Origin of the sequence: Hyphomicrobium sp. MC8b, from assembly GCF_905067615.1 — a bacterium.
Lineage (GTDB): Bacteria > Pseudomonadota > Alphaproteobacteria > Rhizobiales > Hyphomicrobiaceae > Hyphomicrobium_B.
Genome location: NZ_LR898465.1, coordinates 1,358,197 through 1,415,867, shown reverse-complemented (window position 1 = coordinate 1,415,867; position 57,671 = coordinate 1,358,197). Strand labels below are relative to the sequence as shown.

Here is a 57,671-nt window from a genome sequence, read left to right as displayed (position 1 = left end):
CGTGAATGACTTCTTCTGAAGCCCGTCCCGGGCTTCAGCCATGGTGAGTTTGGTAAGATCGGTCACCGCTCGACTTTCCCTTTTAAACCTTTGCAGCGCTCATAAACCAGCGCCTCCGTTCCGCTTCTGACCTCGATGCGGTCGGCATCCAGACGCGTGAACGTCACCGTCTGTGCGTATTCCTCTGCGCCTTCTGAGCACTGCATCTTGCCCTCGAAGACGTTCGACTTCACTTCGCGTAGCGCTGCAAAATTGCAGCCGCCTTCCCAACTTCCCGTTCCTTCACGCGTCAACGTCAGCGGATAGGTCGCGATGTTCGGCGCATCCTTGCCGTTCTGGATATCCTCAAGTTTCTTGCATCCGGTTGTCGGCGAGTACGTCCCGTCGCCGACGAACGCGGCGTCAAGCTTCGTTTCCTCAGCCTGCGCCATCCCGGAAGCCAGCATCACTGCTGCAACAGCAAGCAACGCGTGAAACATTCGGTCACTCCACGACCTTGGGCACCACGAAGAAATTGTCTTCCGCCATCGGCGCATTCGCCGTGATCTGGTCGGCGATCTCGCCGTCCGTCACGACGTCGTCCCGCATCTTGAGCTTTTGATCGACGACCCGCGTCATCGGCTCGACCGCCGACGTATCGACCTCATCGAGTTGCTTGACCCAGTCGAGAATGCCGGAAAGCTCTTTCTCGAGACCCTTGGCCTCCTCGTCGCTCACCTTGATACGGGCGAGGCGCGCGATACGGCGAACGGTCGCTTCATCGACCTGCATGAAAAGTCCCTTCAAGAAATCGGGGGATTGCGCCGCTCTCATAACCGGGCGAACGCCACCAATGCAACCAGCGGCGGCATTCCGCAAGGGGTTCAAGTCACGGAAACGGACCGGGAAAGCCGGATAAGGCCCATTGGCGATGCCAATTTGTCGCCGGACCTGCTAGAGCGTCGCGTCATGCCCCCTTTGCAGCCGAGATTAGGCGCCCTGTGACACAACCCACCGTTTCCCCGCCGTCGGGACTAACCACCGAAGATCACCATCACTTTCGCGTCGCCACGACCGGCGCGGGCCGGCTGATCGGGATCGACGCCGGAACGAAGACGCTCGGCCTTGCCCTGTCTGACGTACGGCGCACGATAGCGTCCCCCCTCGAAACGATCCGCAGGACAAAGTTCACGGCTGATGCGGCACGACTGTTCGCCATCGTCGCCGAGCACGGCGTCTCGGGGTTTGTGCTTGGCCTGCCGCGAAATCTCGACGGCACTGAAGGCCCACGCGCCCAGGCCACCCGTGCGCTTGCCCGCAACCTCAACAAGTTGTCGCCGCTGCCGATTCTGCTCTGGGACGAACGCCTGACGACCGCCGAAGCCGAACGCATGCTAATTGACGCCGATCAGACCCGCAAACGCCGCGCCGAGGTCATCGACAAGCTCGCTGCCACCATAATCCTGCAAAGCGCCCTCGACCGCCTGAAGCAGGACAACTGAGCGGCAATCGCCCAAATGTCGTCCTCGGGCTTGTCCTGAGGATGACAAAAGGCACAGCTGGTGACCCCGTCGAACGGTGCGCCACACTCGCCTTGTCCCCGACTTTCGGTCACACGAACCGTGGCATTTCAGGCTCCGTTAAGAGGTTTGCGATTGATGTCGCGCCCCGACCTTGCGGCCCCGCAAGACTCCCCCTATAGAAGCGCCTTTAATGACAACGAAATCGAATTCCAACGCGCTGAAGGTTTTTCCGCGCCGCCATTTGCTGACCTGCGAAGGTTTGTCAGCCAATGAGATCAATTTTCTTCTCGATCTCGCGGACCGGAACGCTGATCACATCCGCAACAATGGCCGCAAGCGGCAGGTCCTCGCGGGCCGAACGCTGATCAATCTCTTCTTTGAATCGTCGACACGCACGCAGTCGTCATTCGAGATGGCGGGTAAGCGCTTGAGCGCCGACGTCATGAACATGAATGTCGCGACGTCGTCCGTCACGAAGGGTGAAACGCTCGTCGACACGGCCGTGACGCTCAACGCCATGCGGCCGGATATCATCGTCGTGCGCCATCACGCGGCTGGCGCAGTCGAACTTTTGTCTCAGAAAGTCGATTGCTCGGTCATCAACGCTGGCGACGGCGCACATCAGCATCCGACGCAAGCCCTTCTCGACGCGCTGACGATCCGTCGCGCAAAAGGCCGCGTCGCCGGACTGACGGTCGCGATCTGCGGCGACATTCTCCATTCGCGCGTCGCGCGCTCCAACATCAACGTCTTGAACGCGCTCGGCGCTCACGTCCGCCTCATTGCCCCGACGACGCTTCTACCCTCCTCGCCCGAACGGCTCGGCTGCGAAGTTTTCACCGACATGTGGAAAGGCATCGAAGGCGTCGATATCGTCATGATGCTGCGTCTGCAGCGCGAACGGATGGAAGCATCCTACGTTCCCTCCAGCCGCGAATTCTTTCACTTCTTTGGCCTCGATCACGAAAAGCTCGCTCGCGCGAAGCCCGATGCGCTTGTCATGCATCCAGGGCCGATGAACCGCGGCGTCGAGATTGCCTCGACCGTTGCCGATCATTCCAGAAGCGTCATCCGCGAACAGGTAGAAATGGGCGTTGCAGTTCGCATGGCCGTTCTTGAAGCCTTGTCTGCGCACCTTCCCGGCTTCGCGGAGGATGCGCCATGAGAAAACCGATCGAAAAGCCGAAGAGCGTCGGCCCCGCAACCGTCTTCATCAATGCTCGCCTGATCGACCCGGCATCGAACCGCGATGAGCCCGGCGGCCTTCTGGTCAAGGACGGCTTGATCGCCGATCTCGGCAGCCATCTGCGCCGCAACGCACCGGAAGGCGCGTCGGTCATCGACTGCAAAGGTCACGTCCTGGCCCCTGGTTTGATCGACGCACAGGTCTTCACCGGCGAACCGGGTTACGAACATCGCGAAACGCTGAAAACCGCGAGCCATGCAGCCGCCGCAGGCGGCGTTACGACCATCGTCGTCATGCCGGACACGAATCCGGTGATTGATCAGGTCGCACTCGTCGATTTCATTCAGCGTCGCGCCCGCGACAACGCCCTCGTACACGTCCACACCATGGCCGCGATGACGAAAGGCCTGCAGGGCGAGGAAATGACCGAAATCGGTCTGTTGAAACGCGCCGGCGCCATTGCCTTCTCGAACGGCAAAGCGAGCGTGGTCAACACCCGCGTGATGCGCAACGTCCTGAGCTACTCCAAAGACTTCAACGCCCTCGTCGTGCATCACACTGAAGACCCGTATCTCTCGACAGGCGCCATGAACTCGGGCGAAGTCGCGGCACGTCTCGGCCTCTCCGGCGTTTCTAAGATCTCCGAGACCATCGCCCTCGAACGCGACGTTCGCCTCGTCGAAATGACGGGCGGGCGCTATCACGCCGCAACGATCAGCTGCCAGGAAAGTCTCGACGTCATCAAGGCCGCCAAGGCAAAAAAACTGCCTGTCAGCTGCGGTGTCTCGATCAATCATCTGACGCTAAACGAGAACGACATCGGCCCGTACCGCACGTTCTTCAAGGTGCGTCCGCCTCTGCGGCGCGAGGAAGACCGCGTCGCCATGGTCCAAGGTGTCGCCAACGGCGATATCGACATCATGGTATCGAGCCACGACCCACAGGACGCCGACACCAAGCGGCGACCATTTTCGGAAGCCGCCGACGGCGCCGTAGGCCTCGAAACGCTGCTCTCTGCCGCGCTCCGGCTCGTTCACTCCGGCGACATGACGCTGTCGGCCATGCTGAAAGCGCTGACCATCAACCCCGCGCGACTGCTCGGTCTGCACTCCGGCCGACTTGCGAAGGGCTCCATTGCCGACCTCGTCCTGTTCGACCCCGGCGAACCCTGGGTCGTAAACAAGGATCTCCTGCGTTCGCGCTCCAAGAATACGCCCTTCGATGAGGCCAAGATGCAAGGCCGCGTCTTGAGGACGATGGTCGCGGGCCAGACCGTTTATGAATACGCTGGCGTCGAACGCACCTAAGCATTACCTCTCTCGGCGACGCTCCATTTCGCACACGAGAGATTCCACTCATGAGCTTGTTGTCACCCTTGGCTTTGCTGACGGACAACGGCTCATGGCAGCCGCACGCTGTGGCGGCACTTCTAGGTTATCTGCTCGGCTCCATTCCGTTCGGCCTACTGCTGACACGCGCCGCCGGATTGGGCGACATCCGCAGCATCGGCTCGGGCAACATCGGTGCGACCAACGTCCTCCGGACGGGCAATAAAAAGCTCGCCGCCGCGACGCTTCTGCTTGATGCCGCCAAAGGCGCCGCCGCCGTCCTGATCGCACGCGCCTGGCTCGGCGAAACCGCCGCGATGGTGGCCGGTCTCGCAGCCTTCCTCGGACACATCTATCCGGTTTGGCTTGGCTTCAAAGGCGGCAAGGGCGTCGCGACGTACCTCGGCGTTCTCATTGCCCTCGCTTGGCAACTCGCACTGCTTTTTGCCGTGCTTTGGCTTGCAGTTGCGAAAGTCGGCAAGATATCCTCGCTTGCGGCCATCGTTGCGACGATTGCCGTTCCCGTTGCCGCCTGGATTTGGGGAGAACGCGCGCTCGCCATCACCGTCACGTTGATGAGCATCGTGGTGCTCATCAAACATCGCGCCAATATCGAACGTCTGATGGCTGGGAAGGAGCCGCGGATTGGCTCCAAAACCTGATCAGCCCGAGCTTTTCATTCCCGCGCCGCCGCCTGCCGGGCTCTCCGACGAAGAACGGATTGCCTGCCTGCGCCTGATCCGCTCGGAGAACGTCGGGCCTGTTACCTTTCGCGATCTGATCAATTACTATGGTGGCGCAGCAAAAGCGCTGGAGATCCTGCCGACGCTGTCACGGCGTGGCGGCTCAGGGCGGCCGATCCGAATTTGCCCAAAAGCCGACGCCGAACGCGAACTCGCGACTGCTGCACGCATCGGCGCAATGCCGTTCTTCACCGTGGAGCGCGACTATCCGCAGGTTCTGGCGGGCATCGAAGCTCCCCCGCCTATGCTTTATGTGAAAGGTGATCTGGACCTGTTGAAACGGCCGTCCATAGCGATCGTTGGCTCGCGCCAATCCTCAGCGGCAGGCATGCAACTAACCAGATTGTTTGCGAGCCAATTGGCGGAAGCAGGCTTCGTCATCGTGTCCGGCCTTGCCCGCGGCATCGACAAAGCCGCGCACGAAGCGTCTTTGGGCAGCGGAACGATCGCTGTGGTCGCCGGAGGCATCGACTGGGTCTATCCGCCGGAACACGCCGAGCTTCAAGCCCGCATCGGTACGGAAGGCTGCCTCGTCACGGAACGCCCTCCCGGATTGAAACCCCGCGATAAGGACTTCCCCCGGCGCAATCGCATCATTGCGGGCCTCGTCTACGGCGTCGTCATCGTCGAAGCCGCCGCCCGCTCGGGCACGCTGGTCACTGCGCGCTACGCGAACGAGCTCGGCCGCGAGGTCTTCGCGGTCCCCGGCCACCCACTCGACCCGCGCGCTGAAGGCACTAACCGCCTGATTAAGCAGGGCGCCACTCTGGTGACGGACGTCTCGGACATTATTGAGGTCTTGAGGCCGATCCTTGGTGTCGAAGAACGCCGGTTCGATTTCACTGACCGAGAGCCACAACCGACCGCCCTCCCATCACCTCCCGCGCCCGAGATGGCATCGGAAGATGTTCTGAATGCCGTTCTGACGGCTCTAGGACCTGCGCCCGTCGCCACTGACGCCATCGCCCGCCAAACGGGCCTTAACGTCCAAGCCGTCCAGGTTGCCCTCCTGGAACTCGATCTGGCGGGGCGCATCGAGCGGCAGGGGCAAAGCCTGGTCGCCCTGAAGGCGACTGCGATTTGAGCCCTACGACCGCTCCTTGCGCTCGTTAGGAGCCTCGCCTGAGCGTCTCGCGCTGTGCCTCGGCGTGCGATATCGCGAGCATGCGAGACAGCTTCCGGCACCCATGCTGGTCCGCCATTTGCTGCAATTGTCCCAGCAAATCAGCGAGATACTCAAGCCGTTCCCGCCGGTCATCCCTCGAACCGCCGGAAAGCCGATTATGATGCAAATCGTCCATTGTGCTTGCGATCATTCCCACCACCATCCATATCCGGAGTACATCTTACTCTCCGAATGATTGCAATATAAATAAATACACAATTTAAAATTGAAAATCGGCCGATTTGACAGCGCCGCGGCGATCAACCATGTTCCCGGCCCGCCGGGCGGCCGAGATGAAGCCCGCAGATCCGCAGCATTTGCGGGTTGAACGGCGTGAGGAGCGAAATCGCCAGATGAACGTCGTCATCGTCGAATCCGCCGCTAAGGCCAAGACGATCAATAAATATTTGGGTTCGGGGTACAAGGTCATCGCGTCCTACGGGCACGTGCGCGACCTGCCGGCCAAAGATGGCTCTGTGGAGCCCGATCATGATTTCAACATGCACTGGGAAGTCGATACGAAATCCCAGAAGATCATGCGCGAAATCGCCGAAGCGGTAAAAAAAGCCGACAAGCTGATCCTCGCGACCGACCCTGATCGCGAAGGCGAAGCCATCTCCTGGCACATCCTGCAAATTCTCAATCAGAAGAAGGCGCTCGGCAAAGACACCGAAGTCGAGCGCGTGGCGTTCAATGCCATTACCAAGCAGTCGATCCTCGCCGCGCTGAAAGAGCCGCGCAAGATCGACGAACCGCTGGTTGACGCCTACCTCGCCCGCCGGGCGCTGGATTATCTCGTTGGTTTTACGCTGTCTCCCGTCCTATGGCGCAAGCTTCCGGGCTCGCGTTCGGCGGGCCGCGTCCAATCGGTGGCGCTTCGCTTGGTTTGCGACCGCGAGGCCGAGATCGAGGCGTTCAAGACCGAAGAATACTGGACGATCGAGGCGCTCCTTTCGACCGCCAAGAACGAAGACGTCCGCTCACGCCTCGTCGCCATCGACGGCACGGTGCTGAAGAAGCTCGATATTAAAGACGAGGCGACCGCGACGGCGATCCGCAAGGCGCTGCTCGGCCAGGATTTCCGCATCGCGTCCGTTGAGAAGAAGGCCACGAAGCGCAATCCGTTTCCGCCGTTCACGACGTCCACGCTCCAGATGGACGCCTCCCGCAAGCTCGGGTTCTCGGCCAAGCAGACGATGCAGATCGCCCAGCGCCTCTACGAAGGTGTCGACATCGGGGGCGAGACGGTCGGCCTCATTACTTACATGCGAACCGACGGCGTCCAGATCGTGCCGGAAGCCGTCAGCCAGATCCGCGACGTGATCTCGGCCGAATACGGCAAGAACTACACGCCGTTCGCACGCGAATACAAAACCAAGGCCAAGAACGCCCAAGAAGCGCACGAAGCCATCCGCCCGACCGATCCGCGCCGCAAGCCGGACCAGGTCCGCAAGCACCTCGAAAAGGATCAGGCGGCACTTTACGACCTGATCTGGAAGCGCACCATCGCCAGCCAAATGGCCGCCGCCGACATCGAGCAGACGACGGCAGAAATCGACGTCAAAGGTTCTGACGGCAAAGCTTATGGCCTCCGCGCCAACGGCTCGGTTCTGATGTTCGACGGCTTCCTCAAGGTCTACGAGGAAGGCCGCGACGACCGCGTTCGCACCATCGAAAAAGGCAAGGACGACACCGCCGACGAGGACGACGACAGCCGTCGCTTGCCGCCGCTCGCGGTCGGCGATCGCCTGAAAGACAAAGAGATCAGCGCCGACCAGCATTTCACGCAGCCGCCGCCGCGCTTCTCCGAAGCGACGCTGGTGAAGCGCATGGAAGAGCTCGGCATCGGCCGACCGTCAACGTATGCCTCGACGATGGCCGTGCTCGTCGACCGCGATTACGTTCGCATCGAAAAGAAGCGCCTGATCCCGGAAGACAAGGGCCGTCTTGTCATCGCGTTCCTCGAAAGCTTCTTCAAGCGCTACGTTGAATACGATTTCACGGCGGACCTTGAGGAAAAGCTCGACCTCATTTCGAACGACGAGCTGGAATACAAACAGGTGTTGCGCGATTTTTGGCGCGACTTCATGGCGGCCGTCGGCGAGATCAAGGATCTTCGCGTCGGCGATGTCCTGGAAGCGCTGAACGAAATGCTTGGACCGCACGTCTTCCCCGATAAGGGCGACGGTAGCGATCCGCGCCTCTGTCCGAAGTGCGGCACAGGACGCCTGAGCCTGAAAATCTCAGGTAAATACGGCGCCTTCATCGGCTGCGGAAATTACCCTGAGTGCAACTATACCCGTCAGTTGACGCAAAGCTCCGACGGCGACGCCGCCGCGCTCGACGGCAAAATCCTCGGCTACAACGATGACGGTCTTGCCGTCACGATGAAGACGGGCCGCTTCGGACCTTACATCCAGCTCGGCGAAGCCGAAGGCGACGAGAAGCCGAAGCGCTCGAGCATTCCGCGCGGCATCGACGCTGCGACCCTCGATTTCGAACGCGCGATGCAGCTTCTGTCGCTGCCGCGCGATGTTGGCGAGCATCCCGACGAAGGCGGCATGATTACAGCCGGTCTCGGCCGTTTTGGGCCGTTCATCGTACATGAGAAGGACGGCGCGAAAACGTACGTCAACCTCGAAAGCCTGGAAGACGTCTTCACGATTGGCCTCAATCGCGCTGTCACGCTCATCGCTGAAAAGCGCGCAGGCGGCGGCAAGAGCCGCTTCCAGCGTAACGCACCGAAGGTCGTTAAGGACCTCGGCGTGCACCCGAGCGAAGGCGGAGCAGTGCAGGTGCTCGAAGGCCGTTATGGTCCCTACGTCACGCACAACAAAGTCAACGCCACCGTTCCCAAGGCGAAGAACCCCGCCGAGCTGACGATGGACGAAGCCGTCGCTCTCATCAACGAGCGCATCGCCAACGGCGGTGGCAAGAAGGGCAAGCCCGCGCGCGGTGCCAAGGCAAAAGCCGCGAAGGACGACAAACCCGCGAAAGCGCCAAAAGCTGACAAGGCCGCACCGAAAGCCGCGAAGAAGCCAGCTGCGACGAAAACCGCAGCGGCCAAAGCCGAAAAAGCGCCAGCCAAGAAAGCGCCGGCAACGGCCGCTGGAGCCAAGAAACTCGCGAGGGCAAAGGCCTGACCGCAAAACGACGAGGCGCAAAGGTGGCCCGCAAATCGAGCCCGGCGCGAGCCCCGGCCGATGGCGGTCTGCCGAGCAAGGAGCAGATTCTCGAATTCCTGAATTCCGCTCCGGGCAAAGCCGGCAAGCGCGAGATCGCTCGCGCCTTCGGCGTATCAGGCGGCGCGAAGATTGCGTTGAAGCGCCTGCTCGCCGAAATGACGGACGAAGGCGCCCTCTCAGGCGACAAGAAGCACCTGCGCGAAAAAGGCAAGCTGCCGCCCGTCACGACGCTTGAAGTCACCGGCCGCGATGACGACGGCGACCTTCTTGCTAAACCTCTTCAGTGGGAAGAGTCCGACGGCAAGCGCCCAGTCGTTCGCGTTGTCGCGACCCGCGATGGACGCGACGCGGAGATCGGCATCGGCGATCACATTCTGGCGCGCCTACAAAAGTTGCCCCGCGGCAGCGGGCAGGCGTCTTACGAAGCGACGCCGATCAAGAAGCTGCCACGCGAGAAGCGCCGGCTGCTCGGCATCTTTCGTGCTGCCAAGCGCGGCGGCGGAACCATTGAACCGATCGACCGCAAGGAATTGAAGAGCTGGCCGATCCTGCCCGACGACATGGGTAGCGCGGAAGACGGCGACCTCGTGCGCTTCCAGCTCAATCGCCGCGGCCGCTTCGCAACGCCGCGCGCAGAGATCGTCGAAAGCCTGGGCAATCCGGACGATCAACGCAAGATTTCGCTCATCGCCATTCACGCCCACGGCATCCCAGAGGACTTTCCTGAATCCGTCCTGCAAGAGTGCGAGACGCTCCCGCCTCCGACGATGGACAGGCGCACGGACCTCAGAAACGTCCCGCTGTTGACGATCGACCCCATCGACGCCCGCGACCATGACGACGCCGTCCATGCCGAGCCCGACACCGATCCGAAAAATTCCGGTGGCTTCATCGTCACCGTCGCCATCGCTGATGTCGCCCACTACATTCGTCCTGGCTCGAAGCTCGACCGCGAGGCGCAACTGCGCGGCAACTCGGTCTACTTCCCAGATCGCGTCGTGCCGATGCTGCCGGAGAAAATCTCGAACGATCTGTGTTCGCTACGTGAGCTTGAGGAACGCCCCTGCCTCGCCGTTCGCATGATCTTCGACAAGCATGGCGAGAAGCGAAAGCACACGTTCCTTCGCGCCATGATGAAGTCGGCTGCGAAGCTCTCCTACCAGGAAGCGCAGGCCGCCATCGATGGTAAACCCTCCGACAAATGCCAACCGCTAATGGAGCGCGCGCTGCTCCCGCTGTGGGCTGCCTATCGCGCCGTCGCGAAAGCCCGCGAAAACCGCGGCCCGCTCGACCTCGATCTGCCCGAGCGCCGTATCGTGCTCGACGAGGAAGGCAAGGTTGCGCGCGTCGTCACACCGGAACGACTCGAAGCCCATCGCCTGATCGAAGAGTTCATGATCCAGGCGAACGTCGCTGCCGCCGAGACGCTCGAAGAAAAGCGCCTGCCGCTCGTCTATCGCGTTCACGATCAGCCCAGCCCCGAGAAGCTCAAAGGCCTGCGCGACTTCCTCGAAACGCTCGATATGAAAATTCCGCACGCGGGCGCACTGAAGCCGGAAGCCTTCAATCGCGTGCTTGAGCAGGCGAAAGACCTTCCCGTACCGGATCTCATCAGCGAAGTGATCCTGCGTTCGCAATCGCAAGCCGAATACAATCCGAAGAACATCGGCCACTTCGGCCTGAACCTCGTCCGCTATGCACACTTCACGTCGCCGATCCGCCGCTACGCCGACTTGATCGTCCATCGCGCGCTGATCCGCGCATTGAGCCTCGGCCCCGACGGATTGACCGATGATGAAATTCCGCGTCTCGCGAGCGTCGCCAAGGCCATCTCAGATACCGAGCGCCGCGCCATGTCCGCCGAGCGCGAGACGACCGACCGTCTGATCGCCGCTCACTTGGCCGATCGCATCGGAGTGACGTTCACGGCGCGCATCGCGGGCGTGACGCGCTCGGGTCTTTTCGTGCGCTTGAAGGACACCGGCGCCGACGGCTACATCCCGATTAGCAGCCTCGGCAACGACTACTATCACCACGTTGAAGCTGCCCACGCGCTGATCGGCGCCCGATCCGGCGAAGGCTATCGCCTCGGCGACACCGTCGAGGTCCGCCTGCTTGAAGCCATCCCATCGGCGGGGGCATTGCGCTTCGAAATGCTGACGGAGCCCTCACCCGGCAATTTCGGCTCGGGAAAGACATTGCGGCGCAACACGGGTGGCAAACGAAAATTCGGAAAGTTCCGCAGGCAACGACGCTGACGCCGCAGGCCGGCGCCTGATCTTGACCTGAAAGATGAGAGGCCCCATCACGGAGTCATGGCAAATTTGGCCGACAAGATCATCGATGCTGATGCCCAGACGGACCGTAATGTCTGGCAGGCCATGAGGCGCGGCTGGCGACAGCGCTGCCCGAGCTGCGAGACCGGCCGGATCTACGGCAAATATCTCAAAGTCAACGATGTCTGCTCCGATTGCGGCACGGAACTGTTTCATCAGCGCGCCGACGACGCCCCACCCTACTTCGTCATGACGATCACCGCACACGTCATCGTCGCCGGCATTCTCATCACCGAACAGCTCTATTCTCCGCCAACCTGGGTTCAGCTTTCGATCTGGATGCCGGCGCTGGTGATCTTAAGCCTCTGGCTGCTGCCGCGCGTCAAAGGCGCATTAATAGGGTATCAGTGGGCGCTGCGGATGCACGGCTTCGGTGATCCGAGCCTCGACGAGCCTGAGAAATGGCCGCCGCCTCCGGCCGAGACGGACACGCGGTAACGAGCCGTGTCCGCGGAACCTCTCGAAAATTCTACGTCCGATGTTCCCGTTCGCGACGCCGCGTGCCTACTCGTCGCCGACCTCAGCAACGCTGAACCCAAACTGCTGATGGGACGCCGTCATTCCAATCAAGTCTTCCTGCCCAACAAATGGGTCTTCCCCGGTGGCCGCGTCGAAGACGAAGATCGCCACTTCGCAAAGCAGTTCTCAGGACAATTCTCGCCTGCCGATCTGGCCGATGAGATCAAACCTTTTGCGCTTGCAGGCATCCGCGAGCTTTTCGAGGAGACAGGGCTGCTGATCGGCAAAGAAGGCGCGCTGCCCGAAACATTGCCTGCCTGGCAGACGTTTGCCGCATCAGGGCACGCCCCTGCTCCCGCGAACCTTATTCCGTTTGCGCGCGCGATAACGCCGCCTGGCCGCGTTCGCCGTTACGACACCTGGTTCTTCCTTGCAGTTTCCGAAGCGGTCTCTGCCGATCGCTCTGCGACGGACGACGAGCTGCTCGATCTTGGGTGGTTTACGTTATCGGAAGCCGCGGCGCTCGATTTGCCAAACATCACGCGGCTTGTGCTTAATGACGTGGCCGAACTTCTCGAAGCCGCGCCGGTATTTCGCAACAGCGCCGAACGCCTGCCTTTCTATTATTCCGCAGGCTCATCCTTCCACCGCGACCTGATATCGTGTAAAGTCGCACCTCCGATGCCTTGACACGGCAAAGTTGACGCGTATGTTGCGCGCTCCCTGGCCAAGGTTTCTTGGCATTTTTCACTTAAGGCCACGATCCATGGCAAAGCCAGTCACGCAGAAAATCAAATTGTTGTCGTCCGCCGGAACCGGTTTCTTCTACGTCACGAAGAAAAATCCGCGCACGGCAACCGAAAAGCTTGTTTTCAAGAAGTACGACCCCGTTGCGCGTAAGCACGTGGAATTCAAAGAAACAAAAATTAAATAAACCGTGCTGCTGCTCAGCCGATTACGGCTGAACTTGACGGATATCAATCGTGTTGAGGAAGCTCTGGCTGATGATGTGGCCAGGGCTTAAAGCAAACTCGGCAGCGGGGTAAATCGTTCCGAGACAGCTTCGCAACCCTGGCCACGACCGGGCGAGGTTCAAAGAGGGCGTTGTTCCCCACCCAGCTTCGCGATCGATCCTCCGCAACCGTTCGAGGAGGCCACTCGTGTGGTCGCTTGGTTCGATCATACCCACTCTACCAGGCTTTGCGGCGGGCCCGATAGCGCGGGATTTTATAGGCGTCACCTAGCGGCGAGTGCACGCAAGGCCGACGTCAAAATCGTAAGAATTCCTATTTATCCCCACTTAGACGCGTAGATTGGTGCCAGATTACGACGCGGAAAGCAACAACTGCTTTACTGTGTCGCCGGCGCTACGATTCACGCAAGCTTGCTTGTATGGCGTTCACGACTAACCGCCAGAAAAGCATAGCTATTTTCTGACATCTGCGTGACGGTTGCGTTGTTCTCAAATTGCGGCTTGCCCGCAAGCAACGTGACTTTCGGCTAAAGTCTCATTTACGCGGCGTCGACCACAACGCGGTTCCGGCCGCGTCTCTTGGCGATGTAAAGGGCGCTATCCGCCCGCTTGAACATCGTCTCCGGCGTGTCGTCTGCCGTCTCCAACGTGCCGATCCCGACGCTCGCCGTCACCCGGATATTCTGACCATCACCGATCCGGAATTCATCGGAGGCAACGCATGCGCGCAGGCGCTCGCCGACCTGATAAGCGTGCGTTAGATCAGTGTCCGGCATAATGATCACGAACTCCTCGCCGCCGAACCGGCAGGCAAGATCGATCCCGCGCGTATTGCGCCGCAAGCGCACGGAAAACTCCCTCAGCACTTCATCACCGACATCGTGCCCGTAGGTATCGTTGACGTTCTTGAAGTGATCGATGTCGGCGACCAGCATCGACAGGCTGCGCCCGGTCCGGACCGCTTCCGAAACAAGCGTCCGCAAATGGCCTTCCATGTAGCGACGGTTATGTAGCCCAGTCAGCGAATCCGTAATCGACAGCTCGACGCTTTCCGCGAGCCGATGGCGAAGAAAATCCGAATGCCGCTTCCGCTTGATCTGGGTTTTGACACGCGCCAGCAGTTCATGGCGATCGATCGGCCGCATCAGGTAGTCGTTGACGCCCATATCGAGGCCGCGCAGCAGGCGCGCTTCATCGCCAGGCTCGACCAGCATGATGACCGGTAGATGCCGCGTCCGTTCGAGCGATCTGACCTGCGAGCAAAGCCGCAAGCCGTCCGAGCCGCTCAATGAAAGACTGACGATGAGCAGATCAAATCCGCCCTCCGCGAGCCGAACGAGCGCGGTCTGCGCATCCCGTTCGAGATGCGCGTCGTTCGCGCGCGACAGCACTTCGAGCAGACGCGTCGCCGACCGCTCATGATCGTCGACCAGCAGAACACGCCCCGTCCTCGCCGACAGAGCCCGCGCGAGCGAACCGTCGTCGGGAATGCCCATAGTACGGCCCGTCGACGCGCGCATCATCATTTCGTCGTTGAGCATTTTGAGGCGTGCAAGGTTCCGCACGCGCGTCACGAGCGCGATGTCGTCGACCGGCTTGGTGAGGAAATCGTCCGCACCGCTCTCCAGCCCGAGCACCTTGTCGGACGGCTGATCGAGGGCGGTGACCATGACGACGGGAATGTGGTGCGTGAGATGACTGCCTTTGATGCGTCGGCACGTTTCGAAGCCATCCATGCCCGGCATCATGACGTCGAGAAGCACGACGTCAACGCTCTCATGCTCAAGGATATCCAGCGCCTGCTGCCCGCTGTTCGCCGTGAGAACTTCGAAATATTCCGCCTGAAGCCTCGCTTCGAGAAGCTTCACGTTTGCCAGAATATCGTCGACGACGAGAACGCGCGCGGTCATGAGCTGAAAAATCTTTGAAGAATACTAGGCCTTCGATGCACCGATGAACTTCCGGACGGTTTCGAGGAAAGACGTGACGGAGATCGGTTTCGAGATGTACGCTTCGCAACCGCCTGAACGGATGCGTTCTTCATCGCCTTTCATCGCGAAGGCCGTGACCGCGACGATGGGAATTTGGCAAAGCGTATCGTCGTCCTTTAGCCAGCGCGTGACCTCTAGCCCGGATACCTCCGGCAGCTGAATGTCCATCAAGATGAGATCGGGACGATGCTTGCGCGCAAGTTCGAGAGCCTCGAAACCATTGCGCGTCTGAATTGTCTGATAACCGTGCGCAACAAGGAGATCGTTGAAGAGCTTCATATTGAGCTCGTTGTCTTCAACGATCAGGACAGATTGCGCACCGAGCCGCGGCTCGGGCGAACGACGCTCGACGCTCATTCCCGTTTCCTGATACGTCATAGCAACCGCCTAGGCTCCTTGCGGCCGTTGTGCACCGATTCTCGGTTGAATTGGCGCTCGACTTTGCCCCTGAAAGCGGTAACCAACAGTTAACGACACCTCGACGATTAGGTAACCATATGTTCCGATCGAAGCCCGCGCGATTGACCGAGGAACGAGCAGAAGCACTCGCGTTGCAGATACTGACGTACGTGCTCGCCGACCCCAAGCAGATTTCGCGCTTTCTGGCGCTGACCGGAAGCGACCCGCACGACCTTCGCAACATCGCCTCTTCGCGCGAGATGCAGCTGGCGACGCTCGAGTTTCTATTGTCCGATGAAGGGCTTCTTCTGGCATTTTGCCAGGAGAACGGGATTGACCCGGCGCTGATTGCACCGGCCCATCAGCTACTCGCCAGCCCGATCGACGACTGAAGTAAATTTATTTCGTCGGCGCCGCCGTGGCGGGGCACTTACCGGGTTCAAGGAAAGTCAGCTCCTTGAGATCGCCCCTGATCGAAAACTCACCGTAATCGATCTTGAGATCGCTCGTCACGCCATTCTCGAAATAGCGGAACGACAGCTCGTAAGCGGGCGTCTGATCTTCGTGCTCTTTGCCGGCGTCGAAATAGCTGATCGTCATCGGCCAGGATTCGACCTTCGCCAGCTGATCGGCACCCTTGAACGTGCCGACAGACGCATCCGGACCAGTCCCGAACTTTTTGCCGATGATCGTGTTGGTTAGGTAGTATTTCTCGCCCTTCTCCGAACCGTCGTAGAGATTGGCGGTGAACATCTTGACGCCGCTCTTGGCGGCTTGAACCAAGGTCGAAGCGTGCTGCATAGGGAAATAAATGTCGGTCGGCAGCGATAACCGCTTCTTGGCGGGCTTCACGAGATCGACACCGACGACCGGCGTCGCGCCCTTCGTCCTTAGCGCATCACCTTGGCTCGAATCCGCTAGCTCATCATTCTGATATTGCGTCGATGAAAAACGGAGCTTCTTGGCGTCCGCCTCTTCCCAGCTGGAATTTCTAAGATCGCTGACCGTCTCGACGCCGTCCTGGTTCGTCATCACAGTGACGAAGCGCATGTTCTGCGTATAACCCTCGCACGGCGAGCCCTTCAGCTCATAAACCATCCGGCCGACGATTCCGGTCACGCCCGAGCCAGCCGAAGCATCGCCCAACGATAGATCGTATACGGCGCGATGCGGCGAAAACGGCACAAGCTCTGCAGCTGCCGCAGAATGGCTCGCCATTCCCGATGCAAGGCCCGCTACCAGGGTCGAAAGCGCTACCAAAGCGTAGCCAAAACGCGTCGTCATCGAACTTAGCTCGCTCTCCGGGCAGAAAAGGCTATAGGTACCGCAAACAAGATGGCAGATAAAGCATTTACAAAAGGGCGTTGCGACGGCCACAAGCTACTGAACAACCTAAACATCGAGTAATCTTTCAATGACCTCCATCGAACAGCGGCTGGCCGAATTGGGCTTAAAACTCCCCGAGGCTCCGCAACCCGTCGCCAACTACGTGCCGTTTCTTCTTTCGGGCGATCAACTCTTCATTTCAGGCCAGGTCGCCAAGGACGGCGCCGGCCGCATTCTCACGGGAACGCTCGGCGCCGGTGTCTTGATCGAGGAAGGCCAGGATGCCGCTCGCCACTGCGCACTCAACCTGCTGGCGCAAGCCAAGGCCGCCCTCGGCGATCTCGGCCGCATCGTGCAGGTCCTGCGGCTCACAGGCTTCGTCGCCTCCGCGCCCAACTTCTATGACCAGCCGAAAGTCATCAACGGCGCATCCGACTTGATGGTCGCCGCCCTTGGCGATGCAGGCCGCCACACCCGTTCCGCCGTTGGAGTCGCGAGCCTGCCGTTGAACGCCTGCGTCGAGATCGACGCCATCTTCAAGGTGCGCTGACGTCATGGCCGATCATGCCGCGTTTTTCCGGCCCGTCGCGCACCGTGGGCTGCACGACAGCAAACGCGGCATCATCGAAAACACCTGCCCCGCATTCGAAGCGGCCATTGCTGCCGGTTACGGCATCGAATGCGATATCCGTCCGATCAAACGCGGCGTTCCGGTCGTTTTTCATGACGAGACATTGCAAAGGCTCGTCGGGGGCCGCGGCCTCGTCGCCGACCTGAAGGAAAGCGACCTCAAAACGCTGCGCCACCGCGACAGCAACGCACCCATTCTCACGCTCGCCGCACTGCTCGATCTGGTCGCCGGACGCGTGCCACTTCTGATCGAGATCAAAAGCGAGTGGGAGCCGCCGAACAAAACGTTCATCGCCAATATCGCAGCGGCAGTCGCGGCGTACCCAGGCCCCATCGCGTTGATGTCATTCGACCCCGCCGTGATGGTCGCGATAAGGACGGCCGCCCCTGAGATCCTGCGCGGTATGGTCTCCGGCAGCTATGAGGGACCGAGCTGGTGGCCGCGCAAAATCAGCAAGTCCCGGGCCAAAGATCTTCGCGATCTGCTCGAATCGGGCGCCGTCGCACCTGATTTCTACGCCTACGAAGTCGATGCGCTGCCAACGCCCGTCACCCAATTCGCGCGCCGGACGTTAGGTCTTCCCGTTTTCACCTGGACGGTCCGTACCGCCAAACAGCGCCGCATCGCCGAAACATGGGCAGATGCCATGATCTTCGAGGGTTTCCGACCCGAGTAGCCGCAGCCCGCGACATTGCGTGCCTCCCGCGCCGCGCCCGACAGCCCTGCCGTGTAATCGCTTTGATCCTATATCAAGGCGTTGCAGAGACTTTGCGCAGGCGCGACAAACGACCGAATGCCGATATTTTCCGACACCGCCGTCCATCTCGTTCCTTCGATCGCGACGCTCGACGCCGCGCAGTGGGACGCATGCGCCAACCCCGATCCCGCAACCTTCAACCCGTTCGTCAGTCACGCCTTCCTGAGAGCATTAGAAGACTCCCATACTGTTGGCCGGCAGACCGGCTGGCTGCCGCGCCACCTCGTCATCAATGACGATGATGGAAACATCGCTGCCGTTGCCCCTGCCTACGTCAAATCCCACAGTCAGGGCGAATACGTTTTCGATCACGGCTGGGCCGATGCTTATGAGCGCGCAGGCGGGCGCTACTATCCAAAGCTTCAGATTGCCGTCCCGTTTACGCCGGTTCCCGGCCCGCGCCTTCTCGTCAAACCAGGCGAAAAAGCGCGGGCCGACGAACAAGTGCTGGCAGCCGCCGCAATTGAAGTCGCGCGCCAGGGCGGACTGTCATCCGTACACCTGACCTTCCTGAATGCCGAAACGGCCGAACGTTTGAAAGACCTCGGCTTCCTAACGCGTGTCGGCCAACAGTTCCATTGGCAGAACGACGGCTACGTATCATTCGATGATTTTCTGGCGTCGCTCGCCTCGCGCAAACGCAAGGCCGTAAAAAAGGAACGGCAGGCCGCCCTGGCACCCGGTATCGAGATCGAGCAGATCTCGGGCAAAGACATCACCGAAGACCATTGGGACGCGATGTTCACGTTCTACATGGACACCGGCAATCGCAAATGGGGCCGCCCCTACCTCAACCGCACGTTCTTTTCGCTGCTGGGCGAGACGATGGCCGAACACTGCCTCCTCGTATTCGCCAAGCGCGACGGGCGCTACATCGCAGGCGCTCTCAACATGATCGGCGGCGATTGTTTGTACGGCCGCTACTGGGGCGCCACGGAGCACCATCCTGCCCTGCATTTCGAGGTCTGCTATTACCAGGCAATCGATTATGCCATCGCCAACAAGCTGCCGCGCGTCGAAGCGGGCGCCCAGGGCGAGCATAAGCTCGCGCGCGGCTACCTGCCGGTCGAAACCTATTCGGCCCACTGGATCGCCGACCCGTCGTTTCGCCGCGCCGTCGAGCGTTTCCTGACGCAAGAACGTGAGGCCGTCGCCCAGATGAATGCCGACTTGACCGAAATGGGTCCCTATCGCAAAGACGAGGCCTGAAGCGGCCCCGGCCGGGTGCCGCGATACCGGGCCGAGCGAACACCATGTCCTACGACAATTCCAATATCTTCGCGAAAATCCTGCGCGGCGAAATCCCGTGCCACAAAGTCTATGAGGATGCTGACGCCATCGTCTTTATGGACGTGATGCCCCAGACGTCGGGCCACACGCTCGTTGTGCCGAAAAGGCCGTCGCGCAACCTGCTCGATGCCGATCCGGCTGTGCTCGCAAAGATCATCCCGCTGGTGCAGAAGGTCGCCATCGCCGCCAAAGCCGCCTTCAACGCCGACGGCATCAGCATCGCCCAATTCAATGAACCGGCTGGCGGACAGACAGTGTTTCACCTGCATTTCCACGTCATGCCGCGCTTCGAGGGCAAACCCCTTCAGCTGCATGCGCGCCAAATGGAAGATGCCGCCATTCTTGCAGCCAACGCCGAGAAGCTGAAAGCAGCGCTGGCGTAACCTAACTAGGTGACGAGCCGGGCGTGCTCCCCTTCACGGCACGCCCTCGGAAGCCCACTTCTACACTCCATAAGGAGGTGCGCCTTGTCCGTTGTCCTTATTATCGGCGCTAGCAGCGGGATCGGCTACGAAACTGTGAAAGCCGCTCTCTCTGCTGGTCACGAAGTTCGCGCATTCTCGCGCTCAGCAAAGAACATATCGATTAGCCACCCTAAACTCGTGAAGCTCAACGGTGATGCGCGCTCGAGCGCAGATGTCAGTGCCGCGATGCAAGGCGTGGACGCTGTCATTCAATCACTTGGCGTCAAAACGCTAACCGAGCTTGCCTTTGGCACAACGATCTTTTCCGAAGCAACGTGCATCATGGTCGAGCGGATGCAGCAGACTGGCGTTCACCGCCTTATCATGGTGACTGGTATCGGCGCCGGGAACAGCCGCGGCAGAACCAACTTCCTCTACGACTACATGCTGTTCCCATTGTTTCTGCAGCGCGTCTATTCCGACAAAGACATCGCCGAAGATATCGTTCAGAAAAGCAACCTCGACTGGACTATCGTCCGGCCGGGATTGCTGACAAATGCGCCGGCCAAGAAGCGCTATAAGGTTCTAAATGACATGAAAGATTGGCGCGGAGGCGCAATATCCCGCGCCGATGTCGCGGACTTCATGGTCAAGAGCCTCGCTGATCCAACCACGTACGGCAAGACGCCGATCCTCGTCGACTGACTTTGCTCCAAACAAAAAAGCACGGGAGTTTACTCCCGTGCTTTTGTATTTCTTCGCGGCAGGAGCTGCGATTACTCGTCCTTCTTCTTCCGCGGCACGCTCGGCACCGCACCCGATCCGTTGGGCTTGTCACCCTTCTCCTTCGGACCGGGAAGTGCCTTCTTTGGCGTCGCGTCGGCCAGGACCGGCTGCGGGCCATCGTCTTCGTCGGTTTCTTCGTCGTCCGGCGTCTTCACCTTCTTCGAAGGATCGAGCGGCAGGAAGTCGAACGTCAGCGTCCGATCCGGCCCTTTGCCGGCGACCAGCACCTTCACCGTGCCGCCGTTTTCGAGCTTGCCGAACAGCAACTCTTCTGCCAGCGGCTTCTTGATGTACTCCTGGATGACGCGCGCCAGCGGACGAGCACCGAACTTCTCGTCGTAACCCTTCTCCGCAAGCCAGCGCGTCGCCTCATCCGACAGCTCGATCGAAACGCCGCGATCCGCGAGCTGCGCTTCGAGCTGGAAGATGAACTTCTCGACGACCTGCGCGATGATCTCGGGCGGCAACCCGGCGAACGGCACGACGGCATCAAGACGGTTGCGGAACTCAGGCGTGAACAGCTTGGCCACGGCTTCCGTGTCCTCGCCTTCGCGCTTCGTTCGATTGAAGCCCATCGGCGGCTTGGCCATGTCGGACGCACCCGCGTTCGTCGTCATGATCAGCACGACGTTGCGGAAATCGACCGACTTACCATTATGGTCCGTCAGCTTACCGTGATCCATGACCTGCAACAGAATGTTGAACAGGTCCGGATGCGCCTTCTCGATCTCATCGAGCAGCAGCACGCAGTGCGGATGCTGATCGATGCCATCAGTCAGAAGGCCACCCTGATCGAAACCGACATAGCCCGGAGGGGCGCCGATCAAACGGGAAACCGTATGCTTCTCCATGTATTCCGACATGTCGAAGCGCAGCAGTTCGACGCCCATCAGGTTCGCAAGCTGCTTGGCAACTTCCGTCTTGCCGACGCCAGTCGGACCGGAGAACAGGTAGCAGCCGATCGGCTTCTCGGGCTCGCGCAAACCGGCACGCGCCAGCTTGATCGCGCTCGAAAGCGCTTCGATCGCCTTGTCCTGACCGAACACCAGCCGCTTCAGGTCGCGCCCGATGTGCGCAATGACTTCAGCGTCGCTCTTCGTGACGGTCTTCGGCGGAATGCGCGCCATCGTTGCGACTGTCGCTTCGATCTCCTTAGTGGTGATCTTTTTCTTCCGCTTGCTTTCGGGAAGCAGCATCTGCGACGCGCCGGTTTCGTCGATCACGTCGATCGCCTTGTCCGGCAGCTTACGGTCGTGGATGTACTTCGCCGACAGTTCGACCGCGGCCTTAATGGCCTCGTTCGTGTACTTGATCTTGTGATAGTCCTCGAAGACCGACTTCAGACCCTTCAAGATCTCGATGGCATCCTCGACGGACGGCTCCTTGACGTCGATTTTCTGGAATCGACGGACGAGAGCGCGATCCTTCTCGAAGTGCTGGCGATACTCCTTGTAGGTCGTCGAGCCGATGCAACGCAGCGCGCCCGACTGAAGCGCCGGCTTCAGCAAGTTCGAAGCATCCATCGCGCCGCCCGACGTCGCACCCGCACCGATAACGGTGTGGATCTCGTCGATGAACAGCACGGCTCCCGGGAAAGCTTCGACCTCCTTCATCACGGCTTTGAGCCGCTCTTCGAAGTCGCCGCGATAGCGCGTGCCGGCAAGCAACGCGCCCATATCGAGCGAGAAGATCGTCGCGCCCTTGAGAACGTCGGGAACTTGCCCCTGCACGATCTTGCGCGCCAAGCCTTCAGCGATGGCCGTCTTGCCGACGCCCGGATCGCCAACCAGCAGCGGGTTGTTCTTCTGCCGGCGGCAGAGAACCTGAATCGTGCGCAGCACCTCTTGCTCGCGCCCGATCAGCGGATCGATCTTGCCGTCACGGGCCTTTTTATTGAGGTTGACGCAGTAAGTATTGAGCGCGTCGCCGGGCTTCTTCTCTTCGCTCTCTGTCGAATTGACTTCCTCGTCGACGCCGCGAACCGTCCGCGGCTCGAACATGCCCGGCCGCTTCGCGATGCCATGTGCGATATACTGCACCGCATCGAAGCGCGTCATTTCCTGCTCCTGAAGGAAGTAGGCGGCATGGCTTTCGCGCTCCGAGAAAATCCCGACCAGAACGTTCGCGCCCGTCACCTCTTCGCGTCCGGATGTCTGCACATGCACGATCGCCCGCTGAACGACGCGCTGGAACGAATTCGTCGGATGCGCATCCCTGGCCGACTTGGATACGATCGGCTTCAGTTCCGTATCCAGATATTCGATCAGGCGCGCCCTGAGCTGCTCGAGATCAACCGAGCAGGCACGCATCACGGCGGCCGCATCTCGGTCGTCAACGAGCGCTAGAAGCAGGTGCTCCAGCGTCGCAAATTCGTGGTGACGGACGTTTGCATACTGCACCGCCCGGTGCAGCGAGGCTTCAAGATTTTTGGAGAGCGATGTCAATCGAGTCCTACTCTTTCTCCATGGTGCATTGAAGAGGATGGCCATGCTGCCGCGAGAAGTCCATGACCTGCGTCACCTTGGTTTCAGCAACCTCGTACGTATACACGCCGCAAATACCGACACCTTTATGGTGGACATGAAGCATGATGCGGGTGGCATCTTCCTGTCCCTTGTTGAAGAAACGCTGCAGCACGAGAACGACGAACTCCATCGGAGTGAAGTCGTCGTTCAGCAGAAGAACTTTATATAGGTTCGGCTTCTTCGTTTTGGGACGGGTCTTCGTGACAATACCCGTCTTGGAGTCACCATCGCCGTCATCACGGCGCGGACCATCGGGCGGCTCATTCGCTGCCATGCGGGCAGCGTGCACCAGGGAGTGGATGTCCACCTTCTTCATCGCGTGCCTCGGGCAAACCCCGAATCCATCGGATCTCCTAAAGCTATCCCGCAACCTTCAACCGTTGGAGGCAGAAAAGTTACGCTTTCACTGCAAACGCATGCCCGCAGGGACAACTGTCTCTCTCGCCAAATGTTCAAGCTAAACACCCGTGTTCATCAAGCCTGTAATATAGGCACGCTGACGAGCAAAAAATAGAACGAGCCATGCGGCGCTTCAGACAGGCTAGAAGCATGGGACAATGTCGTTTCAACAGATGCTCGCCACCCTCATGCCCCCCTCTTGGCCCTTCCGCAGATGCCGCGGCGGCCAACAGTCCGGTCTCGCCCCGCGCGTCGTCATGCGGGCCATAATCAAGACCTTAGCGCCCAATAATGGGACATCCAAAGGGGTAAATTTTACCTTGCCCCTTAACGCTAACGAAGTCCTTCAGCTCCTACAGTGACGCTGGCACCTGGAAAGCGCCGAAAGCCTCTTTGACGCCAAAAAGGTGCCCAAAAACAATGCTCTTCTTGCCGATATCGGCGGGTGGGGCGCCAGTGGGAGCCGGTCGGCAATCCCACGAACAGGGTGTCAGTCATTGCCGCTTTTCGAGGGCGGCCAGAGGGATAGAGCGTCGTGTTGCGACGAGTATTTGCGTACGCATCAGCTTTTCTCATCGTTTTCGCCGTTGGCCTGACGAGCGCGGAAGCTCGGGGCAACCGCCACGCTGCGTTCATCCTGGACGCCAACACCGGCGCTGTTCTCCACAATGAAGACGGCGACGCGCCGCGTCATCCCGCGTCTCTCACCAAGATGATGACGCTGTATCTGACATTTGCGACGCTCCAGACCGGGCGTCTGCGTATGTCCGACAGGATTACGATCTCCGAGCATGCTGCCGATCAGGCGCCCTCGAAGCTCGACCTCAAACCGGGCGATCAGATCACAGTCGAAAACGCCATCAAGGCGATCGTCACCAAGTCCGCCAACGACATCGCCGTGGCGCTTGCAGAAAAAATCGGCGGCTCCGAAACCAATTTTGCCCGTCTGATGAATGCCCGCGCCCGCGCATTCGGCATGTCAGGTACCCACTACGAGAACGCCTCGGGCCTCCCGAACGACGAGCAGATTACCACGGCACGCGACATGGCGACCCTCGCGCTGCGCCTGCAGGACGATTTTCCGCAGTACTACCCGTTCTTTTCCACCCGGGTATTTTCGTATGGCGGCAAGTCCTACCGCAACCACAACACCATGCTGAACACCTTCGCAGGTATCGACGGCATCAAAACCGGATACACGCGCGCTTCCGGCTTCAACCTCGTGACGTCGCTTCATCGCGGCGAGAAACATTTGGTCGGCGTTGTCTTCGGCGGCCGCACCGCGGCGACGCGCAATGCCGAGATGCGCGCGCTGCTGACGCGGATGCTGTCGCGCGCCTCCCGCAACAAAACCCGCAAGCCGCTGCTGCTCGCCCGTCTAAGAAGCGAGCCGAAGATCGCACAACGTCCCATAAAGCGCGCGCCGGCCCGCACGGAAGCTCCACAACCGGCTGTCCAGGCCGACGCCGATGAAACGCCGGTCCGTATCTTCAAAGTCCGTGCGGTGCCGATCTCGACGAAGGCCCGCGCGCCCTCGTCCGACGACACGACCGATATGGAAGACACAAGCCCCGAGGAAGCCCCGGCCCGAGCCGTTCCGCCAATCCAGACAACGCCCGGCTACACGCGCGTCGGCAACGCTTCCCCGGTGACGGGAGCCCAGGTTGCGCCAATTCGCCCATTCGCTCCGGCGAACCTTGCCAGCTCCAGCACCTCGTCGATAACCGCGCCACCTCGCCCTCAGCAGCGCGTCGCGGCCTATGAACCGCCGCCGCCAGCGCTTGCCCCACGGCCGCAGCGGCGTCAGCAGCCGCAAGAGACCGAATTGCACGACCCGCCGGTTATCCGTGGCATGCCGCCGTCTACGCTCGGCGCCCAAGCCCGCGCGTTAGGTGACGCGTCAGGCGATCGGTTTGAACCGCGCCGGGACACGGCTCGGACGGCAAATGGCGGTCGCTATGCCGTTCAGATCGGCGCCTATAGCTCCATCGACGACGCCCAGCGCGCCTTGAGCAACGTCCAGGATCGTGCCGGACGCCTTCTCGCCGGCGTTTCCTCCGTCACCAACCCGGCGATGAAGAACGGCCACCAGATCTTCCGGGCCCGCTTCACCGGCTTCAACGCCAATCGTGCCGCCTCGACGTGCAACGCACTGCGTCGCCAGGCGGTCGATTGCTTCGTCATGGCGGGCGAGTAACGCCTTGCACTGGAAAGCAGCGCAGACGTAGCATCGCAGCCCAGCTTGCAATGTAAGGCCCGCCCGTGACCGCCAACAGCGAAATTCCCAAGCTCGTCGTCTTCCAAGGCGTCCTTCCGCCCGGCGACGTTTATCACCCAGCAGCCGATCGCATCGTCTCCGGGAACCCGGTGCAGTGCGCACAAAACCTGTTTCAAAGCCCCGATGGCCATTTCAGCTCGGGCATCTGGAGCGGCGATCCAGGAGCATGGCGCGTCGTCTTCACCGAAACCGAGTTCTGCTACATCTTGGAGGGCCTCATCGTCGTCCGCGGCGATGATGGTTCCGAGGCGACCTTCCGCGCTGGAGACGCCTTCCTGACGCCCGCAGGCTTCACCGGAACCTGGGAAGTCATCGAACCCGCCAAGAAGTTCTACGCGGTTTATGAGTGACGAAGCCTCCTAACTCTTCCCACTCAGCAGTGTGTAATTGCCGCCGGTCGCGGTGATATCGGTCGAACGCGTCCGCTCGGTCGCAAAGCGCGCAAGATAGTTCGGTCCGCCAGCTTTCGGTCCGGTGCCGGAAAGCCCCTCGCCGCCGAACGGCTGGACGCCGACGACCGCCCCGATCTGATTGCGGTTGACGTAGAGATTACCGACGTGGGCGTTCTCCGCCACGTAATCGGCGACGCTCTCGATGCGGCTGTGCAGCCCAAGCGTCAGGCCGTACCCAGTCGCATTGAGCGCAGCAACGACCTTGTCGATATGCCCGCGCTCATAGCGAACCATGTGAAGGATCGGCCCGAACACTTCATGATCGAGCCTGTCGAGCCGGTCGATCTCGTAAAGCGCCGGTGTGACATAGGTCCCGGCCCGGCAGGCTTCCGGCATCGCAAGATCGATGATCTCGCGTCCCTCACGCTGCATCAAGACCTTGTGGCTTTCGAGATTGTCCTGCGCCGCTTCGTCGATCACCGGGCCGATATCGGTCGCGTAATCCAGCGGGTCCCCGACATCAAGCGCTTCGATGGCGCCAGCGAGCAGCGCACGGATACGCGGCGCATTATCGTCTTGAACGAAGAGAATGCGAGCCGCCGAGCAGCGCTGACCGGCGCTATCGTAGGCCGACCGCACAGCATCGCGCACTACCTGCTCAGGCAACGCCGATGAATCCGCGATCATCGCGTTGATTCCGCCCGTCTCGGCGATGAAGGGCACGATGGCCGAACGCCGATCCGCCAGCGCCCGCTGAATGGCCCAGGCTGTTTCGTTCGATCCCGTGAATGCAATTCCTTGCAGGCGCGCATCTTTCACCATCGCTTCGCCGAGCTTGCCGCCGCCCGTCACGAGTTGCAGCGCCTCGCGCGGGACGCCCGCTTCATGCAGCAGCCTGACGGCCAAAAAGCCTGAGATCGGCGATTGCTCGGCAGGCTTTGCAATGACGGCATTCCCCGCCGCCAGTGCTGCCGCCACCTGGCCGGTGAAAATTGCAATCGGAAAGTTCCACGGCGAAATGCAGCCGAACACACCGCGCCCGCGCAGCGTCAGCGTGTTTTCCTCGCCCGTCGGGCCCCGGAGTACGACCGGATCGGAAAAAAGCCGCCGCGCTTCGACGGCGTAATAGCGCAGGTAATCGACAGCTTCCCGCACCTCGGCCTGCGCCGCTTCGATGGTCTTCCCGGCCTCGCGGATCAGCGCCGCCATCAGCGCTGCACGATCTCGCTCGAACAGGTCCGCAGCAACTTCGAGAATGCGCGCACGCTCGGCAGCGTCGGTTTTTTCCCATAACGGCGCTGCGTTTTTCGCCGACGCAATCGCGTCTTCGAGGTGCTGCGGCGTTGCAAGCCGCACCGTTCCGATCCGATCGCGATGGTCGTGCGGTGACGCGACAACGCCTGCTGCCTCGCCCCCCGCCGTCACAACGCCGTTGATGATCGGCCCCGCCGCGAATGGCGTTTTCAGGACTTTCGCGATCTCGGTTTGCAGCGCCTCGCGCACGCCGGTCTCGGTCAGTGCCAACCCAGCGCTGTTCTTGCGTTCGGGCAGAAAAATATCGCGCGGGCGCGCAATCAGCTTCGGCCGCTCGCCCGAGCTGAATTCCCGATCCGCGATCTCGACCGGATCGGCGATGATCTCGGAAATCGGCGTTTCTTCATCGCCCAACCGATTAACAAACGACGTGTTGGCTCCGTTTTCGAGCAGTCTCCGCACGAGATAGCCGAGCAGATCCTCATGCCCGCCGACCGGCGCATAGACGCGGCAGGCGCGATTGAACTTACCTTCGCCGACAACCTGCTCGTAAAGCGCTTCGCCCATGCCGTGCAGGCGCTGATATTCGAATTCGACGGCTCCTCCCGCCACGGCCGCCGCCGCAATCGTATGCGCGTTATGCGTCGCAATCTGCGGATAGAATGCGACGGGGTCGGAAATCAGCAGCCGCATCGCTGCGAGATAGGAAACATCCGTGTGCAGCTTGCGCGAGAATACCGGGTAATCTTCCAGACCACGCTCTTGCGCCCATTTGATCTCGCTGTCCCAGTACGCGCCTTTGACGAGCCGCACCGGAATGCGCTTCCCCGTCTGCTCACTCAGCCGCCGGAGCCAGCGAAGCATCGGAATCGCGCGCTTCCCATAGGCTTGCACGGCTATCCCAAGCCCATTCCAGCCTTCGAGCTGTGAACTGACGAATGTGTCGCCGAAAAGCTGCGCCGTGAGATCGAGTCTGTCCTGTTCTTCGGCATCGACCGTCAGCCCGAGACCCTTCGCCCGCGCCGCGCGCGCCAGCGTCAACAGTCGGGGGCCGAGTTCCGCACGCAGTCGTTTCTCTTTCCCCGGCTCGAACCGCGGATGCAGCGCTGAGAGCTTCACCGAGATCGAAGGGCGCCCAAAGATCGCGTCGGCATGCTGCGTCGTGAATGGCCGGGCATCCGCCCCGACGGCATCGATCGCCGCCATGTAGCGCTGGAAATAGCGCTCAGCATCCTGTTCCGACCGCGCCGTCTCGCCCAGCATGTCGTAGGAAAACCGGTAGCCCTTCTCCTCATAAAAGCGCGCTCGCGCCAATGAGCTCTCGATCGTCGAGCCCAGCACGAATTGCTCGCCGAGCAGCTTCACGGCATGGCGGATGGCCAGCCGGATCGTCCCCTCGCCCGAACGCGCGACAAGCCGCTTCATCGCCTGAAACGGATTGGCGCCTTTCGCTTCCTTGAGCCGCATGATGCGGCCGGTCAGCATCAGGCCCCAGGTCGAGGCGTTGACGAACAGATTATCGGAATGGCCGCGATGCTTCTCCCAAGCGCCCCCGGAAATCTTGTCGGCAATGAAGGCGTTGGCCGTTTCGGCATCCGGGATGCGCAGCAGCGCCTCAGCGAGGCACATCAGGATGACGCCCTCATCGGTCGCCAGCCCATACTCGTGCATGAAAGCATCAATGCCCGCATGGCTTGCTTTGTCGGCGCGTGCGGTATGAACGAGGCGGCGCGCGATGTCGGCCGTGCGCCGGCGTTCGTCTTCAGTGAAAAACGCCCGCTCGATCAAAGCCCCGACGAGACGCGGCTCGTCCATAAGATACTGGGCGGCGAATTCGTCCCGTGGTGGGAGAGCCCGCTGTGTCACGCTGTCCTCACGCCGCAATGTCGCGACCATGTCCTACCCGCTGATATAGGGCGGCCGATGCGATTCGCCCGTTAAGGAATACTAGCAGATCGTTAAACCGCCGCCTCCCCCGGCTGTCGGCCGCCCACCGTGTCCCCTTGACGGTTCGCCTCTATTCCCGGCACCTCTGGCCGAAATTTAAGCTCGGGGGGCTTCGCCTGTGTCCGATAAAATCAAGATCGTCCGCACCGTCCACGACCTCAGAAAGGCGGTCGCCAAATGGCGCGGCCGCGACCAGACGGTTGGCCTTGTACCGACGATGGGCGCTCTCCACGCCGGGCATATTTCCCTGGTGAAACTGGCGAAAAAGAAAGCCGACAAGGCCGTCGTCTCGATTTTCGTCAACCCCACGCAGTTCGCCGCCAACGAAGACCTGTCGCGTTACCCGCGCGATGAAGCGGGCGACCTCGCCAAGCTCGCTGCTGCCGACGCCGACCTCGTCTGGTCACCTGGTGTTGAAGAGATGTACCCAGACGGTTTTTCCACAGGCGTCCGCGCCGGGAGCGCTGCCAAGGACCTGGAGGGCGCATTTCGTCCCGGTCATTTCGATGGCGTCGCAACCGTGTGCGCCAAGCTTTTCAATCAGGTGACGCCCGACATCGCAGTTTTCGGCGAAAAGGATTTTCAGCAGCTTGCCGTGCTGCGCCAGATGGTCCGCGACCTGAACATGCCGCTGAAATTGATCGGCTCACCGACGAAACGCGACGCCGACGGACTGGCGCTTTCTTCGCGCAATGCCTATCTCTCGGAAGCCGAACGCAAGATCGCGCCGGCTCTTTACGCAGCAATTTCCGCACTTGCCAAAGATGTCGCCAACGGGGCCGACATTCCGGCGGGCGTGGCTGATGCCAAACGCAAAGTCACCGCGGCAGGCTTCACGAAAATCGACTATATCGAGGTCCGGGATGCCGAAACACTCGAACCGGCATCAACCGCAAGTGGGCGGCCGATGCGCGTTCTCGCCGCCTGCTGGCTGGGCAAAACCCGGCTGATCGATAACGTCGCAGCCTGATCCAGCCCGCGAGTTGCTGGACCGACACAGAACCGAAACGCCATGGTAGCCCCGGCCCGGCTCGGGCTATAAGAAGCTCTCTGAGATTCGCTTCAGCGGCCCAGCTGTCAGGCGTCCCCGCCGCTTCTTTCCGAATGCGTGGTTATGCCATGGCACGATTGGGGGCCGCTAATGAGCCGATCGCAAACTGACCTTTTTCCGGAATTCGAAAGCGAAATGACTGAGAAATCGTCGCGTGCCCGCAAGCCTGTCGAAAGCGCCTATAGCGAACAGGACATCGAGGTCCTTGAGGGTCTGGAGCCCGTGCGCCGCCGCCCCGGCATGTATATCGGCGGCACCGACGAAAAGGCCATGCATCACCTTTTCGCCGAGGTCATCGACAACTCCATGGACGAGGCCGTTGCAGGCCACGCCACCTGGATCGAGGTCGAGCTCTCGGCAGACGGCTTTCTGACGGTCACCGACAATGGCCGCGGCATTCCGATCGGCCCGCATCCCAAGTACAAGAATAAGAGCGCGCTCGAAGTCGTGATGACCGTTCTGCACGCGGGCGGCAAATTCGACTCCAAGGCCTACAACACCTCGGGCGGCTTGCACGGCGTCGGCGTGTCCGTCGTCAACGCGCTGTCCGAAACGCTCGAAGTCCAGGTCGCACGCGACCAGCAGCTTTATCGCATGGTGTTCTCGCGCGGCGAGCCGCAGACCAAGCTCGAAAAGCTCGGGTCCATCATGAACCGGCGCGGCACGAAAACGCGCTTCAAGCCAGACGAGAAAATCTTCGGCAAAGGCGCTGCGTTCAAGCCTGCGCGCCTGATGAAAATGGCCCGCTCGAAGGCCTACCTGTTTGGCGGCGTCGAAATCCGCTGGAAGTGTGCACCGGAGCTCATCAAAGACGACACGCCCGCCGAAGCGACTTTCCACTTCCCCGGCGGCTTGAGCGACTATCTCACGTCATCGATCGACGGCCGCACCCGCGTCACCAAGGAAATCTTTTCAGGTCGCGTCGAGAAGGACGAAGGCCACGGTTCAGTTGAATGGGCCGTCGCCTGGATCTCCGACGAAGACGGTTTCTCATCGTCCTACTGCAACACGATCCCGACGCCAGAAGGCGGCACGCACGAAAACGGCCTGCGCCAAGCGCTCTATAAGGCGCTCCGCGCCTATGGCGAACTCGTCGGCGTAAAGAAAGCCCAGCAGATCACGTCCGAAGACGTGATGGGAACGGCCGCTTCGATGCTGTCCGTCTTCATTCGAGAGCCGGAATTCCAGGGCCAGACCAAAGACAAGCTCGCGACCGTCGAGGCGACGAAGATCGTCGAAACCGCTGTGCGCGACGCCTTCGATCATTGGCTGGCAGACTCTCCGCAGCAGGCAACGAAACTGCTCGAATGGACGATCGACCAGTCCGAAGAACGCCTGAAGCGTCGCCGCGAAAAAGAGGTCGGCCGCCAATCGGCAACGCGCAAGCTGCGTCTTCCCGGCAAACTTGCCGACTGTTCGATCCAGCAGGCCGCCGGCACCGAAATCTTCATCGTCGAGGGCGACTCGGCCGGCGGCAGCGCCAAGAGCGCCCGCGACCGCGAAACCCAGGCAGTGCTGCCTTTGCGCGGCAAGATCCTGAACGTCGCCAACGCCTCGTCGGCGAAGCTGTCGCAGAACCAGCTTCTAGCCGATTTGATCCAGGCGCTCGGCGTGGGCACCGGCACCAAGTATCGCGACGACGACCTGCGCTACGAGCGCGTAATCGTCATGACCGACGCCGACGTCGACGGCGCGCACATTGCCTCGCTGCTGATCACGTTCTTCTATCAGGAAATGCCGGAACTGGTCGAAAACGGCCACCTCTTCCTGGCGGTGCCGCCGCTCTACAAGATCTCCGACAAGAGCGACGTTGCCTACGCCCGCAACGAGGCGCACCGCGACGAGCTGCTCGCGACGCATTTCAAGAACAAGAAACCGAAGGTCACACGCTTCAAAGGCCTCGGCGAGATGGACTTCAAAGACCTCAAAGAGACGACGATGGACAAGAAGCGCCGCACGCTTCTCCGCGTCGCCATCGATGAAGCCGCGCGCGACGGCCTGTCAGAAGTGGTCAACGCTCTGATGGGTTCGAAGCCTGAAGCGCGCTTCCGTTTCATTCAGGAGAACGCTGCCTTCGCGAAGGACCTAGATATTTAAGGCCTTCGCTCGGCTCAACCTGAAAGCATTCCATTTGCCATCCTCGGGACAAACTCCGAGGATGACAAAATTCACCGATTACTCCCCGCGCGACGAGGCTTCGTTCTCGCGCTGGATGGCCGCCGCATTGCTGACCTTGGCGTATTCGAGCGTATCCGTATCGACGTAAACTTCGCCATCCGGCTTCGGCGCATACTTCTCGCCCAGAACCTCAATCACTGTCGGATTGCGCTCCGGGGTCTCACCATGAGGCGAGTTGAAGTACCCTTCGACGACGATGCCCTCCGCGCGATACTTCGGATCATCCAGCAACAGCTCGTGCAGGTCCTTGAGCTTGTAATGCGGAACCGACGCGTAGATGTGGTGCGGCAAGTGATAGTCCATGCCGAACGGAAACACCGCATAGCGAATGAACGGATTGACCAGGAACACGCGCGTGTTCGTATAGCGCCCGCGATCGGCATTCCCGTGCTGCACCCACTGCCGCATAATCATGAACAACGGGAAAGCGGTGAATAGCGGCAAGATCCACAGCAGGCCGTAATAGCTCCAAGCCGGTCCCCAGCCTGCCACTTCGACTGCTGTCAAAGCCGTGTAGACGATCGCCATGTAAATGATGCGGCTGATGTTGGTCGCCCGATGCGAAATCACCGTCTCGACGTGCGCGTGCGGCAGCTTGTTTTCATCGAGAAAATAGAAATACGCGACGACACTTGCCGTCATCACGCCGAGCGCCGCAAAGGCCCAGGGGCCGTGGCCCATCTTGATGAGCGTTATAGCTGCAATCGGCGCAGTAACGGCATAGATGACACCGGCCAGCGTCGGCAGCCGTTCGCCCTTTCGCTCCCGGTCCATGTACGGATTATTGTCCGTCCCGAGCGCGCTGTAACGCGCACGCACGATCATGTAGCGGAAGAGGTTCGGCAGCCAGAGTTGCTTTGCCAGCTCTTTCAGCATGTCGACGTGCGTGATCGGAAAATCAAGATCGTGGCCGCTCTCATTCAACTGCGCCCAATCGGGATCGCGCAGCGGATCGTTGATGAACTGATGATGCGCTAAGTGGTGCAACCGATACTGGAACGTCGATGTGTAAATCGGAAAGCCGCCCAGCCAATCGGACACGGCTTCATTCATGAATTTGTTTTCGAAGAGCGTGAAGTGCGTGCCCTCGTGAATGACGCCGCCGAATTGATGCTGCGAGGCGCCGACCGTCGCAATGCACAGCAGCGTCATCGGGATGTTCCACCACCAGCCAAGACCGGCAGCCGCGACGGCGCTATAGCTCCAGATCGTCAAGCCAATCGCGGTGGCAATCACCAGGTAGACAAACCCGATGTGTGCGAAATTCGTATAATTATCCCGCTTCTTCAATTCGCGTATGACATCGCCACGACGAATGCCGCGTGGCCGGGCTTCTGCGGTTACCGCCGGGGTTTCGCGTGCGGCCACGCCGCCAACCGCAGAACCAGCATCGATTGTCATTGCTCGACATCCTTGCGAGGTCGCGAGACGGTTCTCGCGTTCAAAATGGCACACGCGAAACGCCACGCAACAGAGCGCTCTTAACACCGCCCCTATACCCAGACCGTGACAGGCGCCGCCTCGCCGATATCTACGGCACTAAATATCCGCTAAAAAGGCAATTTCGTTGATACGACAAATAAGCTCCTCGGAGCTTGTGGAGGTTCGTTAAGATTTTTTCAACAGGCACGGCAAAAAAGCGCTCGCCGCAATGCCGACCATGTTGCACGGATGCCCCTGTTTCGAATGCTGATTCGCATTCATCATGCCAACGTACGGCGGCAGAATCTGAGCGACCTCAGAATACGGCGCCGGGGGGGGAAATATTATGAATATAAGAGCCTTGGCTGCCGAGACATTCGGCACATTTATGCTGATGTCGTCCATTCTTGGATCGGCGTTCTATTCGTTTGGAGCACCGTCCGGCGCGGCGGGCATACTTGGCGTCGCGTTTTGTATCGGCATTACCGTCATGGTGACGGCCTTCGCGATCGGCCACGTCTCCGGTGGGCACTATAATCCCGCTGTCACTCTAGGCTTGGTTGCCGGCGGCCGCTTCGAGTTCGGTCCCGCCATTCTCTACATCATCGCCCAGCTTGTCGGCGCTTGTGCCGCCTGTGGAATCTTCTCCCTCGTCGGCCATACGAGCCCCACGTTCGCCGCCAACGGCTACGGCGACCTCTCGATGCTGAAAGCGACCCTGGGTGAAGTTTTCATCCTGGAAACGGTCCTGACTGCATTTTTCCTTGTGGTCATCATGGGCGTCACGCGGGCGAACCACCCCTCAATGATGGCGCCCATCGCTATCGGCCTCGCCCTGACTGCAATCCACATCATGTCGATCCCGATTTCCAACACCTCGGTTAACCCGGCCCGCAGCTTCGGCCCGGCGATCTATGCCGGTGGCGAGCCGCTGTCGCAGGTCTGGGTGTTTTTCGTCGCGCCGATCCTCGGCGGCATCATCGGCGGCCTGTTCGGCCGTTGGCTGCTTGAAGACTAAACTTGGAGTTTAGGGTTTCTAAGGCCGCTTTTGGCGGCCCTAGAGCCGCCTGTGACACAAGCCCGCGGCTTACGGGCTCAAAACTAGTGGGTTTTCCTTGCGATTTTCCGAGATGTATGCGAGCACGCGATCGTGCCGGAGCGCAGGGGATCGATTTGCGCATTTTTTAATGCTTTTTTGATCCGCACTCCTATTTCGGCTTAGGTCCTTTCGGCACCCGTCCCCCCTGCGCTCTCTTCAAAGACCGTCTGACGCCCTCGCGCCGGACAGCCAGATCCTGTGCAGATGGAGATACCTGCTTTTGGAAACCAAGACGTTCGCTGACCTGGGGCTCTCGCCCAAGGTTCAAGCCGCCATCGCGGCTGCGGGTTACGTCGCGCCAACCCCGATTCAAGCCGCTGCTATTCCCGTCGCAGTTACCGGCCGAGACGTTCTCGGCATTGCTCAGACGGGCACCGGCAAGACCGCCTCCTTCACCCTACCGATGATCACTCGCCTCGAAACGGGCCGCGCACGCGCGCGAATGCCCCGCTCATTGATCCTCGCGCCGACACGAGAGCTCGCCGCTCAGGTCGCGCAGAGCTTCGAGAAATACGGCGTCAATCACAAGCTGTCGCTCGCACTGCTGATCGGCGGCGTCTCGATGGACGACCAGGTGAAGAAGCTCGACCGCGGCGTTGACGTTCTCATCGCCACACCCGGCCGGTTGCTCGACCATTTCGGCCGCGGCCGCGTCATGCTGATGGGCGTCGAAATTCTCGTCATCGACGAAGCCGATCGCATGCTCGACATGGGCTTCATTCCCGACATCGAGAAGATCTGCAAGCTGCTGCCGCCGCGCCGCCAGACGCTCTTCTTCTCGGCGACGATGCCGCCCGAGATCACGCGCCTCGTCAATCAGTTCCTGAACAATCCCGAACGCATCGAAGTCGCCAAGCCGGCAACAACGGCAAAGACGATCACGCAGCGGTTCGTCTATTGCCAGAACGGCGAAGACTGGGCCAAACGCGAAGTCCTGCGCGATATGATCCGCGACGGTAACGTCAAGAACGCGATCATCTTCTGCAACCGCAAGCGCGATGTCGCGGTGCTCCATAAATCGCTGACCAAGCACGGCTTCAACGCTGGCGCACTTCATGGCGACATGGACCAGACGAGCCGCATGGAGACGCTCGACAAGTTCCGCAACGGCGAGATCATGCTGCTGGCAGCGTCCGACGTTGCGGCGCGCGGTCTCGATATTCCGGAGGTCTCGCATGTCTTCAACTTCGATCTGCCGTGGGCAGCCGATGACTACGTGCATCGCATCGGCCGCACCGGCCGCGCCGGACACGAAGGACATTCCATTTCCCTCGTCAGTCCGGATGATTTGAAGTTCGTGAAAGACATCGAAAAGATCACAGGTGAAACGGCCGTCTGGCTTGGCGAACCTCCATCGGAGGAAGACATCGCCGGAGCCGGAAAGCGCCGCCGCGGTCGCGGTGGACGCGGCCAAGCCTCAGGCGGCCGCGAGAAATCGACCAAGCCGCACCGTGGTTCTGAGCACGGCCGCCGCGAGCAGAAGCCAGCGGCGGACAAGCAGTCGAGAAGCCATGCACCGTCGCGCGACAGCGAAGCCCCGCGTGCTCATGGGCGCGGAGAGCAACCGCCGTCGCCAAGCCGTCAGCATGCGCAGCCGCGCCGCGAACATCCTCAGCGCTCAGCTCATCGCAACGAGCAGCCGACGGTCGATGCCTGGACAGATGAGCCGAAAGCGCCGCGTCGCGCCGAGCGTGCGCCCGAGAAGCGGCAAGCGGCGCAAGAGCAGCCGCGGAGCAAGGCTCCGCCTCCGCAGAAGGGTGGCGAGCGCCTCGGCTTCGCTGAAAACATGCCGGCGTTCATGCGCAAGCCCGCCCGCCCAATAAAGGTCCCGGGCCGCGGCTGATTGGTCTTACCTCTCCCTTTGAGAGGGCCACAGAGCGAGGGGACCAGCCACTGGCTTGCTTCCTCGCCAGTCATGCTCGGTCTCGTCCCTAGGATCTACCGGCCAGATCCTCAGCAGAAAAACAATCCTCGGCTTTGTGCCGAGGATGACGTTCAACGGGATGATCGGGCGGCCGATTTTGTCTTTCGCGCTGCTTTGGGCTTTGCGGTTGTCGGCTTCCGCGGTTTGCTAGCAGCAAACTGATGCGCGGCATCAATGGATGCATGCGCCCAATCCCTCAATTCATCGACGTCGTCGAGCAGGCGCTCCGGCAGCCGCCAATAAGACGTAAGCTGCGTTCGCCCACTTTTGGTCTGATAGGAGAACGGCTGCGAGCGCTCCGCCTCGAACCGCGCTCGCATTCCTTCAGAGGTCTTCAAATAGATCGTGCCGCCAGTGATGATGGCGAAGAACGTGCCGTCGAAATAAACACCGACGCCCCCGAACATGTGCCCACCGCGTACGAAACCTTCGCGTTCCAGAGCATCTTTCAGGATTTGAAGCAGATCATCATTCGCGGAGGACATGCAAGGGTCCCAAACACGTGCCCGCGGTTTGCGTCAGCCGACCGGTGCAAACCCTTCCGGCGTAGCTGGTTCGAGGTTGACGCTCTCGCCGCAACCACAAGCGCTCTTCTGGTTCGGATTGTTGAAGACGAACTGCGACGACAGCTTGTCGGTCTTGTAGTCCATCTCCGTGCCGATCAGATACATGATCGCTGCCGGATCGATGAGCACGACCGCGCCTTTGTCTTCGATAACCTCGTCGAACTTCCCGATCTCTTCAGCCCAGGTCATGGTGTATTCCATGCCCGCGCAGCCGCCCTTCTTGATCCCGATCTTCAACGCCTTGACGCCCGGCTTCTGCGCGAGCAGAGCAGAAACGCGCGCCGCGGCGGTGTCGGTCAAGGTCATGACTTTTGGCATCATTCTAAGCGAGGGCACGCTGGCCTCCGTGGGTCGTTGCTTCACTGCAAGTATATGGGTATTCGCCGTCCAAAACGATACCCACGTCAGAACATTCCAACCGCAAGCCGCGCTTCGTCCGACATCCGGCTTTGATCCCAGGGCGGATCGAACACGATATTGACCCTGGTTCCAGCGACGCCCGGCACGGCATTCACGGCGTTTTCAACCCAGATCGGCATTTCGCCTGCGACCGGACAGCCCGGCGCCGTCAACGTCATGTTGACCACGACGTTGCGGTCGTCATCGACCTCGACCTTGTAGATCAAGCCCAGCTCGTAAATGTCAGCCGGAATTTCCGGATCGTAAACCGTCTTGAGCGCGGCGACGATGTCGTTCGTCAGCCGCTCGATCTCTTCCGGCGGCAGTGCCGATGCATTGCCGCCACCCTTGGGGGCCCCATCCGCCGATACGACACCAGCTACCGGATCCGGCGCAACGCCACCGTCCGGCGGCGACGTCGGCGGCGCGTCGAGCGCCTCGACCGCCGTCTTCAACGCCTCGCGGTCTTCGATTTGCTTCCCATCCATTCGGAAGCTCCTTTACGCGAAAAGATCATGCGCCTTGGTGAGCGCGGTAACCAGCGCATCAGCCTCGGCTTTTGTGTTGTACAACGCGAAGGACGCGCGGCAAGTTGCAGTCACTCCCAGGCGCTCCATCAAGGGCTGCGCGCAGTGATGCCCCGCCCGGATTGCCACACCCGAACGGTCGATGATGGTCGACACGTCGTGCGGGTGCAGCCCATCCATCGTGAACGAGAAGATCGCGCCTTTGCCCGGCGCCGTGCCGTAAAGTTTGAGCCACGGCAGCTCCGCCAGCCGCTCAGCAGCGTAAGCGCCAAGCTCGGCTTCGTAGCGCGCGATTTTCTCGCGCCCGATCTGCATCATGTAATTCAGCGCTGCCGCCAGCCCAATCGCTTCGACGATCATCGGCGTGCCGGCCTCGAACCGGTGCGGCGGTTCGTTATATGTGACGTTATCGAGCGTTACACTTTCGATCATGTCGCCGCCACCTTCGTACGGCGGCATGGACTGCAACAACTGGCGCTTTCCATACAGGACGCCGATCCCCGACGGGCCATAGGTCTTGTGCCCCGTGAAGACGTAGAAATCCGCATCGAGATCGCGCACGTCGACACCCATGTGCACAGCCGCCTGGCTGCCGTCGATCAGCACCGGCACGCCCTTGGCGTGCGCGATACGAATGATCTCCTTCACCGGATTGATCGTGCCGAGCACGTTCGACATATGCGTCACGGCAACAAGCTTCGTGCGCGGGTTAATAAGCGCCTCGAGCTTGTCGATTATCAGCTCGCCGCGATCCGTCATCGGCGCCCATTTCAGCACAGCACCGTTGCGCGCGCGCAGGAAGTGCCACGGCACGATGTTGGCGTGATGCTCCATGATCGTGATGACGATCTCGTCGCCCTGCCCGATTCTGGGCTCACCGAATGACCGCGACACGAGATTGATCGCGCTCGTCGCATTGCGCGTAAAGATAATCTCGTCCGCATGCTCGGCGTTGAGAAACCGGCGCACCGTCTCACGCGCGGCTTCGTATTTGTCGGTCGCCGTATTCGAGAGGAAATGCAGCCCGCGGTGCACGTTGGCATATTCGTAGCGATAGGCATGATCCATCGCCTCGATGACGGACAGCGGCTTCTGCGCCGACGCTCCATTGTCGAGATAGACGAGAGGCTTGTCGTTCACTTCCCGAAACAGGATCGGAAAATCCGCCCGAATGCGCTCGACATCGTAAGGCGCGCCGGTGAGCCCCGCCTGCGACGCGGCGCTTCGGGAAGCGGCAATGCTGGTTTCATGTCCCATATGTTATCCGCCCAGACTTTCGGCCCTAAACTATCGGCCCGCCGAGCGCCCGAGCCACTGCGTAGCGTAAGCCGCTAGCGCGCCTCGAAGCTGCTCGTTTTCAACCTTCTCGATAGCTTCACCAATAAAGGATTCGATCATCAGCGCCCGCGCCTCTTTCTCCGGAATGCCGCGCGAACGGCAATAAAAGAGAAGATCGGGATCGAGTTCCGCCGCCGTCGTGCCGTGGCCGCAGACGACGTCGTCGGCGTAAATCTCGAGCTCAGGCTTCGAATCGAATTCGGCATCTTCCGACAGCATCAGCGCTTGCGACATCTGCTTACCGTCAGTCTTCTGCGCATCAGGGCGAACAATGATCTTGCCTTGGAACACGCCACGGCCGTGATCTTCCAGCACGCCTTTGAATAGTTCGCGGCTCTCGCAGCGCGGCACCGCATGATCGACGACAAGCGTCGTATCGATATGCTCCGCCCGCCGCGCGAGATAGGCGCCGGAAAGATCGATCTTGCTGCCCTCACCTTCGAAAATGACGTTGAGGCCGTTGCGCGCCAGGCCGAGCCCAGCCGAAAACTGAAAGCTGCGATAGGTTGCATCAGCGTCGAGCGTCACATCGCAATTCGACAGATGCAGAGCCTTACCTTCGTCGACCGCGACCTTTGCATGATGCAGCGTCGCGCCTTTGCCAAGGACAACATCCGTCAGCGCATTGAGCTGCACGTCCTGCGTCGCGCCCGGCAGAACGACGTGCGCTTCGATCACGCTCGCCGACGCACCGGCTTCAACCGTCACGAAATTGCGCACGGCAACTGAGGAAGCCTCGGCACCTGCTCGAACGAAAACGATCATCAGTGGCTTTGCGACTGACGCGCCTTCCGTCACGCGCACGACGGCGCCGTCGGTCATGAAGGCCGTATTGAGCGTTTCAATCGCATCGCCGCCCTCCGGAGTGGAAACGAGAGCCGCACTCACGTCTTCCGTCGCCGTTGCCAACAACTCGCCAAGCGCCGCAACCTCGATGCCCGCCGCGTCGGCAAAATCGCTAAGCCCTGCTCGATGGTGACCATTCACGAAAACGATCCGATGCGCATCGACGTGGGCCAACGGCCCGAGCGCCACGATCAATTCCGCGATCGTCAACGGCGTTGCGTCGTCGGGCGCAGCGGGAAAGATGTCTTTCACGTTGGCGCGAAGATCGGTGTATTTCCATTCCTCGATGCGCCGATGAGGCAGGCCAAGGCCACTGAAAGCCCCTATCGCTTGCGCGCGCCGCTCACGCACGACATCGGTTCCCGGCAGCTTTCCGGCCGCAGCCTCGAAACTTTCCGAAATGGCCTGTTCGGCCTTCGTCTTCATCACTGCAACGTTCATATTAAGCCGCCTTGTGCGTGTATTCCGCGTAGCCGGACTTCTCGAGTTCAAGCGCCAGCTCTTTACCGCCCGTCTTCTGGATGCGGCCATCGGCAAGGACGTGCACCTTATCCGGCACGATATAGTTCAACAGCCGCTGATAGTGCGTAATGACGACGAACGCGCGGTCCTTGTCGCGCAGCGCGTTGACGCCCTCAGAGACGATGCGCAGCGCATCGATATCGAGACCGGAATCGGTTTCATCGAGCACGCACAGCGTCGGCTCCAACAGCGCCATCTGCAGGATTTCCGAGCGCTTCTTCTCGCCGCCTGAGAAGCCCACGTTGACAGGGCGCTTCAACATATCGACGTCGATGTTGAGCTTCGCGCCCTTTTCCTTTACGAGCTTCAGGAACGCAGGCGTCGTGAGTTCCGCTTCACCGCGCTTCTTCCGAACGGAATTGAGCGCCGTGCGCAGGAACGTCAACCCGGCGACGCCAGGAATTTCCATCGGATACTGGAACGCGAGGAAGACGCCCTTCGCAGCTCGCTCATCGGGTTCCATGTCGATGATCGACTCGCCGTTCCAGAGAATGTCGCCGTCGGTGACCTCGTAGCCGTCGCGGCCAGCAAGAACATAGGCAAGCGTCGACTTGCCCGATCCGTTCGGCCCCATGATCGCGTGCACTTCGCCCTTCGGCACGGTGAGCGACAGGCCTTTGAGAATCTCGCGATCTTCATCCGCGAGCTTCACGTGCAGGTTTTTGATTTCAAGCATTTCAATAACCGTTTCCACAAAACTTGAATTCTGATTTCATCACAGCTGCGCGGGCGGTGACCCACGGCAACGATCAGCCAACCGAACCTTCCAGCGAGATGCCGATCAGTTTCTGGCTTTCGGCCATGAACTCCATCGGCAACTGCTGCAGCACGTCACGCACGAAGCCGTTGACGACGAGCGCCACCGCTTCTTCCGACGAAAGCCCGCGCTGGCGGCAATAGAACAGCATGTCGTCCGAGATCTTCGACGTCGTCGCTTCGTGTTCGAAGTGCGCGCTCGAATTCTTGGCCTCGATGTAAGGCACCGTATGTGCACCGCACTTGTCGCCGATCAGCAGCGAGTCGCAGTTCGTGAAGTTGCGCACGTTCGTTGCTTTCCGATGCGCCGAGACAAGACCGCGATACGTGTTCTGCGAGAACCCCGCCGCAATGCCCTTCGAAATGATCCGGCTCGACGAGTTCTTGCCGAGGTGGATCATCTTCGTGCCGCTATCGACCTGCTGATAGCCGTTCGACACCGCGATCGAATAGAACTCGCCGCGCGAATAGTCACCGCGCAGAATGCAGCTCGGGTACTTCCACGTAATCGCGGAACCCGTCTCGACCTGCGTCCACGAGATCTTCGAGTGATGACCGCGGCAATCGCCGCGCTTCGTCACGAAGTTATAGACGCCGCCCTTGCCCTGCGCGTCGCCCGGATACCAGTTCTGGACCGTCGAATACTTTATCTCGGCTTCATCGAGCGCGACCAGTTCGACGACCGCTGCGTGCAGCTGATGCTCATCACGCATCGGCGCCGTGCAGCCTTCCAGATAAGAGACGTAAGCGCCCTTGTCGGCGATGATCAGCGTGCGCTCGAACTGACCCGTCTGCTTCGCATTGATGCGGAAGTACGTCGAAAGCTCCATCGGGCAGCGAACGCCCGGCGGCACATAGACGAACGAGCCATCGGAGAACACCGCCGAGTTGAGCGCTGCATAGAAATTGTCCGACTGCGGCACGACCGAGCCCAGATACTTCTTCACCAACTCGGGATGCTCGCGCACCGCTTCCGAGATCGAGCAGAAGACCACGCCAGCTTTCTTCAGTTCATCCTTGAACGTCGTGACGACCGACACGCTGTCGAACACGGCGTCGACCGCAACGCGCGAACCCTGCACGCCAGCCAGCACTTCCTGCTCTTTCAGCGGAATGCCGAGCTTCTTGTAAGTCTCCAGCAATTCCGGATCGACCTCGGCAAGGCTCTTCGGGCCCTCTGTCGATTTCGGCGCGGAATAATAATAGAGGTCCTGAAAGTCGATCTTCGGATAATGGACCTTCGCCCACGTCGGCTCCGTCATCGCCTTCCATCGCGTGAACGCTTCGAGCCTCCAGTTCAACAGCCACTCCGGCTCGCCCTTCTTGGCTGAGATGAAGCGCACCGTCGATTCATCGAGCCCTTTCGGCGCCGTGATGCTATCGATCAGCGTCTCGAAACCATACTTGTACTGGTCGACATCGATCTTGCGAACTTGATCGATCGTCTCCTGAACAGCAGCCATTTCTTCGTCTCTCTATTTACGCACCGCCTCGCGACGGCACTTGAAATCTGATCTTTACGCAGCGAGCGCCGGTGTGCCCGCGATTGCCTTCCAGGCGGCTAGAAACGCCGCGATATCATCTTCAGTCGTCGTCGGGCCGAGGCTGACGCGGATCGTGCCTGCCGCGATGTCCGGCCCCAATCCCATCGCCTCCAGAACATGGCTCGCGCCGACTTTGCCCGATGAGCACGCCGACCCCGCACTTACCGCAATGCCTGCAAGATCGAGCCGAATAACGAGCGTTTCCGCGAGCTTTCCGGGAAGCGCCACCGCTGTCGTATTGGCGAGACGCAGTGCACCTTCACCGACGATGACCACATTCGGGCTAACCCGCTTCAATTCGGCTTCGAGCTTGTCTCGCAACCCGCCGACCACATCGATCGAAGCCAGACTGCGAAGCGCAACTTCGGCAGCAGCCCCGAAGCCTGCAATCGCTGCAACGTTCTCCGTCCCAGCGCGACGGCGACGTTCCTGCCCGCCGCCCCTGATAACAGGCACAAGGTCCACATGGTCACGATTGACGAGTGCGCCAACCCCTTTCGGGCCACCAAATTTGTGTGCGGAAATCGCCAGCGTATCGACATCGAGTGCGGTAAAATCAATCGGAATCCGGCCCGCAGCCTGCACCGCGTCGATGTGCATTTTGATACCGTGTGCCCGGGCGAGTTCGGCAATCTCGGCGATCGGCTGGACCACGCCGGTTTCGTTGTTGGCCATCTGAACGGCAATGACTGCCGGGCCAGCGAAACTGCGCGACGCGAGCAGCGCAGCGATCTCCTCGACTTTGAGCCTGCCATCCGTGCCGATCGGCAGCATCACAAGCTCGGCGTTTGAAGCCCGCGCAGGCGCAAGCACCGAATCGTGCTCGATGCCGCTCGTCAAAATCGTCGCCCAGGGCTGTGACAGCGCCCAGGTGTTGGCTTCGCTCGCACCGCTCGTAAACACGATCTCGGACGACTTCGCGCCGACCAAACGCGCTACGCTCTCGCGCGCCGCTTCGATGACAGCGCGTGCACGACGGCCTTCCGCGTGCACCGACGACGGATTGCCTGCAACATCGAGCGCCTCGATCATAGCGGCCTTAGCCTCCGGCAGCAGCGGCGCCGTCGCGTTGTAGTCGAGATAGGTTCGCGGACCGTCCGCGCGTGCAAACGCCAATCCGCGGCTGGCAACCGGACGCGCTGACATTCGGCCGCCTGCTACGACGTCAGCAAGTTTGACCGAACTCAAAAACTTCCCCGTCGCGTCGCTCAGCGCACTCCACAGCCCATGCGTCACGCACGGCGTCGCAACCGAGCAGCGCGGATCGTTATGCGAGCAGCGGGTGAAACGCGTGTCTTCCTCGACCGCGTCCATCACATCGGCGACGGAAATCTCATTTGCAGGCTTGGCGAGGCGATAGCCGCCAGAGCGCCCGCGGGCGCTCTCAACTAGCCCAGCGCGGCGCAACGGCACAAAAAGCTGTTCAAGATAGGAAAGCGGCAGGCTCTGGCGCTCAGCCACGACCGACAGCGCTGTAGCACCTTCATCGGCATGCCCGGCAAGGTCAGCCATGGCCATGACCGCATAACGGCCTTTGGTCGTTAATTCCACGTATCAATCCCCGGACTATCGTCGCCCCAAGCGGCGGCGGAATCCTTCACCACGCATCCTTAGCTTGCATCCGGCACCCCGGACTGTGCTAAGAGACCCGCCCTATCGGAAGGGCCCTGCGTTTTTGAACGCCAGCCCCTACATTTCGAACGGTTCTAAGGTTATGGAAATCCTGAGCGCTGGAGTCAAGGATTGAGAATTCGAGCCACAAGGATTTGAACGCCAAAACGCCGCAGGTCATCCTGGCGGCGGCATCCAGCCTCCGAATGCAGCCCAATTTCACACGAGCGAGACCGAGTAACGAATGCCCGAACTCATAATAAATGGCCCAGGCGGACGCCTTGAGGCCCGCTACCACCACGAGAGCAACGCGGATAGCCCGATCGCGCTCATCCTGCACCCCCACCCACAGTTCGGGGGCACCATGAACAACCAGGTGGTCTACAATCTCTACCACACGTTCGCAGCGCGGGGCTTTTCCGTGCTTCGCTTCAACTTCCGCGGCGTCGGCCGCAGCCAGGGCGTTTGGGACGGCGGCCCCGGCGAACTCGCCGACGCAGCCTCCGCGCTCGACTGGCTGCAGCTCGTCAAGCCCGACGCCAAGACCTGCTGGATCGCCGGCGTGTCGTTCGGCACCTGGATCGCGATGCAGCTGCTGATGCGCCGCCCGGAAGTCGACGGCTTCATCTGCGTCGCGCCGCCGTCGAACCTGTATGACTTCTCGTTCCTCGCGCCGTGCCCCTCGTCGGGCCTCATTATCAACGGCGATATGGACCGCGTCGTCCCGACCGCTTCGGTCGCCGAAATGGCAGCGAAGGTGAAAGTGCAGAAGGGCATCAAGATCACGCACGAGGTCGTGCCCGGCGCCAACCACTTCTTTGAGAACAAGACGGAAGAACTCGGCAACATCGTCGGCAGCTATCTCGACGAGCGCATGGTTCAGTTCGAACTCGATCGCGAGCGCAACAAGGAACGCGAGCGTGAGCGTGAGCGCGAACGTCAGCGCCAGCGCGAACTTGAACGGCTCGAATCCCAGAGCGCACCCGCTGCCGGCGCAGGCGGCGACGAAGAAAGCGACGACGAATAACGCCGTCTTATGTAGCCTAGTGAATGACGTGAGCGGTGGGATCAGCCCTGAGCCCGCCGCTCATTGGTTCTGGAACGCCCGTCGTGCCCGGAAACGTGATCGGCAGTCCGAGCGTCGAACGAACAGCCAGATAGGCCCACGCCTCCGCTTCGAGGCTATCGCCATCAAGGCCGATTGCTTCCGCCGGAACGACGGCATGATGCACCTGCTCCGCCAGCATCCCCATAATGGTCTTGTTGCGCCGGCCACCGCCTGCAACGACCCACAACTCCGGTTCGCTCGGCATGTGCTCCCGCGCCTTCGCAATCGAGCGCGCAGTGAAAGCCGTCAACGTCGCTGCTCCGTCTTCGATGCTCAAGTGCTGGACGGCATCGAGCGCAAAGGCATTGCGATCGAGCGACTTCGGCGGCGTCTCGGCGAAATACCCGTCGCTCAGCAAGGAAATGATCGCATCTTCGTCGACCTGCCCCTGCCCCGCAGTAACGCCGCCGGAATCGAGATAGGCGCCGGTCTTGCGCAACATCCAGTCATTGATCAACGCATTGCCGGGTCCAGTATCGAAAGCCAGCAGAGAGCCGTCGCGCCCGATCCACGTCAGGTTCGCGACGCCCCCGATATTGACGATCGCGACTGGCCGCTGCGGCAGCTTTGCCGTCAACGCCCGGTGATAGGCCGGAACGAGCGGCGCACCCTCTCCGCCCGCATCGACATCGGCCGCACGCAAATCATAGACGACCGGACAGCGCGTAAAGTTCGCCAGCAGATCGCCAAGCCCGAGTTGCACCGTCAGGCCAATCTCCGGCCTGTGCAGCACCGTCTGGCCATGAAAGCCGATCACGTCGACCGAAGAGCGTTCGATGCCTGCCTCTTGAAAAAACTGCGCGACCGCAATGCCGTGGGCTTCGGTCAGCGCCCGTTCCGCATCCGCCAAAGAATACGGTCGCGCATCGCGGACATGCAGATCCCGCGCATCCGCTATGGCGTTGACCAGCACGCGGCGCATGTCATCGTCATAGGGAAACGTCATCGCCGGACCGCGGATTACGTGATCTTCCCCATCCGTATCGATCAACGCCACATCGATGCCGTCGAGCGATGTTCCGCTCATCAGCCCCACCGCTCTCATCAACTTGCTCATCGCGACCTTCCCGTGCATGGTGCCGCCCCGCGGCGCCGGCCGCAAATCATCAAGTGGCGCAGCCGCAAATAGAAAGCGGCCACGCCGCATACTAAAAAGCGGCACAGCTCAAAACATAGCCCGCGACGACTGAAGTGAAAGCCTGAATTGCAATGACGACACCGAATTCCGAATTTCTTAAGACTATGACCGAGCGCGGATTTTTCCACCAGTGCTCCGATATCGAGGGCCTGGACAAGCTCTCGGCCGATGGCCGTATTGTCGCTTACGTCGGATACGATTGCACGGCGCCGTCTCTCCATGTCGGCTCGCTGATCTCGATCATGATGCTGACCTGGTTGCAAAAGCTCGGCGGCAAGCCCATCGCCCTGATGGGTGGCGGCACGACCCGCGTCGGCGATCCATCCGGCAAGGACGAAACGCGCCAGATGCGCACCATCGATGAGATCGAAACCAACAAGAACGGCATCAAGCAGGTTTTCGAGAAGTTCCTGAAGTTCGGCGATCAGGGCTCCGACGCCATGATGGTCGACAACGCCGAATGGCTCGCACCACTCAACTACATCGACTTCCTGCGCGATGTCGGCCGTCACTTCTCAGTCAACCGCATGCTGACGATGGACTCGGCCAAACTCCGCCTCGAACGCGAACAGGAGCTGTCGTTCATCGAGTTCAACTACATGCTGCTTCAGGCCTATGACTTCGTCGAGCTGAACCGTCGCTATGGCTGCAATCTGCAAATGGGCGGTTCGGATCAGTGGGGCAACATCGTCACCGGCATCGACCTTGGCCGCCGCATGGGCGTGAAGGATCAACTTTATGCGCTGACCTGCCCGCTGCTGACGACGGCGTCGGGCGCCAAAATGGGCAAGACCGCTGCGGGCGCCATCTGGCTCAACGAGGCGCAGCTTTCCGCTTACGACTACTGGCAGTTCTGGCGCAACACCGAGGACGCCGACGTTGCCCGCTTCCTGAAGCTCTTCACGTTCCTGCCGCTCGATGAAATTGCCAGGCTCGAAAAACTGTCGGGCTCCGAGATCAACGAAGCAAAGAAGGTGCTGGCGACCGAAGCCACCGCGCTGTTGCACGGTCGCGACAAAGCCGAAGCTGCCGCTGAGACCGCGCGCAAGACCTTTGAGCAGGGCACGCTCGCGTCCGATCTGCCGACCATCGAAATCCCGCGAAGCGAACTCGATGCCGGCATCGGCATTCTGGTGGCGTTCGTGAAAGCCGGGCTCGTTTCGTCGAACAGCGAAGCGCGCCGGCAGATTCACGGCGGCGGCCTGAAGGTCAACGATGTAGCCGTCACAAGCGACAAAGCCAGCCTCACCCCAGCCGATGCGAGTGCATCAGGCTTTATCAAGCTGTCGCTCGGCAAGAAGAAACACATTTTGCTGCGACCGGTCTAAAGGACTGGTCTAGTGGCTGGTCGTCGTCGATGACCAGCCATCGACCTGCGCCTCGGCCTTCGGCGCTTTTTTCTTGGCCTTCGACTTTGATTTCTTCGTCTCGGAAGATGGGCTGGGTGACACGACCGGAACCTGCCGCTTGGCGGCATCGCGAACCTGGATGGTCGGGTCCATCGACGTCATCTGGAAGATGTCGCGGAAGATGCCCGGCGCAACCAGCGAGAATGGGTTGACGATGACTTGCGGGGCATTCGTTTGCCCTTGCACCGCGAAGGTCATGCCAAGAACACCTTCACCCTGCGTGCCTGACAGGATCTGTCCGATCACCGGAATGTCGCCGAGCGCACCGTTGATGCCTTGCAGCGGAATATACGTGCCGCCGATGCTAACCCGCTTCGTCCGGAAATCGACCTTGCCGCGCAGCGTCGCGCCGAGCAGCGGCCCTTTCAGATAGGCTTCCTGCAACACGAATTGTCCGTAGCCGACAGAAAACGGCGCGCGCATTCTATTGAAATCGAACACTTCGCGAACAACGTGATCATTGCTGCCGATGGCAGGGCGGCCGCTGTCGGCGCTGCTTGCGAGTTCCGTAATGACGGGATCGCCCAAAATCCTGAAATTATCGACAACGAGAAGGCCGGTCTTTTCCGCCGGTCCCGAACCGTCAAGCGCCACGTCGAGACGCATGCGCCCGCCCTGCATGTTCGGATAGAAGTTGACGAGCTTCATCACCTGCCCGGCATCGCTCGACGTCACGATCAGATGTCGCGAGCCCGTGCTTTTATCAAGTGTCGCAACGAAATTGCCCCCGCCATCGAGCGTTCCCCTGGCGTCCAGGCTCGACAGGTTGCCGTTCCGCATTTCGGCTTCCAGCTTGAGATTGCGCAGCGATACATCCGAACTGCCGATCACGTTGGTCAGCGTGATCGAAGCATGCGAGCCGCCCGAAGCAGTCTTTGCCGTGCGATCCGGTCCGTCCCCGACGCTGAAGAGCGATTTGAAGAAATTGCGGCCATCGTAATTCGAGCCGTTGATGTTGACCGTCCAGAAGTCGTCCTTGCTGCGCGTCCCGTTGATATCGAGTTTCGAAATGACGTTGAGGTTGAGATCGGGAAACTCGAATTCCTTGATTTTGTTATCGGGGCCGAACACGACCTTGCCGTCGGCCGCGATGTTGTCGCTCAGCACCTTGAAATTCTGCAGCTCCGTGTCGCCGTCAGGCGTCTTCACGACATCCATATCGAGCGACGCCGTCCGGCCGGGCGCCTTGCGCCACTGAAGCTTGTCGAGCGTCATCTCGGCGCCGGTCAGATCCGCATGCACCTTGATTGCAGGCTCCGGCCGATCGCCCTTCTGGTACGTCACCTCGACGGGTACGACACCGTGCACCATGTTGTTGACGTCGAGCCCGAGTTGCGTCCGGTCTGCCTCGTCAAGCTTGGCGACGATCTTGAGCGGTGGCTGGTCATCGGCATCCGGACCGAGCAGCCGCTGTCCCACGACTTTTGCCGGAACACCATTGACCAGAAGATCGCCCTTCGCATCGAGCGACGTTGCCGTGAGATTGAGGTCGAGCGAAAAGTTCTGCACGTCGAAGCGTCCGGCAACCTTGCCGAAACGCCCATCCGTAATGCGCGCCTTTCCGGTAATGGCCATGTCGTCGCCGCTGACGCCGTCATAGAATGGCATTTTAATCAGGAACTGCGCATTGACCTTGCCTTCGCCGGCTTTCGGCAACGGTGAAGCATCGCGAACGGCTTTGATCGGAAGCTGCTCAAGCGCTTCGATGAAGGGACCGAGATCACCGGTCGCTGTGAGCGCGATCTCGCCGTTCGGACGCGGCGACAAAATATTGTCCGTCGTCAGGCTTCCATCTTTGAGCGGTACCTGCTTCCCGTCCGGCAGTGTCAGTGTTCCTTCTGGAACGGCAACCGACAGGACATTGTTTTCCAGATGGATCGAAGCCTTGGGAGCCGCGATAGGCGGGATGCCAGGCAGCGTCGTAAGGACGACGTTCTCCGCCTCGAAATCCGCATTGGCCCGTTCTGTTGCGGTCTGGACAGTGCCGGGCTCGATGCCACCGACGTCACCGTTCGAAAACTTCAGCGTCCCGCCTTTGAAATCGACGGACTTCACATTCTCGCCGAACCACTCGCGCGGCCCGGTCGCCACCGCCCGCGGCCATAGCGCCTTGAGCGTGTTGAGCGGCATCGGCGAAACATGGAACTCCGCCGACATGCTCTGGCCCTGTGGCCCAGCTTGCATCTTCGCTTTGACCGTCGCCTCGCCGCCGCCGCCCGCGAGTTGGAATTCGCTTAGATCGACGGAACCGCGCCGCGGAACGATCGTACCGGTCGCGTTCCACTTGTCGATGGTGACGGGGGGGACCTTGAACTCCGGCGCTTCAAAGACACCATTCTTGCCGTCGAGATTGAACTGCCATGTCGGCGGTTCCCCGCTCTTGGCGACATCCGCCATGTTGCCTGTGAACATGATCGTGCCGTCGGCCCATTTGACCGGGCTCGGCTTCAGTTCCCAGCGCTTCTGCTTGCCGTCATAGGCAAGCTTGAAGATACCGGCCGTAACGTCCATCGGCTGAACCATATAGGGCAGCCGCGCCCGGCCCTTGCCGACTTCGACAGAAAGGTCCGCGGCTTCGATATTGCCGACCGTCGAAAGATCTACGGTCGCATCGCCCGAAACCGGAAATTCAAAGTTGCCCAGAAGTGCGAGAGGTGGCGCCGCAGACGCCAGCGTCGACGGCACCAGACCGCGCACGGTCGCTTTGACCTCGAGCCGGCCCGTCTGTTCGCTTTCGTCCGTCAGGAACGAGAGCGACCACGGCCCGCGCGCAGACGCGACGGTGGCGCGCCCCGAAATCACGCTGCGCCTGGCCGCATGATCGAAATCGACACTGGCCTCGTCGATCCGCCAGGAGCTGCGTTGTCCTTCGTAATCGACGACGACGGTGGCGTTCGAGATGCCGAATTCCGTCAAGTAGGACGTCGCATCGAGACGTTGCCGCGCCCGCCGCGAAGACTCGGTCAGCATTTTCGCGAGATTGACTTTCGTACCCTTCGCGCCGTGCTGCGGCACAATCGTTGTGCCCGAGACCGCGGCAGGTGCCTCGCCCGTCGCTGGCTGCACTCCCGCGTCAGTTCCGGGATGCAGCGGCATCGGTTTGGGAATGGCTCGCTCGAACACAAACCCGGATTGCTCCGAATAGGCGAGCGCAATAATCGGATCGATCAACTCGATGCGGGCCGGCACGATGCGGCCCCGCATCAACGCCCCCATCGAGATATTCACGGCCGCGAGCGGCGACGACAGCACCACATCGCCGCCCTTTTCGAGCACACTGACATCCCGCAGACGGAATTCGAGTTCTCCCGTCGGCCCGAGCCGCAGCTCCGCGCCATCGATCTTCACCGAGCTGGTAACGAGTTCAGCGTTGATGCCCTGCTCAATCGGAGCGACGACAAAATCGAACGCGATTGGGCCATGGCGCAAGCGCACATACAAGACACCAATAGCGATCGCCGCGAGCAGCGTAAGCGGCATCACGAGATAGAACATGACGCGGCACCCACGAAAGAAATGCTTGGCGCCCTTCGCCATCGCAGTGTCTTTCCGCGGCATGGGCGGCGGCGAGGCCGAGACCTCGCGCTGCGGGATGGCCGACAGGCGTTGCGAAGCGTTTTGCTGCGCGTTTTGGTCAGCGCCGCGCCGAACAGCAGCGCGCCCGCCGGTTACCGGTCTCGTCAACTCCGCTCCTCAAAACCCCCAACCGGCCAGTTGCGGGCCGGTCACCCGTACTGTAGCTCGGAACGAACAGAAAATGCTTTCAATAGAAGGTCTAAACTCTCTGGCCCCCTCTCAGGCAGAAAGCCAGCTACAAGGGTCAAAAACGACAAAAGAAAGGCACTTTCAAGATGATCGAGGATGGCAAAAAGGCGCCCGACTTCACGCTTCCCGACGACACCGGGAAAAAGGTCCGCCTCTCGAAGCTCAAGGGCCACCCGGTGGTCGTTTATTTCTATCCCAAGGATGACACCTCGGGCTGCACACAGGAGGCCAAGGACTTCACCTGCCTCGCCGACGATTTCGCCGCGGCCGGAGCAGAGCTGCTCGGCATTTCACCCGACAGCCCGACCAAACACCAGAAGTTCAAGGCGAAACACGAATTGTCCATCCGCCTGCTCGCCGACGAGCAGAAAGAGGTCGCTCAAGCCTATGGCGTCTGGGTCGAAAAATCGATGTACGGGCGCAAATATATGGGGATCGAGCGTTCGACGTTCCTCATCGACGGCAGCGGTAAGGTCGTCAAAAGCTGGCGCAAGGTGAAGATACCTGGACATGCCGAAGAAGTTCTGGCTGCCGTGCGCGCGCTTAAAATATAACCATACTGGGCATAATCGTCGCGACCGTTGATCTTCCGCCACACTTCTCACTCAAGAGAGTGCCTCGGAACGTCGCGCCGGGGAATTTCCAGTGGAAAGCCTCCGGCGACACGGTGGACCAACGTTGGAAAAGTGCTACGCGAATCAAACGCGCTCGTCGCAAAGCGATTATGTGATGCGTTGAGTCGTTTCGGGTGCGGATTGTTGCTTAAGTTGTGTCAGAGGGAAGTCCGAGCATGTTGCCAAATTTCCGCCGTTCCGAGCCTGAGTTGTCGAAGTCCCCGACGCTGGCATCCGCTACATCTGAAACGGCCGCGCCGACGCCTCCCGCCCCGGTGTTTCAGCCCCGTCCATTCCTGACCGTTCCCCGCGCCGCTGCCGAGGGTCCGAAATCGGTCTCGGTGATGGGCGCCGACCTCACCATCACCGGCAATCTCATCTGCAAAGGTGAAGTCCAAGTCGACGGTATCGTCGAAGGCGACATCGAAGGTAGCAATGTCGTCATCGGCGAGGAAGCCACGATAACAGGCAGCATCACCGGTGATGAAGTCATCGTCCGCGGCCACGTCGTCGGAACCGTCCGCGGCAAGCGCGTGATGCTGCAGACCACCAGCCAAGTTGAAGGCGACATTTTCCATCAGTCGCTGTCGATCGAACAGGGCGCCTTGTTCGAAGGCAAGTCGCGCCGCACCAAGGACGATCCGCGCACGGCAGAAATCAAGGCGGAGCCAATCGGCTTTGTCATCCCGGCGCAGCCGCCTGAATTGCCGAACTGAAAGATCACAAAAGTTTACACGACCGCAAACCCCCAGAGGCCCTTCCCCCAGAGGGCTTAACTTCACCTTTCCGGCCGCCTGTTTGTACCGCTTAGTCGGCGGCCGGAAAGGCTTTCAAATCCCATTTTTCAGAAGCTGCGCGCCAAGAAGACGAGGCTACCGTCCGGCCCGGTCCGCTCGATCTCCTCAAAGCCGTTCCGATTGTAGAAGCTGACGTTCGCAGACCCTGCGCTCGTCACGACGTGCACACCCGGCGCACCCGCCGCCTGGGCATCGACGATAAAACAACTAATCAGCCGCCCCCCAATCCCTCGATTGCGAAACTCGGGGCTGATGTTGACGTGGAGATGCGCCGGATAGCGCTTCGTCTGCGCGCCGAGCACCGCGAAATACGGAATATCGGCAAACCGCGGCGTCTTCGCCGGATCGTCAATCGAGCCGACGAGATAGCCGACGATCCTGCCACCGCCATCTCGCGCCAAATATGCAAACGCCGGATCGTGGACCAGATAACGCCCCAGCCACCGCTCGCGGAACGCAGCTCTCGCCGCGTCGCTCGGAAACGTTTTCGTGTTGCTCGATTCAAAAAAGATGCGGTCGATCTCGGCCACCCTCTCAGGCGTCAGATCGACATTGCGGTATCGGCAAATCGAGACGGTCTCGGACATCCCCGCGCCTTAGCACATGGCGCGAAAGTCCACATCCCAATCAACCGGCAGCGTCGACCGCCGCCACGAGCTGTCTGCGGAACGTCGGCGGCAGGTCATACGGAATAGCTTGCTTGAACGGCGGCACATCGTTCGACGCCTTGACCGTCGGGTTCGGCGAAATCGTGCTCGCCGGATTTGCCCCGCCGTAGTTCGGGCTGAACGGCTGGCTCGGATCGTCCGGCAATTGCCGGATCGTTGCCGCAGGTGCGGCCTGCACCGGCAAACCATCGCTCTCCATCTGCACGGCCGGTCCCTGCGCAACGTAAGCCGTCGGCGTCGTGCTCGCGGAATAGCTGTTGCCTGTATTGGCGCATCCGCCCGCCGAAAGCGCTGCCGCTCCGGCTACAAAAGATGCAAACACCGCGCGCACGGACGGAGCTGCCGGACGGTGAAAGGAAAACGCGGACATCACATACGCCTTCGTCAACGCAACAAACGCTACGCAAGTTCAACAGTTGTCCGGGATTGAAACAGCCAGGCGTTAAAGGCGCCCTAACGGCCGGCAGCTTTTGAAGCCGCTTAGGTTGCCGAGGTCTCTAAGAAAGCTTGGCTGCGGCCGGGATCAGCCCCGACGCCAGGATGCCATTGAACAGCGCCTGCACCGCGATCGCCGCTAGCAGAATTCCGAACACGCGAATGAGCACCCGTTGCGCCGTGATACCGAGGACATGGTTGAGTTGATTGGCCATCATCAGCAGAACCAGCGTGATGATCATCACCACGGCAAGGGTGATGGCGACGACAGCCAACCCCAGCGGCTCGCCGTGGACGTTGGCGGCCAGCAGGATACCTGCGCTCATTGCGCCAGGTCCTGCGAGCAACGGCGTCGCCAGAGGAAAAACCGCAACGTCATCGCGCGATTGTGCTTCCGCACCTTCCGGAGCCGTAAGTTTTATCGATCCGCCCGGCCGCGCAAAAATCATGTCGAGCGCAATCAAGAGCAGGATCACGCCGCCCGCCGCCTGCAGCGCCGCCAGTGACACGCCGAGCTGGCTGAGGATCGGACCGCCCAGCAGCGTAAAGAACGCCAGAATCCCGGAGGCGATCAGCGTCGCCCGCACCGCAATCGCCTGACGCTCGGCGTAGGCCATCTTTGGCGTCAGCGTTGCAAACAACACCGCGGCTTCGATTGGACCGACCGTCGCAAAGAACGTCGTGAAACTTTTGAGGGCGATCTCAAGCATCCGGCGACGCTACCTTCCAATAGAAACAGCCATCGGCACAGCCGTTGACGCACATCCAGTCAGCGGTCCGCACAGCACTTCGGCAGAAATCGCCAGCACTCGAATAATGCGTTTGCTAACAATGTATTTTCGCACATCTTCGCAATGGACAAGGAACGAATCTCACTTGATCATCATCATTCTAGGGAGGGCGCCCAATCACCTAATTCAAAGGAGATTGCTACGTGACCGAACGGGAAATGTCTTGCGATAATGGTTTCCGGGCTCAACTTGCAGGGTTCAGCCTGACGACCGCCGAAATTCTCTACCGTCTTCCAGACCATCCTTCGCTGCTGCAAAGCTATATCTGGCAGGAATACGACGCCGCCCCGCGTTTTCCGAAACTCAAATCGTTCCTCGACTTCTGGGTCACAAAGCTCGAAGGCAAACTTTATCGCGTGACCGTTGCCCATTCCGAATTGATACGGCCGTGCGAATTACGGCTCATCGGAGCGGAATTGAAGCTGCATTGAGTCTCGGCGTTCGCGAGTGCGAGAGAGAGCGTTTTATATCTATGGCAGAACGCTGAACGAAAGCGGTCTGCCTTTCCGACTGCCACAATGAGCGCGTGATTCTTCGCCTCTGCAAGCAGATCAAAATCGACTTTACAAAAGGGTAAGTACCTCCTCCTTACCGCTTCGGTTTAGCTTCGCGCCGTCGCACGAAATATCTCATTGGGTGGGACTAGATCGCAGCCGACATACACTTGGATATGCGTTGGCGAGGCATCTCGCAAACGGTGCGCTCCAGGCTGTCTCGACGGGATCAATCGAGGAGAAAATCATGAAGTTTTTGCTGGCAGTCGCCACAGTGGCGACACTCGCTCTCGGCTCTCAAATCGCAAATGCCGCTCCGAGCGTCGCTGCGCTCGACGGCGTTCACGGCTCAAGCCTCGTTCAGAAGACGGGCTACTATCATCGCCATCGTCATTGCGTATGGCGCCACGGCCACCGCCACTGCTGGTGGCGCTGAGCTTCGGTCGCCCCGAAACTCAGTTCTTGAGGCGGCGCGCAAGCGCTGCCTCTTTTTTTTGGAATTTTCATTTCTCTGTTTTGACAGGAATGACGACGACCACGGCCATGCCCGGCGACATCGGCTCGAACGAAAGATCGCCATTGAGCTGAGCCGCGAGCATGCCCATCAGACGATTGCCGATGCCGCCGTTCGTGACGGTTTCGCTTCCAACGCCATTGTCCGCGATGGTGAGCCTGTACTGCAATCCGACGCGTTGAAAATGGACCGTAATATGTCCTTGGCGCTGTTCTGGAAACGCATGTTTGGAAGCGTTAGTAACAGACTCGTTGATGATCAGCCCAAGCGGCACAGCCTTTTCCAGACTGATCGAATGGCTTTCGACCTCGCAATCGAGCGCGATGGGCCGCATCGCGAGCCGCGAAAGGCGAAGATCTGCACAAAGCTCGCCGATATATGCCCTGGTATCTACGACGACCCGATCGTTATGAAGCTCCAGTCGGCGATGTACCCGCGCAATTGTCTGAACACGTTCAGCCGCCGATGCCAGCGCCTCGCGCGCCTCAGGGTTGGCGGACCGAGACTGAAGATTGAGCAACGTCACGACATTGGCAAAATCATTGCGCGTACGATGCGCAAGCTCGTTCAAAAGCAGATCGCGGTCCCGGACGGTGTCGCGCGCCTCCTCTTTTTCCGCCGCTAAAGCCGCAAGGCCGTTGTGCAGAGCCTCAACGACAAACGAAATCGCAAAACCGATAACGATAAAAAGGATCAACGCAGCTTGATCGCCGGTCTCAACAACGTCGAGTGAGTGGCGCGTTGGAAGAAGAAAGTATGCACAGGCTGCCGCGCTCAGCACGGTGGCAAGAAATCCGTTCCCGCGGTCGAACAGCGTGCCGCAAACGAATACGACGGGGATAAATATCAGAAAGGGATATCGATCGACCATTGTGCCTTCGAACGCGACCTGCACTGAA

Annotated in this window: 52 protein-coding genes (2 of these 52 only partly in view); 28 read left to right on the top strand and 24 right to left on the bottom strand. The window is 60.5% G+C overall.

Annotated elements, in window-relative coordinates; genetic code table 11:
• The 3 genes in view from gatA to gatC are tightly spaced (at most 4 nt apart) and all read right to left on the bottom strand, a layout consistent with a single transcriptional unit that may run on beyond the window.
• Positions 1–66, bottom strand: the 5' end (the start) of a protein-coding gene (gene gatA / locus ACLB1Z_RS06865) for an Asp-tRNA(Asn)/Glu-tRNA(Gln) amidotransferase subunit GatA (protein ID WP_409562625.1). The gene continues 1,434 nt to the left of window position 1, outside the view; the window shows 66 of its 1,500 coding nt (coding positions 1–66); it begins with the start codon at positions 64–66; its stop codon lies beyond the left edge, outside the window.
• Positions 63–479 carry a hypothetical protein gene (locus tag ACLB1Z_RS06860; protein ID WP_013946773.1) on the bottom strand — a complete coding sequence of 139 codons (417 nt, stop codon included), beginning with the start codon at positions 477–479 and terminating at the stop codon, positions 63–65. The genes gatA and ACLB1Z_RS06860 overlap by 4 nt, the downstream gene beginning before the upstream one ends.
• A 4-nt stretch (positions 480–483) precedes the next feature.
• Entirely contained in the window at positions 484–771 is a 288-nt protein-coding gene (gatC, locus tag ACLB1Z_RS06855) for an Asp-tRNA(Asn)/Glu-tRNA(Gln) amidotransferase subunit GatC (protein ID WP_013946772.1), read from the bottom strand.
• Between the two features lie 209 nt (positions 772–980).
• Here gatC and ruvX point away from each other — a divergent pair, with 209 nt between their 5' ends.
• The 10 genes from ruvX (at position 981) to rpmG (ending at position 12,838) form a co-directional block, all read left to right on the top strand.
• A complete protein-coding gene (ruvX, locus tag ACLB1Z_RS06850) occupies positions 981–1,481 on the top strand; it encodes a Holliday junction resolvase RuvX (protein ID WP_409562624.1) in 501 nt (166 codons plus the stop codon).
• A 211-nt stretch (positions 1,482–1,692) separates the two neighbouring features.
• Positions 1,693–2,667, top strand: a complete 975-nt coding sequence (locus tag ACLB1Z_RS06845) for an aspartate carbamoyltransferase catalytic subunit (protein ID WP_013946769.1) — start codon at positions 1,693–1,695, stop codon at positions 2,665–2,667.
• Positions 2,664–3,995, top strand: coding sequence for a dihydroorotase (locus tag ACLB1Z_RS06840; RefSeq protein ID WP_409562623.1), 1,332 nt, complete (start codon positions 2,664–2,666; stop codon positions 3,993–3,995). Before ACLB1Z_RS06845 ends, ACLB1Z_RS06840 begins: the two co-directional genes overlap by 4 nt.
• 50 nt (positions 3,996–4,045) lie before the next feature.
• Positions 4,046–4,678, top strand: coding sequence for a glycerol-3-phosphate 1-O-acyltransferase PlsY (gene plsY, locus ACLB1Z_RS06835; RefSeq protein ID WP_409562622.1), 633 nt, complete (start codon positions 4,046–4,048; stop codon positions 4,676–4,678).
• The gene (dprA, locus tag ACLB1Z_RS06830; RefSeq protein ID WP_409562621.1) at positions 4,662–5,843 is read left to right on the top strand and encodes a DNA-processing protein DprA; all 1,182 of its coding nucleotides are present in this window, start codon (positions 4,662–4,664) and stop codon (positions 5,841–5,843) included. The genes plsY and dprA overlap by 17 nt, the downstream gene beginning before the upstream one ends.
• Before the next feature lie 434 nt (positions 5,844–6,277).
• Complete coding sequence (topA, locus tag ACLB1Z_RS06825) at positions 6,278–9,067, top strand: type I DNA topoisomerase (protein ID WP_409563237.1); 2,790 nt, start codon at positions 6,278–6,280, stop codon at positions 9,065–9,067.
• A gap of 23 nt (positions 9,068–9,090) precedes the next feature.
• A complete protein-coding gene (rnr, locus tag ACLB1Z_RS06820; protein WP_409562620.1) occupies positions 9,091–11,367 on the top strand; it encodes a ribonuclease R in 2,277 nt (758 codons plus the stop codon).
• A gap of 57 nt (positions 11,368–11,424) precedes the next feature.
• A complete protein-coding gene (locus ACLB1Z_RS06815; protein ID WP_409562619.1) occupies positions 11,425–11,883 on the top strand; it encodes a DUF983 domain-containing protein in 459 nt (152 codons plus the stop codon).
• 6 nt (positions 11,884–11,889) lie between these two features.
• Positions 11,890–12,594: an NUDIX hydrolase gene (locus ACLB1Z_RS06810; RefSeq protein WP_409562618.1), complete on the top strand. Its 705-nt coding sequence runs from the start codon at positions 11,890–11,892 to the stop codon at positions 12,592–12,594.
• Between the two features lie 76 nt (positions 12,595–12,670).
• Entirely contained in the window at positions 12,671–12,838 is a 168-nt protein-coding gene (rpmG, locus tag ACLB1Z_RS06805; RefSeq protein ID WP_013946760.1) for a 50S ribosomal protein L33, read from the top strand.
• A 578-nt stretch (positions 12,839–13,416) separates the two neighbouring features.
• On the opposite strand, the gene ACLB1Z_RS06800 is transcribed toward rpmG, so the two are convergent.
• Together ACLB1Z_RS06800 and ACLB1Z_RS06795 are read right to left on the bottom strand one after the other, a co-directional pair.
• A complete protein-coding gene (locus ACLB1Z_RS06800; RefSeq protein ID WP_409562617.1) occupies positions 13,417–14,787 on the bottom strand; it encodes a PleD family two-component system response regulator in 1,371 nt (456 codons plus the stop codon).
• Between the two features lie 24 nt (positions 14,788–14,811).
• Positions 14,812–15,246, bottom strand: coding sequence for a response regulator (locus tag ACLB1Z_RS06795; protein WP_409562616.1), 435 nt, complete (start codon positions 15,244–15,246; stop codon positions 14,812–14,814).
• Between the two features lie 143 nt (positions 15,247–15,389).
• Here ACLB1Z_RS06795 and ACLB1Z_RS06790 point away from each other — a divergent pair, with 143 nt between their 5' ends.
• The gene (locus tag ACLB1Z_RS06790) at positions 15,390–15,659 is read left to right on the top strand and encodes a DUF3572 domain-containing protein (protein ID WP_409562615.1); all 270 of its coding nucleotides are present in this window, start codon (positions 15,390–15,392) and stop codon (positions 15,657–15,659) included.
• Between the two features lie 7 nt (positions 15,660–15,666).
• Here the strand turns inward: ACLB1Z_RS06790 and ACLB1Z_RS06785 are convergent, their stop codons facing one another.
• Entirely contained in the window at positions 15,667–16,551 is an 885-nt protein-coding gene (locus tag ACLB1Z_RS06785) for a cell envelope integrity EipB family protein (RefSeq protein WP_013946756.1), read from the bottom strand.
• A gap of 130 nt (positions 16,552–16,681) precedes the next feature.
• Here ACLB1Z_RS06785 and ACLB1Z_RS06780 point away from each other — a divergent pair, with 130 nt between their 5' ends.
• The 5 genes from ACLB1Z_RS06780 to ACLB1Z_RS06760 all read left to right on the top strand — a co-directional run bounded on the left by ACLB1Z_RS06780 (position 16,682) and on the right by ACLB1Z_RS06760 (position 20,380).
• On the top strand, positions 16,682–17,143 hold the full coding sequence (locus ACLB1Z_RS06780) for a RidA family protein (RefSeq protein WP_409562614.1): 462 nt from the start codon (positions 16,682–16,684) through the stop codon (positions 17,141–17,143).
• A gap of 4 nt (positions 17,144–17,147) precedes the next feature.
• Positions 17,148–17,900: a glycerophosphodiester phosphodiesterase family protein gene (locus tag ACLB1Z_RS06775; RefSeq protein WP_409562613.1), complete on the top strand. Its 753-nt coding sequence runs from the start codon at positions 17,148–17,150 to the stop codon at positions 17,898–17,900.
• 117 nt (positions 17,901–18,017) lie between these two features.
• The gene (locus tag ACLB1Z_RS06770; RefSeq protein WP_409562612.1) at positions 18,018–19,190 is read left to right on the top strand and encodes a GNAT family N-acetyltransferase; all 1,173 of its coding nucleotides are present in this window, start codon (positions 18,018–18,020) and stop codon (positions 19,188–19,190) included.
• 44 nt (positions 19,191–19,234) lie between these two features.
• Positions 19,235–19,654, top strand: coding sequence for an HIT family protein (locus ACLB1Z_RS06765; protein ID WP_409562611.1), 420 nt, complete (start codon positions 19,235–19,237; stop codon positions 19,652–19,654).
• 84 nt (positions 19,655–19,738) lie between these two features.
• Positions 19,739–20,380: an NAD(P)-dependent oxidoreductase gene (locus ACLB1Z_RS06760; protein ID WP_409562610.1), complete on the top strand. Its 642-nt coding sequence runs from the start codon at positions 19,739–19,741 to the stop codon at positions 20,378–20,380.
• Between the two features lie 71 nt (positions 20,381–20,451).
• Here ACLB1Z_RS06760 and clpA read toward each other — a convergent pair whose 3' ends face one another.
• Both clpA and clpS read right to left on the bottom strand, forming a co-directional pair.
• Positions 20,452–22,905, bottom strand: a complete 2,454-nt coding sequence (clpA, locus tag ACLB1Z_RS06755) for an ATP-dependent Clp protease ATP-binding subunit ClpA (RefSeq protein WP_409562609.1) — start codon at positions 22,903–22,905, stop codon at positions 20,452–20,454.
• Between the two features lie 7 nt (positions 22,906–22,912).
• A complete protein-coding gene (clpS, locus tag ACLB1Z_RS06750; RefSeq protein WP_029670871.1) occupies positions 22,913–23,260 on the bottom strand; it encodes an ATP-dependent Clp protease adapter ClpS in 348 nt (115 codons plus the stop codon).
• 660 nt (positions 23,261–23,920) lie between these two features.
• Between clpS and ACLB1Z_RS06745 the strand changes: the two genes are divergently transcribed.
• Together ACLB1Z_RS06745 and ACLB1Z_RS06740 are read left to right on the top strand one after the other, a co-directional pair.
• Positions 23,921–25,582, top strand: a complete 1,662-nt coding sequence (locus tag ACLB1Z_RS06745; RefSeq protein WP_409562608.1) for a D-alanyl-D-alanine carboxypeptidase — start codon at positions 23,921–23,923, stop codon at positions 25,580–25,582.
• A gap of 65 nt (positions 25,583–25,647) precedes the next feature.
• On the top strand, positions 25,648–26,013 hold the full coding sequence (locus ACLB1Z_RS06740; RefSeq protein ID WP_013946746.1) for a cupin domain-containing protein: 366 nt from the start codon (positions 25,648–25,650) through the stop codon (positions 26,011–26,013).
• A 9-nt stretch (positions 26,014–26,022) separates the two neighbouring features.
• On the opposite strand, the gene putA is transcribed toward ACLB1Z_RS06740, so the two are convergent.
• Positions 26,023–29,205 (bottom strand): bifunctional proline dehydrogenase/L-glutamate gamma-semialdehyde dehydrogenase PutA, encoded by a 3,183-nt coding sequence (gene putA / locus ACLB1Z_RS06735; protein ID WP_409562607.1) that lies wholly within the window; start codon positions 29,203–29,205, stop codon positions 26,023–26,025.
• A 169-nt stretch (positions 29,206–29,374) separates the two neighbouring features.
• Here putA and panC point away from each other — a divergent pair, with 169 nt between their 5' ends.
• Both panC and parE read left to right on the top strand, forming a co-directional pair.
• On the top strand, positions 29,375–30,226 hold the full coding sequence (gene panC, locus ACLB1Z_RS06730) for a pantoate--beta-alanine ligase (RefSeq protein ID WP_409562606.1): 852 nt from the start codon (positions 29,375–29,377) through the stop codon (positions 30,224–30,226).
• A 171-nt stretch (positions 30,227–30,397) separates the two neighbouring features.
• Positions 30,398–32,404, top strand: a complete 2,007-nt coding sequence (gene parE, locus ACLB1Z_RS06725) for a DNA topoisomerase IV subunit B (RefSeq protein ID WP_409562605.1) — start codon at positions 30,398–30,400, stop codon at positions 32,402–32,404.
• Between the two features lie 78 nt (positions 32,405–32,482).
• Here the strand turns inward: parE and ACLB1Z_RS06720 are convergent, their stop codons facing one another.
• Positions 32,483–33,886, bottom strand: a complete 1,404-nt coding sequence (locus ACLB1Z_RS06720; RefSeq protein ID WP_409562604.1) for a fatty acid desaturase family protein — start codon at positions 33,884–33,886, stop codon at positions 32,483–32,485.
• Between the two features lie 367 nt (positions 33,887–34,253).
• Here ACLB1Z_RS06720 and ACLB1Z_RS06715 point away from each other — a divergent pair, with 367 nt between their 5' ends.
• Positions 34,254–34,925 carry an aquaporin gene (locus ACLB1Z_RS06715; RefSeq protein ID WP_013946741.1) on the top strand — a complete coding sequence of 224 codons (672 nt, stop codon included), beginning with the start codon at positions 34,254–34,256 and terminating at the stop codon, positions 34,923–34,925.
• 301 nt (positions 34,926–35,226) lie between these two features.
• Positions 35,227–36,849: a DEAD/DEAH box helicase gene (locus tag ACLB1Z_RS06710; protein ID WP_409562603.1), complete on the top strand. Its 1,623-nt coding sequence runs from the start codon at positions 35,227–35,229 to the stop codon at positions 36,847–36,849.
• Between the two features lie 152 nt (positions 36,850–37,001).
• Here ACLB1Z_RS06710 and ACLB1Z_RS06705 read toward each other — a convergent pair whose 3' ends face one another.
• The 8 genes from ACLB1Z_RS06705 to ACLB1Z_RS06670 form a co-directional block, all read right to left on the bottom strand.
• Entirely contained in the window at positions 37,002–37,415 is a 414-nt protein-coding gene (locus ACLB1Z_RS06705) for a TfoX/Sxy family protein (RefSeq protein ID WP_409562602.1), read from the bottom strand.
• A 33-nt stretch (positions 37,416–37,448) separates the two neighbouring features.
• Positions 37,449–37,802, bottom strand: a complete 354-nt coding sequence (locus tag ACLB1Z_RS06700) for a HesB/IscA family protein (protein ID WP_041300732.1) — start codon at positions 37,800–37,802, stop codon at positions 37,449–37,451.
• A gap of 98 nt (positions 37,803–37,900) precedes the next feature.
• A complete protein-coding gene (locus tag ACLB1Z_RS06695; RefSeq protein ID WP_409562601.1) occupies positions 37,901–38,383 on the bottom strand; it encodes an SUF system Fe-S cluster assembly protein in 483 nt (160 codons plus the stop codon).
• 12 nt (positions 38,384–38,395) lie between these two features.
• Positions 38,396–39,679, bottom strand: a complete 1,284-nt coding sequence (locus ACLB1Z_RS06690) for a cysteine desulfurase (protein ID WP_409562600.1) — start codon at positions 39,677–39,679, stop codon at positions 38,396–38,398.
• A gap of 30 nt (positions 39,680–39,709) precedes the next feature.
• Positions 39,710–41,047, bottom strand: coding sequence for a Fe-S cluster assembly protein SufD (sufD, locus tag ACLB1Z_RS06685; RefSeq protein WP_409562599.1), 1,338 nt, complete (start codon positions 41,045–41,047; stop codon positions 39,710–39,712).
• 1 nt (position 41,048) lies between these two features.
• Positions 41,049–41,804, bottom strand: coding sequence for a Fe-S cluster assembly ATPase SufC (gene sufC, locus ACLB1Z_RS06680; RefSeq protein ID WP_024275541.1), 756 nt, complete (start codon positions 41,802–41,804; stop codon positions 41,049–41,051).
• 73 nt (positions 41,805–41,877) lie between these two features.
• Positions 41,878–43,347 carry a Fe-S cluster assembly protein SufB gene (gene sufB, locus ACLB1Z_RS06675; protein WP_409562598.1) on the bottom strand — a complete coding sequence of 490 codons (1,470 nt, stop codon included), beginning with the start codon at positions 43,345–43,347 and terminating at the stop codon, positions 41,878–41,880.
• A gap of 54 nt (positions 43,348–43,401) precedes the next feature.
• The gene (locus tag ACLB1Z_RS06670; protein WP_409562597.1) at positions 43,402–44,979 is read right to left on the bottom strand and encodes an aminotransferase class V-fold PLP-dependent enzyme; all 1,578 of its coding nucleotides are present in this window, start codon (positions 44,977–44,979) and stop codon (positions 43,402–43,404) included.
• Between the two features lie 304 nt (positions 44,980–45,283).
• On the opposite strand from ACLB1Z_RS06670, the gene ACLB1Z_RS06665 reads away from it, so the two are divergent.
• On the top strand, positions 45,284–46,066 hold the full coding sequence (locus ACLB1Z_RS06665; protein WP_013946731.1) for an alpha/beta hydrolase: 783 nt from the start codon (positions 45,284–45,286) through the stop codon (positions 46,064–46,066).
• A gap of 16 nt (positions 46,067–46,082) precedes the next feature.
• Here the strand turns inward: ACLB1Z_RS06665 and ACLB1Z_RS06660 are convergent, their stop codons facing one another.
• On the bottom strand, positions 46,083–47,222 hold the full coding sequence (locus tag ACLB1Z_RS06660; RefSeq protein WP_409562596.1) for an anhydro-N-acetylmuramic acid kinase: 1,140 nt from the start codon (positions 47,220–47,222) through the stop codon (positions 46,083–46,085).
• Positions 47,223–47,356: 134 nt separating this feature from the next.
• Between ACLB1Z_RS06660 and tyrS the strand changes: the two genes are divergently transcribed.
• Positions 47,357–48,613 (top strand): tyrosine--tRNA ligase, encoded by a 1,257-nt coding sequence (tyrS, locus tag ACLB1Z_RS06655; RefSeq protein ID WP_409562595.1) that lies wholly within the window; start codon positions 47,357–47,359, stop codon positions 48,611–48,613.
• 9 nt (positions 48,614–48,622) lie between these two features.
• Here tyrS and ACLB1Z_RS06650 read toward each other — a convergent pair whose 3' ends face one another.
• Positions 48,623–52,378 carry an AsmA-like C-terminal region-containing protein gene (locus ACLB1Z_RS06650; RefSeq protein ID WP_409562594.1) on the bottom strand — a complete coding sequence of 1,252 codons (3,756 nt, stop codon included), beginning with the start codon at positions 52,376–52,378 and terminating at the stop codon, positions 48,623–48,625.
• 167 nt (positions 52,379–52,545) lie between these two features.
• On the opposite strand from ACLB1Z_RS06650, the gene bcp reads away from it, so the two are divergent.
• Both bcp and ACLB1Z_RS06640 read left to right on the top strand, forming a co-directional pair.
• On the top strand, positions 52,546–53,013 hold the full coding sequence (bcp, locus tag ACLB1Z_RS06645; protein WP_409562593.1) for a thioredoxin-dependent thiol peroxidase: 468 nt from the start codon (positions 52,546–52,548) through the stop codon (positions 53,011–53,013).
• Between the two features lie 236 nt (positions 53,014–53,249).
• Positions 53,250–53,789 carry a polymer-forming cytoskeletal protein gene (locus ACLB1Z_RS06640; RefSeq protein ID WP_409562592.1) on the top strand — a complete coding sequence of 180 codons (540 nt, stop codon included), beginning with the start codon at positions 53,250–53,252 and terminating at the stop codon, positions 53,787–53,789.
• Between the two features lie 128 nt (positions 53,790–53,917).
• On the opposite strand, the gene ACLB1Z_RS06635 is transcribed toward ACLB1Z_RS06640, so the two are convergent.
• The 3 genes from ACLB1Z_RS06635 to ACLB1Z_RS06625 all read right to left on the bottom strand — a co-directional run bounded on the left by ACLB1Z_RS06635 (position 53,918) and on the right by ACLB1Z_RS06625 (position 55,683).
• Positions 53,918–54,457 carry a GNAT family N-acetyltransferase gene (locus ACLB1Z_RS06635; protein WP_409562591.1) on the bottom strand — a complete coding sequence of 180 codons (540 nt, stop codon included), beginning with the start codon at positions 54,455–54,457 and terminating at the stop codon, positions 53,918–53,920.
• A gap of 40 nt (positions 54,458–54,497) precedes the next feature.
• A complete protein-coding gene (locus ACLB1Z_RS06630; RefSeq protein WP_409562590.1) occupies positions 54,498–54,908 on the bottom strand; it encodes an adhesin in 411 nt (136 codons plus the stop codon).
• A 127-nt stretch (positions 54,909–55,035) separates the two neighbouring features.
• Positions 55,036–55,683 carry a MarC family protein gene (locus ACLB1Z_RS06625; protein WP_409562589.1) on the bottom strand — a complete coding sequence of 216 codons (648 nt, stop codon included), beginning with the start codon at positions 55,681–55,683 and terminating at the stop codon, positions 55,036–55,038.
• A 224-nt stretch (positions 55,684–55,907) separates the two neighbouring features.
• Here ACLB1Z_RS06625 and ACLB1Z_RS06620 point away from each other — a divergent pair, with 224 nt between their 5' ends.
• Both ACLB1Z_RS06620 and ACLB1Z_RS06615 read left to right on the top strand, forming a co-directional pair.
• Positions 55,908–56,195: an usg protein gene (locus tag ACLB1Z_RS06620; RefSeq protein ID WP_409562588.1), complete on the top strand. Its 288-nt coding sequence runs from the start codon at positions 55,908–55,910 to the stop codon at positions 56,193–56,195.
• 310 nt (positions 56,196–56,505) lie between these two features.
• Entirely contained in the window at positions 56,506–56,694 is a 189-nt protein-coding gene (locus tag ACLB1Z_RS06615; protein ID WP_409562587.1) for a hypothetical protein, read from the top strand.
• A 67-nt stretch (positions 56,695–56,761) separates the two neighbouring features.
• Here ACLB1Z_RS06615 and ACLB1Z_RS06610 read toward each other — a convergent pair whose 3' ends face one another.
• Positions 56,762–57,671, bottom strand: partial view of a sensor histidine kinase gene (locus ACLB1Z_RS06610; RefSeq protein ID WP_409562586.1) — the 3' portion only. 221 nt of this gene lie beyond the right edge of the window; only the last 910 of its 1,131 coding nucleotides appear in the window; its start codon lies beyond the right edge, outside the window; the stop codon is at positions 56,762–56,764.

Bases quoted from the DNA above. Each gene is read 5' to 3' on its own strand.
- ACLB1Z_RS06785 (WP_013946756.1), bottom strand. From the start codon at position 16,551: ATGACGACGCGTTTTGGCTACGCTTTGGTAGCGCTTTCGACCCTGGTA.
- ACLB1Z_RS06630 (WP_409562590.1), bottom strand. From the start codon at position 54,908: ATGTCCGCGTTTTCCTTTCACCGTCCGGCAGCTCCGTCCGTGCGCGCG.
- bcp (WP_409562593.1), top strand. From the start codon at position 52,546: ATGATCGAGGATGGCAAAAAGGCGCCCGACTTCACGCTTCCCGACGAC.
- ACLB1Z_RS06770 (WP_409562612.1), top strand. From the start codon at position 18,018: ATGCCGATATTTTCCGACACCGCCGTCCATCTCGTTCCTTCGATCGCG.
- ACLB1Z_RS06780 (WP_409562614.1), top strand. From the start codon at position 16,682: ATGACCTCCATCGAACAGCGGCTGGCCGAATTGGGCTTAAAACTCCCC.
- topA (WP_409563237.1), top strand. From the start codon at position 6,278: ATGAACGTCGTCATCGTCGAATCCGCCGCTAAGGCCAAGACGATCAAT.
- ACLB1Z_RS06625 (WP_409562589.1), bottom strand. From the start codon at position 55,683: ATGCTTGAGATCGCCCTCAAAAGTTTCACGACGTTCTTTGCGACGGTC.
- ACLB1Z_RS06700 (WP_041300732.1), bottom strand. From the start codon at position 37,802: ATGACCTTGACCGACACCGCCGCGGCGCGCGTTTCTGCTCTGCTCGCG.
- ACLB1Z_RS06635 (WP_409562591.1), bottom strand. From the start codon at position 54,457: ATGTCCGAGACCGTCTCGATTTGCCGATACCGCAATGTCGATCTGACG.
- ACLB1Z_RS06840 (WP_409562623.1), top strand. From the start codon at position 2,664: ATGAGAAAACCGATCGAAAAGCCGAAGAGCGTCGGCCCCGCAACCGTC.
- ACLB1Z_RS06690 (WP_409562600.1), bottom strand. From the start codon at position 39,679: ATGGGACATGAAACCAGCATTGCCGCTTCCCGAAGCGCCGCGTCGCAG.
- ACLB1Z_RS06795 (WP_409562616.1), bottom strand. From the start codon at position 15,246: ATGACGTATCAGGAAACGGGAATGAGCGTCGAGCGTCGTTCGCCCGAG.
- ACLB1Z_RS06665 (WP_013946731.1), top strand. From the start codon at position 45,284: ATGCCCGAACTCATAATAAATGGCCCAGGCGGACGCCTTGAGGCCCGC.
- plsY (WP_409562622.1), top strand. From the start codon at position 4,046: ATGAGCTTGTTGTCACCCTTGGCTTTGCTGACGGACAACGGCTCATGG.
- ACLB1Z_RS06705 (WP_409562602.1), bottom strand. From the start codon at position 37,415: ATGTCCTCCGCGAATGATGATCTGCTTCAAATCCTGAAAGATGCTCTG.
- sufC (WP_024275541.1), bottom strand. From the start codon at position 41,804: ATGCTTGAAATCAAAAACCTGCACGTGAAGCTCGCGGATGAAGATCGC.
- sufB (WP_409562598.1), bottom strand. From the start codon at position 43,347: ATGGCTGCTGTTCAGGAGACGATCGATCAAGTTCGCAAGATCGATGTC.
- ACLB1Z_RS06775 (WP_409562613.1), top strand. From the start codon at position 17,148: ATGGCCGATCATGCCGCGTTTTTCCGGCCCGTCGCGCACCGTGGGCTG.
- ACLB1Z_RS06765 (WP_409562611.1), top strand. From the start codon at position 19,235: ATGTCCTACGACAATTCCAATATCTTCGCGAAAATCCTGCGCGGCGAA.
- ACLB1Z_RS06815 (WP_409562619.1), top strand. From the start codon at position 11,425: ATGGCAAATTTGGCCGACAAGATCATCGATGCTGATGCCCAGACGGAC.
- ACLB1Z_RS06715 (WP_013946741.1), top strand. From the start codon at position 34,254: ATGAATATAAGAGCCTTGGCTGCCGAGACATTCGGCACATTTATGCTG.
- gatC (WP_013946772.1), bottom strand. From the start codon at position 771: ATGCAGGTCGATGAAGCGACCGTTCGCCGTATCGCGCGCCTCGCCCGT.
- putA (WP_409562607.1), bottom strand. From the start codon at position 29,205: ATGGTCGCGACATTGCGGCGTGAGGACAGCGTGACACAGCGGGCTCTC.
- ACLB1Z_RS06800 (WP_409562617.1), bottom strand. From the start codon at position 14,787: ATGACCGCGCGCGTTCTCGTCGTCGACGATATTCTGGCAAACGTGAAG.
- ACLB1Z_RS06720 (WP_409562604.1), bottom strand. From the start codon at position 33,886: ATGACAATCGATGCTGGTTCTGCGGTTGGCGGCGTGGCCGCACGCGAA.
- sufD (WP_409562599.1), bottom strand. From the start codon at position 41,047: ATGAACGTTGCAGTGATGAAGACGAAGGCCGAACAGGCCATTTCGGAA.
- ACLB1Z_RS06660 (WP_409562596.1), bottom strand. From the start codon at position 47,222: ATGCACGGGAAGGTCGCGATGAGCAAGTTGATGAGAGCGGTGGGGCTG.
- ACLB1Z_RS06640 (WP_409562592.1), top strand. From the start codon at position 53,250: ATGTTGCCAAATTTCCGCCGTTCCGAGCCTGAGTTGTCGAAGTCCCCG.
- parE (WP_409562605.1), top strand. From the start codon at position 30,398: ATGAGCCGATCGCAAACTGACCTTTTTCCGGAATTCGAAAGCGAAATG.
- ACLB1Z_RS06695 (WP_409562601.1), bottom strand. From the start codon at position 38,383: ATGGATGGGAAGCAAATCGAAGACCGCGAGGCGTTGAAGACGGCGGTC.
- ACLB1Z_RS06860 (WP_013946773.1), bottom strand. From the start codon at position 479: ATGTTTCACGCGTTGCTTGCTGTTGCAGCAGTGATGCTGGCTTCCGGG.
- rpmG (WP_013946760.1), top strand. From the start codon at position 12,671: ATGGCAAAGCCAGTCACGCAGAAAATCAAATTGTTGTCGTCCGCCGGA.
- ACLB1Z_RS06845 (WP_013946769.1), top strand. From the start codon at position 1,693: ATGACAACGAAATCGAATTCCAACGCGCTGAAGGTTTTTCCGCGCCGC.
- tyrS (WP_409562595.1), top strand. From the start codon at position 47,357: ATGACGACACCGAATTCCGAATTTCTTAAGACTATGACCGAGCGCGGA.
- ACLB1Z_RS06615 (WP_409562587.1), top strand. From the start codon at position 56,506: ATGAAGTTTTTGCTGGCAGTCGCCACAGTGGCGACACTCGCTCTCGGC.
- clpS (WP_029670871.1), bottom strand. From the start codon at position 23,260: ATGGCAGCGAATGAGCCGCCCGATGGTCCGCGCCGTGATGACGGCGAT.